General features: G+C 63.5%; 62 protein-coding genes (2 of these 62 running past the window's edge). 28 read left to right on the top strand and 34 right to left on the bottom strand.

Features of this window, described 5'->3' with window-relative positions:
* Nucleotides 1–628: the 5' portion of a chromate resistance protein ChrB domain-containing protein gene (locus AC1DVS_RS18330; RefSeq protein WP_478025353.1), read on the bottom strand. 212 nt of this gene lie to the left of the window's left edge; 628 of the gene's 840 nt are visible here — the first part of the coding sequence; it begins with the start codon at nucleotides 626–628; its stop codon lies off the left edge, out of view.
* A 376-nt stretch (nucleotides 629–1,004) separates the two neighbouring features.
* On the opposite strand from AC1DVS_RS18330, the gene AC1DVS_RS18335 reads away from it, so the two are divergent.
* Complete coding sequence (locus AC1DVS_RS18335; protein ID WP_478025354.1) at nucleotides 1,005–1,664, top strand: hypothetical protein; 660 nt, start codon at nucleotides 1,005–1,007, stop codon at nucleotides 1,662–1,664.
* Nucleotides 1,665–1,690: 26 nt separating this feature from the next.
* On the opposite strand, the gene AC1DVS_RS18340 is transcribed toward AC1DVS_RS18335, so the two are convergent.
* A complete protein-coding gene (locus AC1DVS_RS18340) occupies nucleotides 1,691–2,011 on the bottom strand; it encodes a cupin domain-containing protein (RefSeq protein ID WP_478025355.1) in 321 nt (106 codons plus the stop codon).
* 32 nt (nucleotides 2,012–2,043) lie between these two features.
* On the bottom strand, nucleotides 2,044–2,328 hold the full coding sequence (locus AC1DVS_RS18345) for a hypothetical protein (RefSeq protein WP_478025356.1): 285 nt from the start codon (nucleotides 2,326–2,328) through the stop codon (nucleotides 2,044–2,046).
* Nucleotides 2,329–2,523: 195 nt separating this feature from the next.
* Between AC1DVS_RS18345 and AC1DVS_RS18350 the strand changes: the two genes are divergently transcribed.
* Entirely contained in the window at nucleotides 2,524–2,889 is a 366-nt protein-coding gene (locus AC1DVS_RS18350) for a hypothetical protein (RefSeq protein ID WP_478025357.1), read from the top strand.
* Between the two features lie 66 nt (nucleotides 2,890–2,955).
* Here AC1DVS_RS18350 and AC1DVS_RS18355 read toward each other — a convergent pair whose 3' ends face one another.
* On the bottom strand, nucleotides 2,956–3,801 hold the full coding sequence (locus AC1DVS_RS18355; RefSeq protein ID WP_478025358.1) for a hypothetical protein: 846 nt from the start codon (nucleotides 3,799–3,801) through the stop codon (nucleotides 2,956–2,958).
* Nucleotides 3,802–3,904: 103 nt separating this feature from the next.
* Between AC1DVS_RS18355 and AC1DVS_RS18360 the strand changes: the two genes are divergently transcribed.
* Both AC1DVS_RS18360 and AC1DVS_RS18365 read left to right on the top strand, forming a co-directional pair.
* Nucleotides 3,905–4,099 (top strand): hypothetical protein, encoded by a 195-nt coding sequence (locus AC1DVS_RS18360; protein ID WP_478025359.1) that lies wholly within the window; start codon nucleotides 3,905–3,907, stop codon nucleotides 4,097–4,099.
* Between the two features lie 193 nt (nucleotides 4,100–4,292).
* Nucleotides 4,293–5,543 (top strand): SGNH/GDSL hydrolase family protein, encoded by a 1,251-nt coding sequence (locus AC1DVS_RS18365; protein WP_478025360.1) that lies wholly within the window; start codon nucleotides 4,293–4,295, stop codon nucleotides 5,541–5,543.
* 101 nt (nucleotides 5,544–5,644) lie between these two features.
* Here the strand turns inward: AC1DVS_RS18365 and AC1DVS_RS18370 are convergent, their stop codons facing one another.
* Nucleotides 5,645–6,256 carry a YcxB family protein gene (locus tag AC1DVS_RS18370; protein WP_478025361.1) on the bottom strand — a complete coding sequence of 204 codons (612 nt, stop codon included), beginning with the start codon at nucleotides 6,254–6,256 and terminating at the stop codon, nucleotides 5,645–5,647.
* A 17-nt stretch (nucleotides 6,257–6,273) separates the two neighbouring features.
* Between AC1DVS_RS18370 and AC1DVS_RS18375 the strand changes: the two genes are divergently transcribed.
* The gene (locus AC1DVS_RS18375; RefSeq protein ID WP_478025362.1) at nucleotides 6,274–6,993 is read left to right on the top strand and encodes a carbon-nitrogen hydrolase family protein; all 720 of its coding nucleotides are present in this window, start codon (nucleotides 6,274–6,276) and stop codon (nucleotides 6,991–6,993) included.
* A gap of 26 nt (nucleotides 6,994–7,019) precedes the next feature.
* Here AC1DVS_RS18375 and AC1DVS_RS18380 read toward each other — a convergent pair whose 3' ends face one another.
* Nucleotides 7,020–7,694, bottom strand: a complete 675-nt coding sequence (locus tag AC1DVS_RS18380; protein ID WP_478025363.1) for a LysR family substrate-binding domain-containing protein — start codon at nucleotides 7,692–7,694, stop codon at nucleotides 7,020–7,022.
* A 160-nt stretch (nucleotides 7,695–7,854) separates the two neighbouring features.
* On the opposite strand from AC1DVS_RS18380, the gene AC1DVS_RS18385 reads away from it, so the two are divergent.
* The 11 genes from AC1DVS_RS18385 to AC1DVS_RS18435 all read left to right on the top strand — a co-directional run bounded on the left by AC1DVS_RS18385 (nucleotide 7,855) and on the right by AC1DVS_RS18435 (nucleotide 17,296).
* A complete protein-coding gene (locus AC1DVS_RS18385; RefSeq protein ID WP_478025364.1) occupies nucleotides 7,855–10,968 on the top strand; it encodes a hybrid sensor histidine kinase/response regulator in 3,114 nt (1,037 codons plus the stop codon).
* Nucleotides 10,965–11,765 carry a response regulator gene (locus AC1DVS_RS18390; RefSeq protein WP_478025365.1) on the top strand — a complete coding sequence of 267 codons (801 nt, stop codon included), beginning with the start codon at nucleotides 10,965–10,967 and terminating at the stop codon, nucleotides 11,763–11,765. Before AC1DVS_RS18385 ends, AC1DVS_RS18390 begins: the two co-directional genes overlap by 4 nt.
* Before the next feature lie 580 nt (nucleotides 11,766–12,345).
* Nucleotides 12,346–13,068 carry an aspartate/glutamate racemase family protein gene (locus AC1DVS_RS18395; protein WP_478025366.1) on the top strand — a complete coding sequence of 241 codons (723 nt, stop codon included), beginning with the start codon at nucleotides 12,346–12,348 and terminating at the stop codon, nucleotides 13,066–13,068.
* Nucleotides 13,065–13,265: a hypothetical protein gene (locus AC1DVS_RS18400; protein ID WP_478025367.1), complete on the top strand. Its 201-nt coding sequence runs from the start codon at nucleotides 13,065–13,067 to the stop codon at nucleotides 13,263–13,265. The genes AC1DVS_RS18395 and AC1DVS_RS18400 overlap by 4 nt, the downstream gene beginning before the upstream one ends.
* Before the next feature lie 99 nt (nucleotides 13,266–13,364).
* Nucleotides 13,365–13,877 (top strand): hypothetical protein, encoded by a 513-nt coding sequence (locus AC1DVS_RS18405; RefSeq protein ID WP_478025368.1) that lies wholly within the window; start codon nucleotides 13,365–13,367, stop codon nucleotides 13,875–13,877.
* A gap of 90 nt (nucleotides 13,878–13,967) precedes the next feature.
* A complete protein-coding gene (locus AC1DVS_RS18410; protein WP_478025369.1) occupies nucleotides 13,968–14,903 on the top strand; it encodes a metallophosphoesterase family protein in 936 nt (311 codons plus the stop codon).
* A gap of 14 nt (nucleotides 14,904–14,917) precedes the next feature.
* Entirely contained in the window at nucleotides 14,918–15,244 is a 327-nt protein-coding gene (locus AC1DVS_RS18415) for a cupredoxin domain-containing protein (RefSeq protein ID WP_478025370.1), read from the top strand.
* Between the two features lie 12 nt (nucleotides 15,245–15,256).
* Entirely contained in the window at nucleotides 15,257–15,877 is a 621-nt protein-coding gene (locus AC1DVS_RS18420; protein WP_478025371.1) for a sigma-70 family RNA polymerase sigma factor, read from the top strand.
* Nucleotides 15,874–16,620: an anti-sigma factor family protein gene (locus tag AC1DVS_RS18425; protein ID WP_478025372.1), complete on the top strand. Its 747-nt coding sequence runs from the start codon at nucleotides 15,874–15,876 to the stop codon at nucleotides 16,618–16,620. The genes AC1DVS_RS18420 and AC1DVS_RS18425 overlap by 4 nt, the downstream gene beginning before the upstream one ends.
* Nucleotides 16,621–16,679: 59 nt before the next feature.
* Nucleotides 16,680–16,976 (top strand): hypothetical protein, encoded by a 297-nt coding sequence (locus AC1DVS_RS18430; protein ID WP_478025373.1) that lies wholly within the window; start codon nucleotides 16,680–16,682, stop codon nucleotides 16,974–16,976.
* Between the two features lie 26 nt (nucleotides 16,977–17,002).
* Nucleotides 17,003–17,296, top strand: coding sequence for a plasmid stabilization protein (locus AC1DVS_RS18435; RefSeq protein WP_478025374.1), 294 nt, complete (start codon nucleotides 17,003–17,005; stop codon nucleotides 17,294–17,296).
* 8 nt (nucleotides 17,297–17,304) lie between these two features.
* Here AC1DVS_RS18435 and AC1DVS_RS18440 read toward each other — a convergent pair whose 3' ends face one another.
* On the bottom strand, nucleotides 17,305–17,913 hold the full coding sequence (locus tag AC1DVS_RS18440; RefSeq protein ID WP_478025375.1) for a DUF4142 domain-containing protein: 609 nt from the start codon (nucleotides 17,911–17,913) through the stop codon (nucleotides 17,305–17,307).
* A 174-nt stretch (nucleotides 17,914–18,087) separates the two neighbouring features.
* Here AC1DVS_RS18440 and AC1DVS_RS18445 point away from each other — a divergent pair, with 174 nt between their 5' ends.
* On the top strand, nucleotides 18,088–18,717 hold the full coding sequence (locus AC1DVS_RS18445; RefSeq protein ID WP_478025376.1) for a hypothetical protein: 630 nt from the start codon (nucleotides 18,088–18,090) through the stop codon (nucleotides 18,715–18,717).
* Between the two features lie 860 nt (nucleotides 18,718–19,577).
* Here the strand turns inward: AC1DVS_RS18445 and AC1DVS_RS18450 are convergent.
* The 7 genes from AC1DVS_RS18450 to AC1DVS_RS18480 all read right to left on the bottom strand — a co-directional run bounded on the left by AC1DVS_RS18450 (nucleotide 19,578) and on the right by AC1DVS_RS18480 (nucleotide 25,168).
* Nucleotides 19,578–20,417, bottom strand: a complete 840-nt coding sequence (locus AC1DVS_RS18450) for a hypothetical protein (protein WP_478025377.1) — start codon at nucleotides 20,415–20,417, stop codon at nucleotides 19,578–19,580.
* 114 nt (nucleotides 20,418–20,531) lie between these two features.
* Nucleotides 20,532–21,143 (bottom strand): hypothetical protein, encoded by a 612-nt coding sequence (locus AC1DVS_RS18455; protein WP_478025378.1) that lies wholly within the window; start codon nucleotides 21,141–21,143, stop codon nucleotides 20,532–20,534.
* Between the two features lie 69 nt (nucleotides 21,144–21,212).
* Nucleotides 21,213–21,443, bottom strand: coding sequence for a DUF6980 family protein (locus AC1DVS_RS18460; protein ID WP_478025379.1), 231 nt, complete (start codon nucleotides 21,441–21,443; stop codon nucleotides 21,213–21,215).
* A 7-nt stretch (nucleotides 21,444–21,450) separates the two neighbouring features.
* Complete coding sequence (locus AC1DVS_RS18465; RefSeq protein WP_478025380.1) at nucleotides 21,451–21,846, bottom strand: hypothetical protein; 396 nt, start codon at nucleotides 21,844–21,846, stop codon at nucleotides 21,451–21,453.
* 59 nt (nucleotides 21,847–21,905) lie between these two features.
* Nucleotides 21,906–22,073: a hypothetical protein gene (locus tag AC1DVS_RS18470; protein WP_478025381.1), complete on the bottom strand. Its 168-nt coding sequence runs from the start codon at nucleotides 22,071–22,073 to the stop codon at nucleotides 21,906–21,908.
* A 153-nt stretch (nucleotides 22,074–22,226) separates the two neighbouring features.
* Nucleotides 22,227–24,572, bottom strand: a complete 2,346-nt coding sequence (locus AC1DVS_RS18475) for a hypothetical protein (RefSeq protein ID WP_478025382.1) — start codon at nucleotides 24,570–24,572, stop codon at nucleotides 22,227–22,229.
* Nucleotides 24,573–24,724: 152 nt separating this feature from the next.
* Nucleotides 24,725–25,168, bottom strand: a complete 444-nt coding sequence (locus AC1DVS_RS18480; RefSeq protein WP_478025383.1) for an energy transducer TonB — start codon at nucleotides 25,166–25,168, stop codon at nucleotides 24,725–24,727.
* A 161-nt stretch (nucleotides 25,169–25,329) separates the two neighbouring features.
* Here AC1DVS_RS18480 and AC1DVS_RS18485 point away from each other — a divergent pair, with 161 nt between their 5' ends.
* Nucleotides 25,330–27,240 (top strand): beta-propeller domain-containing protein, encoded by a 1,911-nt coding sequence (locus AC1DVS_RS18485; protein ID WP_478025384.1) that lies wholly within the window; start codon nucleotides 25,330–25,332, stop codon nucleotides 27,238–27,240.
* A gap of 138 nt (nucleotides 27,241–27,378) precedes the next feature.
* Nucleotides 27,379–28,122: a hypothetical protein gene (locus AC1DVS_RS18490; RefSeq protein ID WP_478025385.1), complete on the top strand. Its 744-nt coding sequence runs from the start codon at nucleotides 27,379–27,381 to the stop codon at nucleotides 28,120–28,122.
* Here AC1DVS_RS18490 and AC1DVS_RS18495 read toward each other — a convergent pair.
* The 7 genes from AC1DVS_RS18495 to AC1DVS_RS18525 are packed head-to-tail and all read right to left on the bottom strand — an operon-like array spanning nucleotide 28,110 to nucleotide 34,331.
* On the bottom strand, nucleotides 28,110–29,015 hold the full coding sequence (locus AC1DVS_RS18495; protein WP_478025386.1) for an STM4011 family radical SAM protein: 906 nt from the start codon (nucleotides 29,013–29,015) through the stop codon (nucleotides 28,110–28,112). The genes AC1DVS_RS18490 and AC1DVS_RS18495 overlap by 13 nt on opposite strands.
* Complete coding sequence (locus tag AC1DVS_RS18500; protein ID WP_478025387.1) at nucleotides 29,012–30,343, bottom strand: STM4012 family radical SAM protein; 1,332 nt, start codon at nucleotides 30,341–30,343, stop codon at nucleotides 29,012–29,014. Before AC1DVS_RS18500 ends, AC1DVS_RS18495 begins: the two co-directional genes overlap by 4 nt.
* A complete protein-coding gene (locus tag AC1DVS_RS18505) occupies nucleotides 30,343–31,179 on the bottom strand; it encodes an STM4013/SEN3800 family hydrolase (RefSeq protein ID WP_478025388.1) in 837 nt (278 codons plus the stop codon). The genes AC1DVS_RS18500 and AC1DVS_RS18505 overlap by 1 nt, the downstream gene beginning before the upstream one ends.
* On the bottom strand, nucleotides 31,176–32,324 hold the full coding sequence (locus tag AC1DVS_RS18510) for an STM4014 family protein (RefSeq protein WP_478025389.1): 1,149 nt from the start codon (nucleotides 32,322–32,324) through the stop codon (nucleotides 31,176–31,178). Before AC1DVS_RS18510 ends, AC1DVS_RS18505 begins: the two co-directional genes overlap by 4 nt.
* Entirely contained in the window at nucleotides 32,321–33,256 is a 936-nt protein-coding gene (locus AC1DVS_RS18515; protein ID WP_478025390.1) for an STM4015 family protein, read from the bottom strand. Before AC1DVS_RS18515 ends, AC1DVS_RS18510 begins: the two co-directional genes overlap by 4 nt.
* A gap of 56 nt (nucleotides 33,257–33,312) precedes the next feature.
* Nucleotides 33,313–33,711 (bottom strand): gamma-glutamylcyclotransferase family protein, encoded by a 399-nt coding sequence (locus tag AC1DVS_RS18520; protein WP_478025391.1) that lies wholly within the window; start codon nucleotides 33,709–33,711, stop codon nucleotides 33,313–33,315.
* 17 nt (nucleotides 33,712–33,728) lie between these two features.
* Entirely contained in the window at nucleotides 33,729–34,331 is a 603-nt protein-coding gene (locus tag AC1DVS_RS18525) for a LysE family translocator (RefSeq protein ID WP_478025392.1), read from the bottom strand.
* Nucleotides 34,332–34,535: 204 nt separating this feature from the next.
* Here AC1DVS_RS18525 and AC1DVS_RS18530 point away from each other — a divergent pair, with 204 nt between their 5' ends.
* Together AC1DVS_RS18530 and AC1DVS_RS18535 are read left to right on the top strand one after the other, a co-directional pair.
* Entirely contained in the window at nucleotides 34,536–34,679 is a 144-nt protein-coding gene (locus AC1DVS_RS18530) for a hypothetical protein (RefSeq protein ID WP_478025393.1), read from the top strand.
* A 109-nt stretch (nucleotides 34,680–34,788) separates the two neighbouring features.
* A complete protein-coding gene (locus AC1DVS_RS18535) occupies nucleotides 34,789–35,535 on the top strand; it encodes a hypothetical protein (protein WP_478025394.1) in 747 nt (248 codons plus the stop codon).
* Nucleotides 35,536–36,037: 502 nt separating this feature from the next.
* Here AC1DVS_RS18535 and AC1DVS_RS18540 read toward each other — a convergent pair.
* The gene (locus AC1DVS_RS18540; RefSeq protein ID WP_478025395.1) at nucleotides 36,038–36,550 is read right to left on the bottom strand and encodes a hypothetical protein; all 513 of its coding nucleotides are present in this window, start codon (nucleotides 36,548–36,550) and stop codon (nucleotides 36,038–36,040) included.
* Nucleotides 36,551–36,979: 429 nt separating this feature from the next.
* Between AC1DVS_RS18540 and AC1DVS_RS18545 the strand changes: the two genes are divergently transcribed.
* Nucleotides 36,980–37,189: a cold-shock protein gene (locus AC1DVS_RS18545; RefSeq protein WP_478025396.1), complete on the top strand. Its 210-nt coding sequence runs from the start codon at nucleotides 36,980–36,982 to the stop codon at nucleotides 37,187–37,189.
* Nucleotides 37,190–37,639: 450 nt separating this feature from the next.
* Nucleotides 37,640–38,953, top strand: a complete 1,314-nt coding sequence (locus AC1DVS_RS18550) for a lysozyme inhibitor LprI family protein (protein ID WP_478025397.1) — start codon at nucleotides 37,640–37,642, stop codon at nucleotides 38,951–38,953.
* 149 nt (nucleotides 38,954–39,102) lie between these two features.
* On the opposite strand, the gene AC1DVS_RS18555 is transcribed toward AC1DVS_RS18550, so the two are convergent.
* Entirely contained in the window at nucleotides 39,103–39,492 is a 390-nt protein-coding gene (locus AC1DVS_RS18555; protein ID WP_478025398.1) for a hypothetical protein, read from the bottom strand.
* 263 nt (nucleotides 39,493–39,755) lie between these two features.
* Between AC1DVS_RS18555 and AC1DVS_RS18560 the strand changes: the two genes are divergently transcribed.
* Nucleotides 39,756–41,336, top strand: coding sequence for a carboxylesterase/lipase family protein (locus AC1DVS_RS18560; RefSeq protein ID WP_478025399.1), 1,581 nt, complete (start codon nucleotides 39,756–39,758; stop codon nucleotides 41,334–41,336).
* Between the two features lie 72 nt (nucleotides 41,337–41,408).
* On the opposite strand, the gene AC1DVS_RS18565 is transcribed toward AC1DVS_RS18560, so the two are convergent.
* From AC1DVS_RS18565 to AC1DVS_RS18575, 3 genes are all read right to left on the bottom strand, one after another.
* Complete coding sequence (locus AC1DVS_RS18565) at nucleotides 41,409–41,795, bottom strand: RidA family protein (protein ID WP_478025400.1); 387 nt, start codon at nucleotides 41,793–41,795, stop codon at nucleotides 41,409–41,411.
* 28 nt (nucleotides 41,796–41,823) lie between these two features.
* Entirely contained in the window at nucleotides 41,824–42,318 is a 495-nt protein-coding gene (locus tag AC1DVS_RS18570) for a nuclear transport factor 2 family protein (RefSeq protein ID WP_478025401.1), read from the bottom strand.
* A 74-nt stretch (nucleotides 42,319–42,392) separates the two neighbouring features.
* Nucleotides 42,393–42,878 (bottom strand): anthrone oxygenase family protein, encoded by a 486-nt coding sequence (locus tag AC1DVS_RS18575; protein WP_478025402.1) that lies wholly within the window; start codon nucleotides 42,876–42,878, stop codon nucleotides 42,393–42,395.
* Nucleotides 42,879–42,980: 102 nt separating this feature from the next.
* Between AC1DVS_RS18575 and AC1DVS_RS18580 the strand changes: the two genes are divergently transcribed.
* Both AC1DVS_RS18580 and AC1DVS_RS18585 read left to right on the top strand, forming a co-directional pair.
* Entirely contained in the window at nucleotides 42,981–43,631 is a 651-nt protein-coding gene (locus tag AC1DVS_RS18580) for a TetR/AcrR family transcriptional regulator (RefSeq protein ID WP_478025403.1), read from the top strand.
* Nucleotides 43,632–43,761: 130 nt separating this feature from the next.
* Nucleotides 43,762–44,316, top strand: a complete 555-nt coding sequence (locus AC1DVS_RS18585) for a hypothetical protein (protein ID WP_478025404.1) — start codon at nucleotides 43,762–43,764, stop codon at nucleotides 44,314–44,316.
* Between the two features lie 28 nt (nucleotides 44,317–44,344).
* Here the strand turns inward: AC1DVS_RS18585 and AC1DVS_RS18590 are convergent, their stop codons facing one another.
* From AC1DVS_RS18590 to AC1DVS_RS18600, 3 genes are read right to left on the bottom strand one after another with little or no spacing between them, the layout of a single operon-like run.
* Nucleotides 44,345–44,893 carry a hypothetical protein gene (locus tag AC1DVS_RS18590; RefSeq protein WP_478025405.1) on the bottom strand — a complete coding sequence of 183 codons (549 nt, stop codon included), beginning with the start codon at nucleotides 44,891–44,893 and terminating at the stop codon, nucleotides 44,345–44,347.
* A gap of 1 nt (nucleotide 44,894) precedes the next feature.
* Nucleotides 44,895–45,686 (bottom strand): hypothetical protein, encoded by a 792-nt coding sequence (locus AC1DVS_RS18595; RefSeq protein WP_478025406.1) that lies wholly within the window; start codon nucleotides 45,684–45,686, stop codon nucleotides 44,895–44,897.
* Between the two features lie 20 nt (nucleotides 45,687–45,706).
* A complete protein-coding gene (locus AC1DVS_RS18600; RefSeq protein WP_478025407.1) occupies nucleotides 45,707–46,417 on the bottom strand; it encodes a TonB-dependent receptor in 711 nt (236 codons plus the stop codon).
* 117 nt (nucleotides 46,418–46,534) lie between these two features.
* Between AC1DVS_RS18600 and AC1DVS_RS18605 the strand changes: the two genes are divergently transcribed.
* The gene (locus tag AC1DVS_RS18605; RefSeq protein WP_478025408.1) at nucleotides 46,535–47,506 is read left to right on the top strand and encodes a hypothetical protein; all 972 of its coding nucleotides are present in this window, start codon (nucleotides 46,535–46,537) and stop codon (nucleotides 47,504–47,506) included.
* A 12-nt stretch (nucleotides 47,507–47,518) separates the two neighbouring features.
* Here the strand turns inward: AC1DVS_RS18605 and mddA are convergent, their stop codons facing one another.
* The 5 genes from mddA to AC1DVS_RS18630 form a co-directional block, all read right to left on the bottom strand.
* Nucleotides 47,519–48,253, bottom strand: coding sequence for a methanethiol S-methyltransferase (mddA, locus tag AC1DVS_RS18610; RefSeq protein ID WP_478025409.1), 735 nt, complete (start codon nucleotides 48,251–48,253; stop codon nucleotides 47,519–47,521).
* A 115-nt stretch (nucleotides 48,254–48,368) separates the two neighbouring features.
* On the bottom strand, nucleotides 48,369–49,286 hold the full coding sequence (locus AC1DVS_RS18615; RefSeq protein ID WP_478025410.1) for a ThuA domain-containing protein: 918 nt from the start codon (nucleotides 49,284–49,286) through the stop codon (nucleotides 48,369–48,371).
* Nucleotides 49,287–49,328: 42 nt separating this feature from the next.
* Nucleotides 49,329–50,330, bottom strand: a complete 1,002-nt coding sequence (locus tag AC1DVS_RS18620) for an RraA family protein (RefSeq protein ID WP_478025411.1) — start codon at nucleotides 50,328–50,330, stop codon at nucleotides 49,329–49,331.
* A gap of 160 nt (nucleotides 50,331–50,490) precedes the next feature.
* The gene (locus AC1DVS_RS18625) at nucleotides 50,491–51,480 is read right to left on the bottom strand and encodes an alpha/beta hydrolase (RefSeq protein WP_478025412.1); all 990 of its coding nucleotides are present in this window, start codon (nucleotides 51,478–51,480) and stop codon (nucleotides 50,491–50,493) included.
* Nucleotides 51,481–51,564: 84 nt separating this feature from the next.
* A complete protein-coding gene (locus tag AC1DVS_RS18630) occupies nucleotides 51,565–53,484 on the bottom strand; it encodes an NPCBM/NEW2 domain-containing protein (protein WP_478025413.1) in 1,920 nt (639 codons plus the stop codon).
* A 656-nt stretch (nucleotides 53,485–54,140) separates the two neighbouring features.
* Between AC1DVS_RS18630 and AC1DVS_RS18635 the strand changes: the two genes are divergently transcribed.
* On the top strand, nucleotides 54,141–54,489 hold the start of the coding sequence (locus AC1DVS_RS18635; RefSeq protein WP_478025414.1) for a glycoside hydrolase family 5 protein. 695 nt of this gene lie beyond the right edge of the window; 349 of the gene's 1,044 nt are visible here — the first part of the coding sequence; the start codon lies at nucleotides 54,141–54,143; the stop codon falls past the right edge of the window.

The following is a 54,489-nucleotide window of genomic DNA, read 5'->3' on the forward strand; positions in this document are numbered from 1 at the left end:
GCACGATGGGCGCGAGACGCGCCAGTCCGTCGAACCCGCCCAGCCCGAAATCCTCGATCATCGCGTCGAAGGTGCACAGCGCGCCGCGATGGCTCCAGCGCACGCCCGCGCCCTCGACATCGAACGGAGTCGCCCTCATCCGCGCCGCAACGCCGGCAACCTCAGGCGCGGCGACGAACAGGAAAAGCGCGTCGGGGTCGATGAAGCGCCGGATCAGCCAGGGGCAAGCGATCCGATCAACCTTCGGCCGCGCCCGCGTGACCCAGAGCGTCCGGCCCGCCGCGTCGCGTGGTGGAACGGGTTCCTCGTTGATCAGCGGCACGCCCGCCGCAGCCCAACCCCTGAAGCCGCCCTCGAGCAGCTCAGCCTCGGCACCCGCCTGACGCAGCCACGCCGCAGCACCATGGCTGGGCGCATCGCCGTTCAGGCAGGTAAGGATCACGTTGCGCCCCGAAAGACCGGGCGCCCATTCCGCCAGCGCCGCGAACGAATGCCGACGCGAACCGGGAATGGAACGAGGATCTGCGGCGAGCTCGGTATCGCTGCGCAGGTCGATGATGGCCGGGCATCCAGGCGTACCGATCAGGCGGATGAGCTTGTCGGATGAGATTGCATTGATCACGGGCATAAGGCGTCCTCAGGCTTGGGGGACGCGATACTTCAGCCTGTCGCCTCATGGGGAGATCGCAAACCCCATGGCCTTAAAAAGCCGCGTTCGGGCGCTGCTGTCAAGGCGTTGGTGACGATCGTTGCAGGCCCGACACCTGAGATCAGGATAGCGGATGCGGCGTGAACCCCCTTTGCCTTCCCCGGCGGAGACCGGGGCCCAGTTGGGGGACGATTGTGGCGCGTGCCGCGTGCCTTCACATGGACCTTTCCAACTGGGCCCCGGCCTCCGCGGGGGAAGGAGGAAAAGCTGGGAGCAGAATCCGTCCAGCTGCTATAGCCGATGGGGCGGGATCATTTGCCCGGGATGGACCTCTTGGGCGAAGGCGGGGAATATCATGGACGACCAGAGCGGCACTATCTTCCTCGCGATCTTCCCCTTCGCCTTTGTCGCGCTGTGGCTTTTCATAACGACGATGCTGGGCACGCTATCCGGCTGGTTCACGCTCCAAAGCCAATTTCCGCGCGGCGACGAAGCCCCGCTCGTCACATTCCGGCGCCTGTCGGGCTCCATGGGCCTTGGCGTAAATCTGAACGGCATCCTGACGCTCAGCGCCTGCCCGTCTGGGCTGCGGATCGGGATATGGCGTATATTCGGCCCTTTCCAGCGCCCCTTTGTCGTTCCCTGGGCCGAGATTTCGCCAGAATCGAAAACGCGCTTCTTCATGCCCATGGCCCGGCTCGGGCTCGGCGCACCCGAGATCGGCAAACTCGCGATCGACGCGGGCATCTGGCAAAAGCTCTCGGTGCATGCGCCAGCAGGCAGGCGGACCACCGCCGCCCCGCTCCCGTTCGTGACAAATCAGCAGCTGGCGCAAGGCCTTGCGCTGCAATGGGCGGTGATCAGCGCCATCCCCGTCGCCTTCTCCACCTTCTTCGCCTTCGTCTCCCAGCTGACGCCCGGTCCCCCGCCGGCGCTGGTGGCGGTCTTCGTCGCCTTTCCGGTCATCGCCATCGGGATAGCGCAACGCTTACGCTATGTACGCCAACGGAACTGACGCCGGAGAGGTGAGCGGGAGCGCCGCTATTTCTCCGCCCCGTAGAACAGCACCCACACCGAGAAGTCCTCCGAGATTCTCTCGAACCCATGCGCGACATGCGCGGCGCAGAACAGCACATCCCCCGCGCCGACCGCCGTCACCTTGTCCTCAACCCGGTAATTCCCCGTCCCCGAGGCCACGAAATAGATCTCGTCGCGCAGATGCGGCACCTGCGGCCCGTCAGTCGGCCGAGCGGCGAAGCGCAGTTCGAGATCGCCATCGACAAAGATCTCGGCCGATCGCCCCGGCGTGCGCGGCAGCGCCAGCGCGGCGGCGAGCGATACGGGTGGCGGGGTGCGGTCCATCAGCCAATCCTACCACATCTCCGCTCAGCCATTCAAAGATCGAACACCGCCAGCACCAGCACCGCAACCAGCAGGATCGTGGTGCCGGCGAGAAAGACTTTGTCGGCCAGCCGCTCGAAACGGTCGTGCGGATCGTCGCCGCGCAGCGACAGATAGGAAAAGACGCAACTCGCTGCGAAACATACCACCCCGGCCCAGGCGATCTCGTCGGCGAGCGTCTTGCCCGAGGCATTCGCGATATGCAGGCCGGCGATGATCAGCAGCGAGATGCCGAGCAGATTGGTCGCGGCGTTGAGGATATGGCTTGATGTGCGCATCGCTGCCCCTTGGCGCGGGCGAGATGAACGGCTGAGAAACGGGAGTAACCTTCTTGCTACCGGGGCTGATGAGCTCCCATTTCCTCAATCGCCGCGGGGGTGGCGAACGCCAGCCCAGCCCCGACTTCCCTCGCATGCGGAAGAGAGCAAGAAGCGCCCATAGGCGACATCCCCGGAATATGGCAGAATGATCCCGTGAACGCCTCATCAAACCCCAAATCCGATCTCAGCCTTGCCGGGCGTTGGCTGTTCCCGGTCTTCTGCCTGGCCTGGCTCTCCACTTCCGGGTTCCGGCACGGCTTCGGAACCTCCGATGTGGTCATCGGCGCGCTCAGCCTTTTCTGGCTGGGCGCAGCCCGGCTGATCCAGACCCGGACCACCCGGCCGCGACGGACATTCTACTGGCTGGCGCTGGCGTCATCCGTCGTGGCGGCACTCTTCACGAGCTTCGCTGCGACTGGAAACCAGCCCCTGTTGCCGGGGATCATCGGATGGGCGGGCCTGACCGTCCTCGGGCTGATCTGGTGCATTCATTTCGAGCGCACCGAAACCATTCAGTGAGCCTCGCCTCTCGAGCCGAAGCCCCTACCCGTAAAATCCTCCATTTCAGCACCTGCGCGCCTCTCCTCAGCAGTGGCACTCCACGACAAGCGCCGCCGATCGAGGATCGGCCCTGTCACCACCTTGCCTGGCCCAATGCTGGTCGCTCGTCACCGTCATGCGCAGCAGTTCCTCGCTGCAGCATTGCTTGTTGTGCTTCAGGTCGAAGATCAGCTGGTCCTCATAGGTGGTCACGCCATCACCTTCCTTTTGGGATTTGGTCAAGACGCCGCCGAGCTCCTTCAGGGTCAGCCCGCGCAGGATATCCAATGCGTTGCACGTCCCGGTCAGGGAGTGGGGGCGCTGGTCTTCGCAGGTAAGCGGTATGGTGACATGCCCCGATCTGACCTGCTCGAAGATGACATCGGCCACGTAGGGCCCACGCTGTTCCGGCCCGGGCTCGGGCGAGCCGAACATGTGCTTGAAGTCACGATAAGCGGCACATCCGGCCTCCCGCTCCTGCACAGTCGGCTCGGGAGCGGTCGGGCGACGCCAGATCACATATTTCGTATAGAGCTCGAGCTCGTCCTCGCCGTGCATCTCCTTGTCGCCCCGCACGATCTGGTCCGGAACCGTGAAGACGTTGACCCTGCATAGCCACAGCCCGAACGGCCTGGGCCGGTCGTAAAAGATCAGTGGCAGGCCCTCGTCACCGGCATGGCGGGAGTCAGCCACGAAATGCCGGCCGATCCGGGCCATCATCAATGCGCCGAGCTCAGCGCTCGAAAGACGCCGTTCAACAGGCTTTGATCCGGGCGCGCCATTATGCGTCTGACGACCTTTGTTCCGGTCGGCGGCAAGGCCTGCATCGCCGCCAAGCGCGCCTGCAGCCAAGGCCAGAATCGCCAGCAGGAAAATCGGTTTGATGCCCATGATTGCCCCGCCGCCAGCATGACCGGGTCATGCCTCCCGACAAACAGTCTGGACATGTTGGAGAGCATGGTCAAGAACAAAAAGGAAACACCCGGGGAATGGCATGGGCATCATCGCAACCGCAATCGACTATATGATCGCCGCCGGCATGAGCGGCGACGCGCTGGTCAGCGCGGTAGCGGACATGGAGGCAGCGCTCGACACCAGCACCCACGCGACGAACTTCCCACCACGGCACCGAGCACGGCGCACAAGCCGTAACGCAGCGTCACAAAGCGTCACAAAGCGTCACGCGTGACGTTGGTGACGCTCCCCCCAATGATATATATTCTAACCCCCCTTTACCCCTATCCTCTTACGAGGATCGGTCCCCTTTTTCGGAAAAGATGATTTCAAACGAACCCCAGGCCGATGGTGACGCACGCCGCCTGCCGGGCTATCCTCGGCGAACAGAAATCGTGAGAGGATCCCCAGTGAGACCGTCCCGAGCCGTGAAGCTGACCCGAGCCCTCACACTGGCCGCCGCCTGCGCCGCCTTTCTGCCGATCGCTGCCCAGGCAGCGCCGGGCCAGACCTGGGTTCGAAGCTGGGAAGCCTCACCGCTCGAGGTTTCCCTCCCCCGCCCAGCGCCGCCTCCGGCAACGCCTGATGCCGCAGCCGCGGCTCCGCCCGTTCCGACCGCTCCGATCACCTCGGACGTGACGTTCCGAATGGTCGCCCGGCTCTCGGCCGGCGGCACGTCGATCCGGCTTCGGCTGTCGAACGAGATCTCGGCCGATCCGCTGCGCCTCGGTGCGGTCCATGTCGCACTGGCCGGTGACGACGGCGCGATCGTTGCGGGCAGCGACCAGGCCGTGACCTTCGAGGGCAGCACGGCCCCGGTCATCCCAGCCGGCGCGCCGCTGCTCAGCGACACGATTGCGCTGAAGGTCCCGCCGCTCGCCCATCTCGTGGTCAGCATTTATGTGCCCGGCTCGACCGAGCACCTGACCGGCCATCCGCTCGGCGTCTCCACCACCCGCATTGCGCCCGGCGACCAGACGGCTGCGGCCGAGATCGCCGGCGCCACCACCAAAATGCGCTACATCCTCAGCGGCATAGACGTTTCGGGCGGCACCGCCACCTCGACGATCGTCACCTTCGGCGATTCGATCACTGACGGCGCGCTTTCGACTGACAATGCCGATCATCGCTGGCCCGACATCCTCGCCGAGCGCCTGCGCGCGGCAGGCAAGACCAGCTTTGCGGTCGCCAATGCCGGCATCTCGGGCAACCGCCTGCTCGCGACCGGCGCCGGCCCGGCAGCGCTAGCAAGGTTCGATCGTGATGTGCTGTCAGTGCCCGGTGTGCGCTACGTCGTCGTACTGGAGGGCGTAAACGATATCGGCAGCGCCACGCGGAGCAAGAGCAACATGCCCCTCCCCAAGGATATCATCGGCGCCTATCGCCAGATGATCGCCCGCGCCCATGATCGCGGCGTGAAGGTGATCGGCGCGACCGTCCTGCCCTACAAAGGCGCCGGCTATTATTCGGAGGACGGCGACGCGGTGCGCCAGGCAGTCAATGACTGGATCCGCACGCTCGGCCATTTCGACGGCGTGATCGATTTCGACCGTGCCGTCGCCGACAAGGCCGATCCCCAGATGATGGCCGCGGCGTTCGACAGCGGCGACAAGCTCCATCCTGGCGATGCGGGCTACAAGGCAATGGCCGAGGCGGTGGATCTGGCGTTGTTTCGGTGAGAGACGCGACCCTGGGTGCCTCCGCTACCTATGCGAGTGTCTCGGGGCTGATAGGCTGATTTCGACAACAGGGCAGGTCTCCCCCAGATCGCGGCTGTGGCTCAGCTGCGATGTCGCACGATGCTCGCCGTCTGTTCCTCCGACAGGAGGCGCTTCGGAATAAAGCTGAACAGGGTATCGGTCTGGCGGAGCAGGATCGCATCGCGACCTTCGACAATCTCGACAAAATCCCCCCATTTGAGCTGAGCATGTCCGCGTTCCGATGTCATCGAAATGCCCGCATCCGACCATTTGACCGCCACCTCGCCTTGCAGCGATTTCTGCTGGGCGAAGGTCCGCCGCGCCTGGCCGGGCAGACGCAGATAGGCCGCCAGGAGGACCGACGACAAAAACAGGAGCCAGGCGGCAAACCCGATCACGGCCATGACCACCATGGAAAGGTCGAGAAGCCAGGCAATTGCAAGCCCGGCCATCGTGCCGAGCAAGCTGCCCACCAGCCACGCGCGCCGCATCCGCCGCGTTTTCAACGAAGCGGTAAAATGCAGCCGGTTTGCGTTGAGGACATCCTCAAGAGTCGGCTGGAAGGAAATCGCAGGCACCGGCACATCATGCGGCGGCTTCCGGTTTCGGGCAATGCCGATCATGCCGGAAGGCCAATGAATCCTGGAGTTCGGTCCGATCATGCACCAAAGCTGATCCGCCACTTCGCTCATGGCCTCGGGGGAATGCAATGAGACTCGCGGCCTGGCAGGCCCCGCTCCTGCCGCGCGGATCGATGGCCGCGATCGGCCTCGCCCGCGAGCGCGTCGCCTGGTGCGAGGCTGAGGGCATCCGTGTCCTGCTCTGCCCGGAGGCGCTGCTCGGCGGGCTCGCCGACGATGCGGAGCATCCCGCGGAAGCCGCGATCAGCGTCGACAATGGTGAGCTCGAAACGCTCCTCGCCCCGCTCGCCAGCGACACGGTCACCACCATCATCGGCTTCACCGAGATCGCCAGCGCCGGGAAGCTCCATAACAGCGCCGCCATCCTCCATCGCGGCGCGGTGCGCGGCATCTATCGCAAGCTGCACCCGGCCATCCGGCGCTCGGTCTACAGCCCGGGCAAGGACAAGCCGGTTTTCACGATCGATGGCCTGACCTTCGGCATCATGATCTGCAACGACACCAACCATCCCGAACTCGCCCGCGCGCTGGTCGCACGCGGCGCGCAGGTGCTGTTCGTGCCGAGCAACAATGCGCTGAGCCCGGAAAAGGCCGATGTGGTGAGCGCCACCCACGCGGTCGACATCGCCTGCGCTCGGGAAAATCGCGTGCCAGTCGTTCGTGCGGATGTGGCGGGGCGCAACGCGGATCGGGTCGCGTTCGGCACCTCGATCATAGTGGGTGGCCGCGGCGACGTCCTCGCACTGGCGTCGCCGCTCGTCGAGGATATGCTGGTCGCGACGGTCTAAACGAGCACAGGCCGGGACGACTCGACCTAGCCCCGCGCCCCGGCCGCCAGCATATCGATCAGCGCCGCCAGTTGCGGTTCCGGCTTCGAATCCCGCCAATAGGCCGAGACCGGGAACTCCGCGCCGACCGCGTCGATCGGCCGCACCACGATCCGGTCGTCGAGACGGTGCTCGACATGGCTCGCGCAGATCAGCGCGATACCCTCGCCCTCGGCGACCTGGTCCATCACCCGGGGCGGGCCGAGGTCCATCAGTACGGCATTGAGCGCCGGCGCGTTCGGGCTGATCCGCTGTGACAGGAAACGGTGCATGTCGCCGCCATGCTGCTGGCGCGACACGATGAAGATTTCGTCGCGCAACTGCGCCGGAGTGACCAGCTTCTGTTTCGCAAAACGATGCTCGGGCCCGGTGGCGATCATCACCTGATCGTTCCAGAGCTGCATCGAGGGAAGGTCGAACCGCGCTCGCCCCGGCCCCATCACCAGCGCGAGCTCGCCCGCGACCAGCGCCGGCAGCAAGGCCGTCCGCGACATTTCATGCACGCCGATGCCGACGCTCGGGGCTGTCCGCGCGAAGGCCAGGAGCCGCTCGCCGAGCCGATCGCGACAGATCGAGGCGAAAACGCCAATCGCCAGATCCGATCCGCTCTCATCATTGTCGCCGGTGCCGCGAGCCGGCGCCATTATGGATGCGCTGTTCATGGCGCCGATGTGGAGGAGATCGCGCGAATCCCGCCATGGCTTGCGACGGGAGCGACGAAAGTGCGACGAAAATGACGGACGCGGCGACCAGCCTGCGACGGGGCTCTCGCGCCCGCACCCGCTTTGTTGCTAGACCGTCCCGATGGATGGGGGCATCGCCTTGGAACGCAGCGGAGAGGAAGAGCGGGGCGACCGGCGGGCGCACGGCCGTACCGAAGCCGCGTTGCGCGAGCGTGAGCGTAACCAGGCTTTCCTGCTCGACTGGAGCGACCGCATTCGCGGCGAGGCTTCGCCCGAGGCGATCGTGGCAATCACGCTCGAGGCGCTTGGGCGCCATCTCGGCGTCTCGCGCGCCATCTGGTCCGAAAGCGACGCGACCGGGGGCACCTTTGCGATCCTTGGGGAATGGTGGGACGGGGTGCCCAGCCTCGCCGGCACCGATTTCTCGCTCGGCCATGTCGGCGCGATGTCCGAACGCGGCGGGCCGGCTGAAGACGTCGTCCGCTACGACGATATCGCCAGCGACCAGCGAATAGATCCCGCAGCCGCGCAATCCTGTCGTGACGCCGCGGTCGCAGCCTTTGTCAGCGTTCCGCTCATTGAGAAGCGCCGGGTCCGCGCAGCCATCTCGGCCCAGCACACTGTGCCGCGCGCCTGGACTGACAGTGAGATCCAGCTGATCCGCGACATCGCCGAGCGCACTTGGGTGTCGCTCGAACGCGCCCGCGCCGAGGCCGCCTTACAGGAGCGCGAGCGCCACCAGTCCTTCCTGATCGCGTGGGGAGACCGTATCCGCCCCGAAAACGAGATCGACGCCATCATCGCGATCACACTCGAGATGCTCGGCCGGCATCTTGGCGTCACCCGCACCACTTATGCCGAGGCGGATATGTCCGGCCGGTCCTTCAGCATATTGGGCGAATGGCGTCACGGCGTCTCGAGCATCCGCGGAAACAGCTACTCGCTGCGCAGCGTCGGCGCCGCGGCCGATCGCGTCTGGCTGCCGGGCGAAGTCATCCGCTATGACGATGTCGCCAATGATCCCCGGCTCGAGCCGGCGGCGGCCGAACGCTATGTCAGCCGAGAGATCCTTGCCTTTGTCACCATCCCGCTGGTCCAGGACGACAAGCTGCACTCAGCGCTATCGGTCCACCACAAGCACGCGCGATACTGGACCGAGGCGGAACTCCAGGTCATGCGCGACATCACCGAGCGCACCTGGGTGGCGCTGCAGCGCGCCCGGGCTCAGGCAGTGCTGCAGGATCGCGAACGCAATCAGACCTTTCTGATCGCCTGGAACGACAGCGTCCGCGACGAAACCGATGCGCGCAAGATCCTCGGGCGCACCCTTGCCCGGCTTGGCGAGCATCTCGCCGCCTCGCGCACCAATTATGCCGAGGCGCTCCATGGCGGCGATACGCTCTGCGTCCTGCAGGAATGGAGCAATGGCGTGGCCAGCGTCGTCGGGAGCGAAATCCAGCTCTCCTGGGTCGGCTCGCGGCTGGCGGGCGCGCATCGCAGCGGCCGGCCGATCCGGATCAACGACATTGCCGACGATCCGCTCGTTTATGAGGGCAATCGCGCCATCTTCGAGTCGATCAACGCGGCAGCGATGCTGACCGTGCCGATGATGCGCGCCGGCGAGATCGTCGGCGTGCTGTCGGTTCACCAGTCGGTGCCGCGCCGCTGGAGCGACAGCGAGGTCGATCTGGTCTGTGAACTCGCCGACCGCACCCTTGCGGTGCTCGAACGCGCGCATTCCGAGGAGCGGCTGGCCGAGAGCGAGGCGCAGCTCGCCGCCTTTCTCGAAAACGCGCCGATCGCGATGCACATCAAGGATGCCGAGGGCCGTTATATCCGGCTCAATCCGGAATTCGCGCGCGCCATGGGGCTCTCGGTCGACGCGATGATCGGCCGCCGCCCGGCCGAGCTCTTCGAGCCCGACGTCGCGGCCCAGGTCGAGATTCTCGAAAACCGTGCCCGGGCCGGCGAGGTGGTGACCAGCGAAATCGATGACGGATATGAGAGCAAATACGCCTCGGTGCTGACTATGTCCTTCCCGATCGCGGGCGGAAAAGGCGTGACCGCAGGCTTCACCATCGACCTGACCGACCGCAAGCGCGCCGAGGCGGCGCTCGCCCGCTCGCGCGAGGCGCTGTACCAGACCGAGAAGCTGACCGCGCTCGGCTCATTGCTCGCCGGTGTCAGCCATGAGCTCAACAACCCGCTCTCGATCGTCGTCGCCCAGGCGGTGATGATGGAGCGCCAGTCGCGCGGCGGCGAGCTTGCCGAGCGCGCGCAGAAAATCCGCAAGGCAGCAGATCGCTGCGCCCGCATCGTCCAGACCTTCCTCGCCATGGCCCGGCAGAACCGCCCCGAGCGTGCGGCGGTGGATTTGAACGCAGTGGCGATGGCCGCGCACGAGCTCGCCGACTACGGCCTGCGCACGGATGGCATCGCCACAGTGCGCGACCTCGCGCCGTCGCTGCCGCCGGTCTCGGCGGATTCGGATCAGGTCCACCAGATCATCATCAACCTGATCGTCAATGCGCAACAGGCGATGGTGGAAGCCAATGTGCCGAACCGGGAGCTGACGCTGCGCAGCGGCCCCGGCGCCGAGCCAGGCACGGTGATGCTCGAAATCTCGGACAATGGCCCCGGCATTCCGGAGCATGTCCGCCGCCGCATCTTCGAGCCCTTCTTCACCACCAAGCCGCAGGGCCAGGGAACCGGCGTCGGCCTCTCCTTCTCCCAGGGGCTGGCCGAGGCGCATGGCGGCAAGCTCGAGCTCGTGCCCTCCCCCGTCGGCGCCTGTTTCCGGCTGACCCTGCCGGTGGATACGGATCACCCCGAGGCGGACGTCGCGGATGACTTCGCCCTCCCCATCCCGATCGTTCAGCGCCGCGCGCTGGTGATCGACGACGAGGAGGAGATCGCTGAATCGCTGGCCGATTTCCTGGTGATCGAAGGCTTCGACTGCGACATGGCGATCGGCGGGGAAGCGGCGATGGCGAAGCTCGCGTCAGGGCTCAAGGCGTCCGATTACGATCTCATCGTCAGCGATCTGCGCATGCCCGGCATTGACGGCCAGCAGCTCTACGCCTGGATCAAGGCGGAGCGTCCCGATCTCGCCGACCGCGTCGCCTTCGCGACCGGTGACACCCTGGGCATGGCCGCCGCGCGCTTCCTCGGCGAGGCGAAGCGTCCAGTCCTCGAAAAGCCCTTCACGCCAGAAGCGCTCAGCCGCTTTCTGCAGGAAATGGACCGCCCATGAGCACGCCCGAAGCGCCCTATATCGTGATGGTCGATGACGAGGAGGATCTGCGCGAGCCGGTCGCCGAGTATTTGCGCGAACAGGGCCTCGAGGTCGATGAGGCCGACGGCGGCGCCGAGCTCGACACGCTGTTGGCGAAACGCCCGCCCGCCTTGATCGTGCTCGACGTGACGATGCCGATAGAGGACGGCTTCAGCATCGCCCGTCGGCTGCGCGCCGATCACGGCAATATCGGCATCGTCATGCTCACCGCGCGCCGCGATGTGATCGACCGTGTCGTCGGGCTTGAGCTCGGCGCCGACGATTATATCATGAAGCCGTTCGAGCCACGCGAGCTGCTCGCCCGTATCCGCTCCGTCCTCCGCCGCCTGAACGCCGAACGCGCCATCGCCGCGCCGGCCGCCCCCGCCGCTCCGCCTGCCGATGACGAGGACGGCGACACGATCACGCGCCCCCGCACCGATGCCGAATATCTCCAGGAGTTCTGGATCCCGACCTCGCGCGGCCAGATCCGCGTGCCGGTCGACACCATCGAGTGGATCGAAGCCGCCAAGGACTATGCCCTGCTCCACACCGGCGAGCGCAGCCACATGATCCGCGTGACGATGGCCGCATTGGAACAGGGCCTCGACCCGGCGATGATGATGCGCGTCCACCGCTCCGCCTTCGTACGGCCCAACGCAGTCCTCCAGATCAGCGCGATCGGCCGCCACATGGCGCTTGTCCTGCGTTCGGGCGCCTCGGTACGCGTCGGGCCACGCCATTGGGATGAGGTACGGTACCGGCTGAAGGGGTGAGGACGCCCCGCGCATCTGTCTCGCAAGCAGCGTAAGGCACGCGCTTCGATCTTGCCTTCATTTCGTCGCTTCGTCGCGCTCGAATCCACCGTCGGCCGCACTTTCGTCGCTCCCGTCGCGTCGCGAATGCGCCGCCCGCTTTTCCCACCTAGCGGAATCGGGACGGCCATTGCTGGCCTGCAAATTCGGATCCTTGGGAGCCAGAGATCAGATGCGCACCAACATTCTTTTCGGCGATGTTGCCGGTGCCTCGCGACGAGGCAGCAGCGACACCCGTCACCTACCCCTGCTGGGCGTCAGAGCTCCCAACTGACGCTGCGCAGCGGCGCGCGCCGGGCCTTACCCTCACCCCTCTCCCTGGCCCGGCGCGTTTCTACCCACCCACAATCTCAGGCGCCGTTCAGGCGTTCATTCACGAAGAGGCTCCAATGTTGAGACACGTCCTTGCCTTCACGCTGGCCCTGATCCCGCTGGTCGCCGTGCTCGGCCTGGTGTCGGTGACGCCGTAACGGCCATCTGGTCCTGACCGTCACCAGCCGATCCAGTTTGCAATCGCCGCGCCGGGCCTTATTCCGGCGCCATGAAAATGATTGGGCTGATCGGCGGCATGAGCTGGGAAAGCTCGGCCGAATATTATCGCATCCTCAACCAGGGCGTGCGCGATCGCCTCGGCCCAACCGCCTCGGCGCGCTGTCTCTTATGGTCCTTCGATTTTTCCGAGATCGAACGGCTCCAGCATGACGGCGACTGGGCTGCTCTCACCAACCGCATGATCGACGCTGCCCGCCGCCTCGAAGCCGCGGGCGCCGAGCTGCTCCTCATTTGCACCAACACGATGCACCGCATGGCGGATGCGGTTCAGGCGGCGGTCTCAGTGCCGTTGTTGCATATCGCGGACCCCACCGCTGACCGCATCAAGGCGGCCGGCTTCCATCGCGTGGGCCTGCTCGGCACCGCCTTCACCATGGAGCAGGATTTCTACAAGGGCCGCCTCGCCGCCAAGCACGGGCTCGATGTGCTTGTGCCGGACGAGACCGACCGCGCCACCGTCCACCGCATCATCTATGAAGAACTGGTCGCGGGCATCGTCACCCCGGCTTCACGCGCGGCATATCGCGAGGTGATCGCCCGGCTGGTGGAGCGCGGCGCCGAAGCGGTGATCCTCGGCTGTACCGAGATCATGCTGCTCGTCGGGCCAGAGGACAGCGCGGTGCCGCTGTTCGACACGACCGCGCTTCACGCCGAGGCTGCGATCGAACAGGCGCTCGACAATGGCGATCGGCGCGCTAACAAGCCCGTATGAGCATCACCGCCACCATCATGAACATGACCACGGGCAAGCCCATCCAGAAGATGGTCTTCGGCCGCCTCCCCCAATATGGCGCCGGCTTCGTCATCCAGTCCGGCGAACGCGTCACCGCGCAACGCATCGAGATCGGCAAGCCCGCGCCGGGCAAGTTCGTGGCGCCGGTCGAGATCTGGGTGACGCCTAAGGGGTAAGCCGGCAGGCCTTAGCTGATCGGTCCGGTCTTCACCTTGCCAGGCAGCCGCGCTATTCCTTCGAAGCCCGGCTCAAACGAACCGGCCAAGGGAAAGGTCATGACAAGGGATCAGCGCGTGGTCGCCCTGGGGGCCGGCAGCGGGGTTGTCGCCATGTTTGCGTCAGTCACCGCGATCTTCCGGCTCTGGCCGGTCGATTCCGGCCTGACCGACATGAGCGCGCGCCTCGCCTATACGCTGCAGGCAAATGTCTTTGCTGTTCTGCCGCTACTGATCAGCGTGGTGGCCGTCGCCAATAACCGGTTCCTCAGCGAAGCGATCGACCCGACGTTGCGGAAGGAGGATGCCGCCACGCTGATCAACGGGCGCGTGGTGGAGAACACGCAGCAGCAATATCTGCTGTTCCTGGTCGGCACGCTTGCGCTCAGCACCCGCCTCACCGCCGACCAGATGCGCGTGATCCCGGCGGCGGTCATCGTCTTTGTCGCGGCGCGGCTCCTGTTCTGGATCGGCTACCGCATCCACCCATTATACCGCGCGTTCGGTATGGCGGCGACCATCTACCTCAATGTCGGCATCATTGGCTTCACGCTCTGGAAAATCCTGCGCTGAAGGCTGAGTCGGCAAAATAATCTCATCCGTCGGGAATAAACGCCCGTCCGCGCCGGTCTTGGTCTCCAGAACCATTACCGGAGCCGAGCCATGTCCAACCCCGACGACCATTCGACCACCCGCCGCGATGCACTCAGATGCATGGCCTGGGCCGGCACCGGCGCGCTTTGGGCGCTGAACGGAGGTGTCGCCTCGAGCACCATGCTCGGCGCCGCTACTAAAACCGCCAGCTTCACCTTCCTCCAGATCAGCGACAGCCATGTCGGGTTCGCCAAGCCGGCCAACCCCGACGCGCGCGCCACCCTGCGCGAGGCGGTTGCGAAGATCGCCCTGATGCCGGTGAAGCCCGATTTTATCGTCCATACCGGCGACATCACCCAGCTCTCGCGCGACAGCGAGTTCGACGATGCCGATCAGATTCTCCGGGAAACCGGCCTCCCCATCTTTTACGTCCCCGGCGAGCACGACATGCTCGACGAAGGGACCGGCAAGGCCTTCCTCGCCCGCTACGGCAAGAATGCACCGGGGGGCTCGCACGGTGCCGGCTGGTTCAGCTTCGATCACCAGGGCGTGCACTTTGTCGGCCTGGTCAATGTCGCCGATCTCAAGCCCGGCGGCATGGGGCGGCTCGGCGCCGAGCAGATCGCCTGGCTGGCAAAGGATCTCACCGGCCGCCCCAACTCGACCCCGATCATCGTTCTCGCGCATATCCCGCTCTGGACGGTCTATGGCGAATGGGGCTGGGGCACCGACGATGCCGCCGAGGCGCTGAGGCTGCTCGCCCGCTTCGGCTCGGTCTCGATCCTCAACGGCCATATCCATCAGATCGCGCAAAAGGTCGAAGGCCGCATGGTCTTCCACACCGCGCGCTCGACCGCCTTCCCGCAGCCGGCGCCGGGCACCGCCCCCTCGCCGGGCCCACAGACGGTGCCGGCGGGCCAGCTCCATGCGCTGCTCGGCATCACGGATGTGGCCTTCCACCGCGGCGCGGAACGCATCGCGCTCGTCGACTCAACCCTCGCCTGAACGGACCTCCCATCATGAACCGCCTGATTTTGACCGCCCTCGTCGCCGCAGCCGCGCTTCCCGCCGCGCCCGCGAAGAACACGCCCGCCGCTGCGCCTACGGTCCACATCTCCAACTTCACCTTCAGCCCGCAGCCGCTGAAGATCCGCGCCGGGCAGACGGTCACCTGGGTGAATGACGACGACATCCCGCACAATGTCGCCGCTATGGACAAGAGCTTCAAATCCAAGGTGCTCGATACCGGTGAGCGCTTCTCCTTCACCTTTCCGCGCGCCGGCACTTATGCCTATTTCTGCGGGCTCCATCCGCATATGACGGGCAGCATCGTCGTGACGGCGTAAGGCGCAGCGGATGTGAGCGAGCGAGGCGGCCTGTTCAGACCCTTTCTGGTGCGCGGCGGATCGTCGCGTACCGGCCCGCCTGTGCCCGATACCGCCGAGCGCTTCCGCACCATCATGCTCCCGCATCTCGACGCTGCCTATAACCTCGCCCGCTGGCTCACCGCCGAGCCCGCCACCGCGGAGGATATCGTCCAGGAGACCTTCCTCCGGGCGTTCCGTGCCTTTCCCGGCTATCATGGCGGCTCGCCCCGCGCCTGGCTGTTCGCAATCCTGCGCAACTGCTGGCGTGACCGTGCCGGCGGCGACCAGGAGCGTGGCCGGGTGATCGTGAATCACGCCAGCCTCACCGAGGCCCAGGCCGCCGCGATCGATGCTGTCCCCGACGAGGCGGAAACCGCCGACGCGGCGTTGATCCGCACCGAGGAGAGCCAAGCCCTGCGCGCCACCATTGCCGCCATTCCCGAGCCGTTCCGCGAGGCTCTGGTGCTGCGCGAGATGGAACAGCTGCCGTACCGGGAGATCGCCGCCATCACCGGCGTACCGATCGGCACGGTGATGTCGCGGCTCGCCCGCGCCCGCGAGATGCTGGCCAAATTGCTCCTGCCCGAAACGTCGCGAGAGGAACGCGCATGACCGCCTGTGCCGATCGCGACTATCTCCTCCACGCGCTGCTCGACGATGAGCTCGACGCAGCCAACGCCGCCGCTTGCGAGGCGCATCTGAAGACCTGCGCCGGCTGCGCGGCCGAATATGAGCGGCTCCGCGCCCTGCGTGAGATGCTGGCCGAGCCGGCGCTCCGCCACGCCGCACCCGAGGGTCTGCGCGCGAGGATCGAGGCTGCGCTTCCGAGCGAAGCCCCGGCCGCTCCTCCTGCCCCGCCTTCCCGCTTCGCCTGGGCAGCGCTTGGCGCCGGACTGACGGCGGCGGCGAGCGTCGCGCTGGTGATGACCAGCGGTCGACCGTCCGCCCCAGGTATCGAACAGCAGATCGTCGCCAGCCATGTCCGTTCACTGCTGGCGTCGCATCTTGTCGACGTCGTGACGTCCGATCAGCATGTCGTGAAGCCATGGTTCAACGGCCGTGTCGACTTCGCGCCGCCAACGCCCGATCTGAAGGCGCAGGGCTTCCCGCTGGCGGGCGGCCGGCTCGATTATATCGGCGGCCGGGTCGTCCCCGCGATCGTCTATCGGCGCCGGCTCCACACGATCAACCTGTTCGTCTGGCCTGAAAAAGCATCCGACAAGCCGACATCCGCGCAGTTCGAGGGCTATAACCTCCGCCACTGGCAGCAGGGCGGCCTCGATCTCTGGGCGGTATCGGATGTGTCGCAGGGTGATCTCGCGCAGTTCGAACGGAGCTTCGAGGCCGCGCGCTAAGCGGACCAGCGCCACGCCGTTCCGCCCACGCGTCATGCGCATGAAACTATCCTTCGCCAATGCGTTTAACCATCGGGCGCGGAGCAAGTCTCTCCCGCCATGTTGAACGGAAAAAAGGCACCATGTCTCGCGAAGACCCAGCTTATTACGAACGCCGCGCCGAAGAGCAGCTCGAGCTCGCCCAGTCCTCCCTGATCCCTTCGGCCGTGAAGGCGCATTACGATCTCGCCAACCTGTATCTGGAAAAGCTCGAAGCGGCCGAAGCGAAAGCCGAAGCCGAGCGTTGGGCTTTGCGCGACGAGCCTGAAAAAGCGCAACCAATCCGCTATTTAGCTGCTGTTCTTGAGGCCGGATAGCGGACGCCGATATGGGAGAAAATGCCATGCCCCGTGGTGACAAGAGCAGCTATACCGACAAGCAGAAACGCCAGGCCGAGCATATCGAAGAAGGCTATGAGGATCGCGGCGTCCCGAAGAAGGAGGCCGAGGCCCGCGCCTGGGCGACCGTGAACAAGGAGACCGGCGGCGGCAACAAGTCCGGCTCCGGCCGCGGCAAGAAGGACACGCATGAATCCTCCTCGCGCGGTGGGCGTGCCCATAAATCGGGCTCGCCCGAGCAGCGCACGGCCGCGGCCCGCAAGGGCTGGGACACGCGCCGCCGCAACGGCAACGCCTGAGCCGCGTCTTATAGCGTCGCGCGGATCGCCCTGATCTTGTCGAGGTGCGTCTGGACCTTGGGCGCGATCTCGCTGGCGGCTGTCTTCAGGGGCGCGACGTCGCCCTTATCGGCATAGATCTGCATCAGCGACAGCGCGTCCTTGTGGGCGTCGATCTGCTGATCGGCATAGGCCTTGTCGAAATCCTCGCCGCTCAGCTTGCCGAGATCGGCGAGCTTGCCCTGCTGATCGTCGGTGAGCGTCACATCCGGGATGATCGCGGGCATCGCCGATGAGGCCGCCTTCTTGATCGTCGCGGTCGATGCGGTGTGATCGGTGATCATCATCTCGGCGAAACTCTTGATGTCCGGAGAAGCAGCCTTGTCCTTGGCGAGCTTGGCCGAGGCGATCTCGAACGCGTCGCTCTTCGCCGCCTTGTCGGTGAAGTCCTGCGCGCCGGGCGTTGGCGTCACCGCCTCCTTCACGCTGTCCGCGGCATTGGAGATCGCCATGCCCGTCGTGTCGGCGGCATTGTCGATGCTGTTTTCGGTCGCAGCCGCGGCCTTTTCGGATTTGGGGCCGCAGCCGCCTAGCGCCAGGACAGCGGCGATCGCCATGAGAGAAGTGGTTTTGCGCACGATTCATCTCCTTGAGAATGTTGTGGAGCGCGGCCCGGTGAACGGATAGCCAGCGCAACTCGTTCCCTGTTTCAGGTGAAGCGTGCCCCCATCGGCCCGCGTTTTTAATCTGCCGTTCAGTTTGGCTTTCCTAATTTTTGCGTCCCTCTTCAAACCCGTAAGGAGGATGACTTCATGAGGAAGAACACGATTGGCCTTCTCGCCGGCATCGCCGGTCTCGCCATGGCGGGCACGGCGATGGCGACGACGCCACCCAAGCCTGCCCAGCCCGAGCATGTCCTGAACATCGCGCTGCCTGACGGCACGATCCAGCAGATCCGCTACACCGGCGACACACCGCCAGCGGTGGTGTTCACGCCAGTCCATCAGGCGATGCTGCCGGTCGCGTTCGGCGATCCGTTCGCGATGGCGCCATTCGCCGAGTTCGACCGGATCGCGGCGGCCATGGACCGGCAGATGGACGATATGCTGCGTCAGGCATCGACGATGACGGCTCAGCCCATCGGCCCCGACGGCAAGATCGACGAAGCCGCTTTTGCGAAGCTGCCGGCCGGCACGGTCCATTATTCCTTCGTGTCGAGCAGCTCCGGCAACGGCACCTGCAGCCGCAGCGTTCAGGTGACGTCGTTCGGCCCGAACCAGCAGCCCAAGGTCGTCTCGCAGAGCTCGGGCAATTGCGCGGGGATCGGGACGCCGGTGACGCCGGTTGTCGGCCACCCCGACGCCAGCGCCAAGGTGACGCAGGTCAAGCATGACGCCGCGAAGGATCAGCCGGCCAAGGCTCCGTCTGGCCCGACCATCTGACGCTCGCGCCTTTGCGTATGTTGAAAGGGCGGCCCGGGTCCGGGTCGCCCTTTCCGTATAGCGGCCAGCGATCCGATATCGCCGGAACAGTTGTTAATCCGGCGACGAAATGCTGGCTGTTCCTGGCTGTTTTCGGAAGAATTTTTTGCTGGCTGTTATGTTGGATTTTTTGGCTGAGTTTGTGGCATTGTTTCATAGGCTTGCGGGTGGGTTGGCTGTTATTGAATAACAGCCAGGTAACAGCCAGCATATCAGCCAGCACGCTGGCTGTTCCGAGGAATAACAGCCAGCGCTGATCATCCTGCATGATTCAAGCTGAGAAAGAGCGGGACGCGGCGCCCGAGAGCACTCTGTCCGATCGCACTCTGCATGATGTGCCGTCCGGTTTGAATCGAGGTTTGGCGCCCATCGCCGGATGTTGCTCAATGCTGGTGCGCGTGAAGAGATTATTGCCAGCGGCTCCGGGGGCCGCCTCGCCACATGCCTGTGATCCGCGCGAACGACTTCCCATCGCGTGGTAAGCGCGCCGGACGGACCGCGCGGGGAGCAGTGGAGCATCGTAACGCGCTGGATAGCGGCGGTGCGGCATGGGTTGAATCAGAGGCTGTGTCGGGGGCTGATGTCAGCCATATCCTGAACCGGCGCCGCGCTCGCGCAGGAATAAGCCGGGCTGGTGCGGGCGCGCAGCTTGCGCCTTGTTGGGAATGTCATGAGGGTCGCCTAGTTTTCTGACATTTCCAACACGCTGCCGATTATGGGTTCAGGCTATTGCACGGGTCGGCCTGGTCTAATTAGTATAGTGTCCCCGAAATACCCTGTTTCAACCTAGGGGGCACCCTTCAGCCGAAAGACATTTTCAATCAGTCCGCGGGGCAAGCGCGGATTGGAGGGCCATAGGGGCCAACATCCTGCCAGAAGCATCCAATGGCCGGCGAGGACGTGCGATTCCGATCGGGCGCGGCAGGTCTGTGAGGGGCAGGTTGGTAAGGGGCAGGTTCGTTGGCGGGCGCGGCAGGCGTCACGGTCGTGACGCGAACCGGGCGGGCTACCGGGGTTGGGGGTAGCTGCTTGAGTTCGGCAAGTTTGGCTTGGAACGCGATGAGCTCGTCCCTGGAGGGGGTCCATGGCTTATCAGGCGTAAACTCTCGTAACCTCTCGATCGCTTTCTTTATGTCTTTCTCATCGGCCAGTCGCTCATTCTCGACAGAGCTGTCAGGCACTTCAGCAGGGAATTTCAGCACGGGCAGTCGCATGTTTTCAGAGTCTTGTTGCTTGGGACGCGAGTCCTGGCGAGTGCTGACCCTGCCGATTGCGAGAAGCCCCGCCACCACGCACAGTCCGATTGCCAGTTCACCTACGACTGCTCGCCAGCCGGATACCTGCGAGAGCTTGCGAAGCTTCTCCGCACTTTTCATGACGTTGGTAATCTTCGGCATGATCTGCTGCTGCAGTTCGATTCCGTCGCGGCCAGCCTCGATCCACCTAGCCTTCAACCGTTCGGCGACTTCACCTTGCCACGCCTCTGCCGCGCCTTTGCCGAGGGCCTTCTGGATTACGGCCAGATCGCTCGTAATCGCCTCATATGCTTCGCTAGGCGAGTTGGGGTCGGCGAGAACCTCAGCCGCACGAGAAATGGATTGCTCAATTTTAGGCAGGTACTCCGCCGGGATCTTGGACATGTACTTCGCGAAGTGTTTCATAATGCCAGCCTCCTCCAGGGAGTTTCGGGCACACTATACTAATTAGCGACCGCCTATACTATTAAGTATAGTGCCCCTGAAATACTCCTGAAATACTCGGACGTTACCGCAATCTCACCTGACGATATGATCCAGTGGATACAGCACTGCGCCCGCCGCCACGGCGCGTTCGCGTAAATCCTCGCAGATCGTTTCCATATCGGTGGAAGCGCGGGGGCTGCGGATATGCAGTGTCTCGAGGCCCTCAGCCCCCATATACCCTAATGCTACGCCGACCGTACGTCGTCTGTCCCTGCTCGTGCGCAGAATCGGCTTGATGGTAACCACCCGCTTCCAGGGGACGCGGCAGCGCCGTTCTATCGAGAGCGTCTGGGTGTTGCACCAGATATAGGGCACTTCCGGGTAACGGCTCGTGAGGCCCATATGCATCCATATGAAGCTGAACGGCCATCCCAGAAGGACCAGCTCGATGAAGATCAAGGGCCCGGCGGCATGATGTTGCGTGTAGCTGATGATAGCCCAGACCAGAAAAAACGCAGCCGATACCGCAAGGACGCCGCCCAAATAGACGTGCATGGGCACATCATCCCGGTAGCTGATGATGTTGGCGTCGGCATTTCGCGCGGTTGCGCGATCAGGTGCGCCGGGCCGGCGTGGCTGGAATACCCCGAGAAACTCGCCGAGGAACAGCCTGAGATAATCCGATAAGAGCTGAAAGGCCTCCATAGCTGCAGGTCTGTATCCTGAAAAACCTAATCGGGCGTTCAGGATGGCCAGGGGAACCTGATTTGCCTGTCAGCGCTCGGGGGTTGCGCAGCCGTCAAGGTCGCGGATCGGTGGCAGCCTGGCACCGCACCACGGACAGAAGGCGATCCCGATTACGCTGCCTCCGCCGTCGTGCACGATGATGCCGTAGCCGCCACGGACTTGATCGATAAGGGCATCGGGGCAGTCCGAGCGATCAGCATGCTGACTGCAGGTCTGGTTCAGATCGTACGCCATGCGGCTACAGCAATGATCGGTCATGCCATAATTATGATCGACAAGCAGCTTCGCGGCAAATCGCCAGCACTTGCGCGCCGTAGGAAGCCGCGATGACGATCAGGCAGACTTCCCCGCTTTCTATCCTTGCCATCTGCCGCTTCAGGAAGGCCGTGTGCTTTTCGTGATAGTGCACAGCCGCCGACGGAGCGGGAGGAGCGAACAGGCGATCGAAATCGATGTGCGCATGAGGCGCGCGGCCGGTGACGATCTCGACGCGCGATATGATGTTTCCCTCCCGGAAATCTTCGATGTGGAGAGCTTCCAGACCTTCGAGAATGAGGTCGTATTCAGGCCCGTCCACCTCCCGAAGATTGAGCGTAGCGCCACCTTCTCGAAGGCGGAGGCCGGTCAGGTAGCCGTCGTGAAAAGGGGGAATGGTTTCCATCCGCAACGCCTAGCGCTCGGGCGGGGCGCTCGGCAATCTGGCAATTATAGAGTTCCTATTCAGTTTTGTTTTTGCTCTTTCTTCGTCGCCCATGAGACTGCAAATATCAAAATCACAAGCAAAACTGAGGCTGCCAAGATAACGAGTTCGCCAGCCCTGTGAATCGCTATGTTCGCTACCAATCCAATTGCCAGGATGGCGATAGCAATTCTCATGGAAAGTACCATTATATGCCTCATCTTCATCAAGACACCTTCCTTCTGAAATTGTTGCCGCGGCCAATTTTTGCGGCGTCGCGAGTGTGACTCAAAGCTCCACGCGCAGAAAGTAAAGGGACAATCGCACGCGACACCATAACATCCGAAATACACCAAGACTGATCAACGGGCGTGCGGTGGACTTGCGACGGAGCGCCGGAACAACAGGCGCAGCGCGTCCGGTATGTTCTGGCCAAGGCCCGCCTTGACGACCAGCGGTGCGCGATCGATGCGTGAGGCGCATTTCTGCAGTGCCGGCTCGATCCGCGCCATATGCGGCCCCACGATTGCTTCGGACCATGCGTCTCCGACAAGCGCCACGGGCGGGTATTCGAGATACACTATCCCGATGCGGACGCCGTTCGCCTTGAGTGCCTCGCATTGCGCCAGATCGTCGGGCGAGAGTTCGCGGACCCAGCGCCGCTTCCCTTTGGGTTCATCCGCCATCCCGTCAGTGACAAGCAGCATGAGTTTGCGTGCCGGATGGGCTCCATATCCATGACCGTCGGCGGAGATCCTCGCCATCATTGCGGCCAGCATGGCTTTGAAATCAGTCGCCATGTCATCGTTGCAACTCGTGGCGAGCCGACAACCGTTCCTGTCCCATGTCGGCTGCATCGCGGCGAGGACGGGAAAGGCGGCGGGACGGAGTTTGCTTGTATCCGTCATGGCACTGGTCAGGGGTGTCGGCGCGCCTTCCCCGAACCCGAAGACCTGTAAACGCAGACGAGTATCGGGCCGCCCGGAAGTGCGGCCCAGCTCGCCCATCAGCGCGCGGGCGGCATCCGTTTCAGCATCGATGCGCAGCGGGATGTTCGCGCCGCCATAGAGAGATCCATAATGGCGCGAGGCCCAGTAGGGATCAGCATAAGTTCCGTTTTCCGCCCATGCCCGATTAAGGCATGCATATCGTTCGACCTGATCAGGGGCCTGCTCGCATTTTTCCAGATCCGGGGCGGGCTTGACCTTGCCGTCCGTGCCCAGAAAGACGGTGGCACCGTTCCGATCATGGACCGCAACGCCATCCTGTTGCGGGTTCTGCTCGTGGCAGGCATAGGCGCAGCCCCTCGAGGATTTCGAGGTCGTGGCCTTTATCATCGCCGAGATGCCAGCGGCACTTGTTGGCAGCAACATGGATGGAGAGGTGTCGAGGACAAGGTAGATGTCGGTCGGCCGCCCGGGGACAGGTCGATCGAATTCGGCCGAAGCTTTCGCTGCCGCGGCCTCCAACAGGCGGACCGCTGCGGGATCTGGGGCTTCGAAAACAAAGGTGTCGTCACTTTGGGCGTCAGCCACAGGCCCGGTGACGGTGATCTTGATGTCCTTGTGGATTTCGCCGCCCTGGCCATCCGATATCGCGATCAAGTAATCCAGGACTGTGCTTTGCCCCTCTTTCAGATAGGCAAAGCGGTTGTTGAGCTTGTCCTCCAGGGAAAAACTCCAGTCAATGCTGGCACGCGAATCGCCAGAACTCGATTCGCCATTGCATGTGAACATTGCCGCAAGATCGGCGCTGGAAATTTTGTTGCCGACATCTCCCGCTTGGGCCACATTCAAGACTCTTGCAGAAATGGTGTCCAGTTCGTGCGGATTCTTTACTTCGATCGAACCGCGCAAATAGCCGCCACCGGCGAAGTCGCCGATACTGACCGGGTCGGGAGAATCGGCCTCGGTAATCTCCATGCCGCCGTCGGACGGGCTCAGCCGATATCGAAGTTCGCCGATCGTCCACTTCGTCCCATCGGAGAAGTTTATGGTCTGAATGCCATGCGTATTCGTGTCCGATCGGGTCATCGCGTCCGCCATGGTTATGACGTCGCCGTGCCCGAACGACAGCAGGATATCGCCCCCCGGTGTTTTCGTGACTGCGGTTCGCGCAGCAGACAATCCGGGACCGAGATTCAAGACGTTATCCTCATTGGGTCCTTCAGGATCGACCTCATCAATCCTCAGCTTTCCGTATCCAGCATTGTATAGAATCGTATCGCCGCCCCCTTTCGAAACGATGGTCCTGGCGAACCCCTTTGGATCGAAAGAAGATCCTTGCCCACTGCCATAGAGATGCGTGTTTCGAGCAGAGCCGGTATTGGCAAGATTCAGTATTTCATCTCTAGACCAAGTGTCACCATTGGCGAATCCTACTGTAACGTAGCCATAGTCTTTATTGAATCTTTCTAATAGAATCCTGTCTCCGGTCGAAAATACGATAGAGACATTGCCATATTTATCAGAAAATACGTAAGCATCTTTAGCCGATATGCCAGTTCCTGCTTTAATATAGGGAACTCCGGATATCCTCTTTGCATCTATGATTAAATCGCCGTCACCCTGCTGAATTGTAATTATTTCAGAGCGGCGAATTCCTAGCGGTACGATGTCGTAAATACAGTCGCGACATTGCGTTTCCTGGGCGCTCGCCAGCCATGACGTGAGGGCAAGGCCGACAGCCAGGACAAGAAACAGCTTCATCCCCAAGTCCTCATCCCAAGTTCACCGCTCAACGTATATCAGCCAATCGTTAAGCGGTGGGACTGGCATGCCAAGCTCAAGGCTGCAGCGGCGTACTGGGATTACGGCGCCATTTGCCTTGATCCTTTAATCTCGCCCCTCCAGAACAGGATCTACTCGTCGGGTGAGAACCGAACCCGTACCCAGCCCCGGGTCGAAACCGCTTTCCCGTGCGCGTTACGCTTGGGAAGGAATTTGGCATTCCGCTCCATGTCCGCGCAGACTTTTGCGCCAAACCCGTCCTTGGGGATCGGCGCGGTGACCTTGCAGTGCTTCGCCGCTCCCGACGCCGTGATGTCGAAGGCGACCGAGACGAGTTGGGGCGCATAGTGACTCTCGGAATACTCGCTCCCGTCGATCCAGCGCTCGCGGGCGATCGGGGTGGCGCCGCCATATTGCGTGTTGTCCGCCGGCCACGATTTCGTCGTCGGCGACGGTGCCGCCTTTGGATGAGCGCTGGGTGGAAGGACGGCAGGCCTGGGCGCGAGCGCGGCGGCGAGGCAGCCGACGGCGACGAAGCCGGCCGCGGCGAGACCGAGACCTGTGCTGGTCCTCACCGGCCGGAGGCCAACCGCCGGCGTTTGCAATATGCCACTCGCTAGCCCTCCTCTGCCTGGATCACGTACGTCGGCATCGAACGGGTGAAATCGCCCCTTCCGAACCGCGGCTTGATCGCCAATCGTTATGTGATATCATGTCCAAAATCAAGGAGGGGCCGATGCGAAGACTCGCTTTAGCGCTAGCAGTGTCGATCTGGATTGGCGCCTGCGCCGCGTCCGCTGCTCCGCCAGCCGCGCCTCATGCTCGGGCGATGCGGGCCTTTGAGAGCGACCGGCAGTTCATCGCCTTCATGCGGCGTGTTGCCCAGCGTGAGCGCTTCATGTCGCCGCCGCCGATGGTGCCCCCCGCCCCTCCCCCGCCACCCTCAGCCGCGGAACCGGGGAGCCCGGTGGCGGTGGCAACCACGCCGGCCCAGAACATCGTGGTCACGGGCGCAAAGCCCGTCAGCATCACCAATACGCAGGAAGCCGATGTCGACGAGGGCGGGATCGTCAAGGTCGCGGGCGATCATCTCGTGATCCTGCGGCGCGGGCGGCTCTTCACGGTTTCGCTCGCCGGAAACAGGATGCGCAATGTCGATCATATCGATGCGTTCCCGCCGGGCTCGTCGGGCGACGCCTGGTATGACGAGATGCTGGTCAGCGGCGACCGGATCGTGGTCGTTGGCTATAGTTATGAGCGTGGCGGGACCGAGATCAACCGGTTCCGGATAGCGCCTAACGGCAAGCTGGCTTTCGAAGACAGCTATCATCTGCGTTCCAACGATTATTACTCGTCCACAAATTACGCGTCGCGTCTCGTTGGATCGACGCTGATCTTCTACACGCCGCTCGACCTCGATACCGAGAGGCCGCTCGACGCGCTGCCGGGATTGCAGCGCTGGACCGGCAATCCTGATGCTCCGTTCGCGCGTACGCTTCCGATAACGAAGCTCTATGTGCCCGAGCCGCTTCGCCGCAAGCCCGACGCCGATCTTTCGACGCTCCACTCAGTGACCCTGTGCGACCTTGCCACACCGCGCCTTGCCTGCCGCGCAACGGCGGTTCTCGGATCCTATTCGCGCACTTTCTATGTGTCCGGAGCGGCCGTCTATGTCTGGACCGACGGCGATCGCACGCCGACGGCCCGGTCCGGCGCGTTCGTCTATCGCCTGCCGCTCGATGGGTCGCCGCCGAGCGCGGTGCAGGCATGGGGCGGGCCGATCGACCAATTCTCCTTTGCCGAGGATCGTGCGGCAAAGCGGCTGAGTGTCGTCGTTCGCGCCGACAGCGATGGGGATGCGATGTGGCGGCCCGAGCATAGCGAAGGGGCTGCGGCGCTGCTCACCCTCCCCCTTGCCGCCTTTGGCGACGGGTCCCGGGTGATGAACGCGGCGGCATATCGTTCCTTGCCGCTCGGCGAGAACTCCTGGCGCTTCCACAATCGCTTCGTCGGGCGGCACCTCGTCTATAGTGCGGGCGCATTCAACGAACATGCGGGCATCAGCACCGTCTATGCGGTGCCGCTCAGTGGCGGGGCGATCGCGCATATCGCTGTGCCGCACGGCGTCGATCGCATCGACATCATCGGCGCCGACGCGATCGCGATCGGCAATGATGCGAAGGAGCGGCTTGGGTTCAGCGCGATCGAGCTCGCGGACAGGAGCCGGCTTGGCGACACCTATTTCCTGCCGGCGGCGCATGAAGGCGAACGTCGCAGCCAGGCGTTCTTTTTCCGGGCGGATGAGGGCAGTGCGAACGGCGCGTCGGGGATGCTCGGCCTCCCTGTGACGCGGGATCTGGGCAACTCTCCTGTCGCGCGCTTTCTGGGGTCCGGATCGGCGGTGGCCTTTCTCCGGCGCGACGCACGGCGCTTTTCGCCGGCGGGCGAGCTGGTTGCGAATGCCGAGGGCGCGCGGGACGATGCCTGCAAGGCGTCCTGCGTCGACTGGTATGGCAATGCGCGGCCGATCTTCCTGAACGACCGGCTGTTCGCGCTGATGGGCTATGAGCTTGTGGAGGGGCGCGTGGCCGGCGGTCTGGTCGGCGAGAGAGCGCGGCTCGATTTCGCGCCCGCGGGCGGTCGGTGAGGTGAAGGGTTGCGGGGCAGTGTATCAGGAGCGGCGGCGGCTCGCGAGTTTAGTATAGTGTCCCCGAAACTCTGATGCGTCGCGCCCAGCTCGCTTTTCGATGGCGCTTGGTTTGCCCGCTGGGCTAGTCTCACCGGCATGTCGATTTTGGACCGTATCGCCGGGCTGTTCTCCAAGCCCGCTCCCGCAAGCCCGGCGCCTCTGGCCGCCCCCACATATTCAGTGCGGACGGCGACTGTTATCGAGGCGCCGACGCCCCCTCCCCCACCCAAGTTGCCGACGCCGATCAGCCGGCGGGTGATCAATCGGACGGATTCGGACATCACCGCGCTGGAAGGGCCGGTGAAGGCCGATATCAGCATCAACCTCACCGGGTGCAAAAAGCTGCGCAGCCTGCCCGAGGGGCTGGTCACCGGCACGCTGACTTTGTCGTACTGCACAGCGCTCGAGGAATTGCCGGCCGGCCTGAGCGTCGCGTTTCTGGACCTGGACGGCTGCACCTCGCTCCGCGAGCTGCCGGAGGATCTGGTGCTGCGCGGCGGGCGACTGATCCTGAAAGGCTGCGCGCAATTGACGCATCTGCCCGAGGGCATGGGCGAAGTCGCGCATCTCGACCTGAGCGGCTGCGCGAACATCGACAGCCTTCCCGCCGGACTGACGATCACCTCCTCGATCGACGTGGCGGGCAGCGGCATAAGCGGCTTGCCTGACCCCGACGATGCGCCCGATTTCTACGATCAGGTCGGTATCAGGTGGAACGGCGTGGCGGTGTCGCGGCAGGTGGCGTTCGCGCCCGAGACGCTGACCCGCGAGGAGGTGCTGGCCGAGCGCGATCCGGAGGTCCGCCAGATCATGCTGGAGCGAACGGGCTACAAGGCCTGATTTTCGAACGCGGCGATGCGGTTGAGGGCCTCCCCGCGCGACCGGACGGCCGCGCGGCGCTCGACCAGCCCGGCGCCGAACAGCGTACCGAACCCGAACTCCTTCAAATGGCTGTAGCCGATATGGCAGTTGCAGCTTGGCTTCGGGCAGGCGCGCGGGGCCAGGCGCTGCCTGAAATCAGGATCATAGATGTTCCCGATCGGCGTATCGACGAAGTGGCAGCGCCGCGCCTCGCCGTCGCCGCGGACCGAGATGACCGTCTCGCCTGTGGCGCAGGGCCGGCCTCGGCTTGGCCAGGCGCGGTTGTTGAGCTCGAACAAAGGGTCGATCGCAGTGAGGCGCTCGATTTCCGAGTCCGTATAACAGCCCTGAATCGATTCCTCGGCGTTGATCCACAGATAGGCGGTGGCGGGCAGATCGGCGCGCAGCCGTTCGATCTCGTCGAAATGCGTGCGCAGGGCGACGACACCAACGCTGTAGCGCGCGCCCATGGCGTGGAGCGCGCTGATCTTCGCGACGAAACGGGCACGGTCGGTTTCGCCGGGATGATAGGTCGCCCAGAATGCAGCTGAACTGCGATCGGCCTCGGCGATCCAGCTCACCGGGCCGGAGAGGTTGGTCTGGACCGCGACGGTCTCGATATGGGGAGCATGCGACAGGCGGATGATCGTGTCGCGGTAATAGCGCCGGATCAGCGCCTCGCCCCAGGGGGTGAACAGGATCGACAAGGGGCTGGCCTGCGCCAGGGCCCAATCGGCGAAACGCTCGAGTTCGGCCCGGTCCGCAGCCAGCGTGGCGCGACTGTCCTTGCGCTTGGCGAAGGGACAATAGGGGCAGGCATAGTTGCAGCCCGACAGCGAGCCGCGCCAGAGAATGGTGAGGGCTTCGCTCATGTCACGCCTGCCGATCGCATCCGGGCGCGGACCGGGTCCGAGTAGAAAAGCGGTGGCAGCGCATCGGCATGTTCCAGGCCCGCGTCGGTCGGGCGGAGGATATGGCCGGCCTGTTCCAGCAGGCCCATGTCGCCGAGCGTCGCCAGCGCCGGGAAAGCGTCCAGCGGCGATCGGCCGAACAGGGCGGCGAAGCGTGCGGTATCGAGCCCGTCGCGGCGCAGGATGGATTTGAGGATATAGCGGCGCATCGCCTCGTCGGGCGGAATCTCGATGCCGAAATGCGCGAAGCGGAAGGAGTCAGCGTCGCTCGCCGCGAAGTCGTCGATGATATCGAGCACGCCGCGCCGGGTGACGGCATAGCGCGTCGCGTAATGGGCCCTGGCGGTGTAGGAGCGCGCGCCGGTGCCGAGACCCAGCACGCCATCTTCCTGACAGCTGAATTCATTGCCGGGCGTCGCGCTCGCACCATCACGGCGGAAGGCGCGCATCGACATCTGGCTATAGCCTTCAGCGAGCAGCAGATCGCGTCCGGCGCGGTAGAGCATGCGGCGGTGCTCGTCCTCAACCCGGCCGCGGCCGTCGAGCCCGGTGCGCGGGCGGACATAGAGCGGATAGAGGAACAGCTCCTCCGGCCGCCATGCGAGTGCGCGGCGGATCGAGTGGCACCAGCTTTCCCGGGTCTGGTTGGCGGCGCCATAGATCAGATCGATATTGAGCCGCCCGAAGCGATGCGCGCGGATCGTGTCGAGCGCGGTCGCGAGATCAGCGGGGTCCTGCGGCCGGCCCATCGCGCGCGTCTCGGCTTCGATGAAGGACTGGGCGCCGATGCTGATGCGATCGATATGCCAGTCAGACAGCAGCGCGATGGTCTCGGACGTGGCAGTGCTGGGCGAGGTTTCGATCCCGGTCGAAACACGGCGCGGATCGGCGTGCAACCGTGTGGCGATGCGACTGAACAATGTCTCGAGCGCTGCCGGGCCAAGCAAGGTCGGGGTGCCGCCGCCGATCGCGATCTGGACCGGGCGGATGTCGGCTATCTCTTCGGCGACCGCCTCGATCTGCCGGTCCAGCGCCGCAAGATAGCTGGTGACGCGGCTCTCGTCCGGGTTGGCGGTGGTGAAGAGGTTGCAGAAGCCGCAGCGCATCTCGCAGAACGGGATGTGCAGATAGAGAAAGGCGCGGTCCTTCGCCTCCCCTGCCCATAGATCGCGCAGGCTCAGCGGCTCAGGGAAAGCCCGATAGGCGTTCTTGTGCGGATAGCCATAAGCGTAATCCTGGTAGAGCGGGCCGAGATCGGCCGGCACCGGACGGGCGAGCATGGTCGACATCAGGCGGCATCCAGCCGGGACAGGATGCGCTGGGCATAGGGCACATCCCAGACCGTCGGATGGCCGATGCGATGGCCGTGATACTGATCCTCGCCGAACGCAGTGCCGTGATCCGAGCACAGGATCGCGAGCAGCGGGGCGCGGCGGCGGAGTGCGTCGAACAGCGGCGGCAGGTGGCGATCGACATCGGCGAGCGCGGCGCGCTGGCTTTCTGGCGTGTCGGTGGTGCCCTCCCCCCGGTAGAAATGGTGCGGCGGATGGCAGGCAGCGATGTTGATGAAGACGAACAGCCGCTTGCTCTCCGGTTGCGCCTTTATCCGGCCGAGCGCGCAGGCGACCTGATTGGCGGCGGACTCGCGGCAGGTGACGCCGAGGCTCTCATCCCACCAGCTTTCATGGAAAAGGCCGGGCAGCACTGAGCCGAGCGGCGAGCGCTTGTTGAAGAAGCCGGTGCCGCCGATGCAGATGCTGTGATAGCCTTGGGCGGCGAAGCCGGTGACGATATCGGCGGTGTCGAACTCGAGCGTGCCCTTGCCGGCCGTTTCCGCGCCGGGGAAACGCGCGGCGAACAGGCGGGAATGCGCATCGGGGTTCTGCTCGCGGGGCTCGACCGGTGTTGGCAGGAAGCCGGCGAAAAATGCCTGGTGCGCGGCGAAGGTGAAGCTTGCCGGCGTGTGGCGGCGTTCCCATCGGCCGTTCGGAAGCACAGCGGCGATATTGGGCGTCTCGCCCAGTTCCAACGCTTTTGCCGCGACATCGAAGCGCAGCGTATCGAAAGTGACGAACAGGATGTCATGAGTGCCGAGACAGGCGCGCGCGTCGATCGGGCTGGTCATGCCGCTGCCTTTTGCCCTGCGAGCATGGTGAAGATCTGGCGGACCTGCGCCTCGTGCGGTGTGAGGCCATCGACTATGACCTCTTTCACGAAGTCGCCGAAGACATTGACTTCGAGCACCGCATGGCTGCGGCCATCAGCGAGGATAGCGATATCGAGCCCGAGCACATGGCTGGCGGGGAAGCAGCGTGCGGCCTTGCGGGCGGTGGCCAGGATCGCTTCCCAGCTTTCGGTGCCGATGCGGCGGATCAGTGGCTCCACGGGGCCGCGCGTGCCGCCGAGATGGAGGTTGGTCATCGGATGCCGGCTGGTCCGCAGCACTGGGAAGATCGTGCCGTCAGCGAGCATCACCAGGCGCACATCGGCGACGCGGCCATGGATGCCGATCTTGGGCAGCCAGGGCTCGGCATGCAGGCCGAGCGGCGACAGGCGGTCGATCAGTTGGGCGATCTCGGTGCGGCTATCGAGGCGGCGCAGTTTGCGGGTCGCCCGGACGCCATCGCCATAAGGTTCGGCCGTAGTGATGGCGCGCCACTGATTACCGTGCCGGGCGAGCGCGATCATCCCCGCCGCCGCCGAGCCGTAGCGCAGTTTTACGAACATGCGCGGTCTGGGAAGGCGTTCCATCACATGGGCGAGCGTTTCGAAACGGGTGAAGGGAAACAGGCTGAGCGGGACCGGAATGGCCGCCTCGCGCAGCCGGGAGAGGGTGGCGGTCTTGTCGAAGCTGCAGGCGACTTCCTCCGCATTGGTGGACATGCTCGCGCCGCGCCGCTGCGCGATACGTGATGCCATGTCCACCGCTGCGGCGAGGCCGAAAGCGAGTTGTGCGGGCGAGCCGATATCGCCGTGAGCGAGCCGCGCTTCGCTGCCTGGCGGGAGGGTTGCGATCCCCTGCTCGCGCGTGGCCGCCTCGCCTGCACGGTAAAGCGCGGCGATGCTGGCGATGTCCTGATCGGGCGTGTCGAAGCGGAGATAGGCGCCGGGGTGAAGTGCCGCCTCCAATATCGTCGGATCGGCCAGGAATGCGCTCCAGCCTATCATCTGCGCCGGGTGCCCGAGATTTGCACAGGCGGCAGCGAAGCTGGCGTGGCGTGGGCCGGATTCAGGACCGAGCGAGACGATCCCAACCGGCTCTGCCGTCATTCGGAGACCGCGATGTAATAATAGACCTCGCCGTCCCCCTCGTCTTCTGCCGTCAGAGCCTCGTCGGCGACGAGATTGGGCGTGGCGCGACGCAGCGCCGCGACCGCATCGGCGCCGGCATAATGGTGCGAAATGTCGAGCTTTTCGAGGCGGCCGACCTTGCTTGAGGCGGCCAGTGCCTGGGCACCCTTGTCGGAGATCGTGCCCATCGAGAGATCCAGCACCTTGACCCGGTCGAGGATCGGCGCTTCGGCCAGGGCTTCGGCCAGCGCATCGCTATATTGGCTGTTGCGCAGGGCGAGCGTGTGCAGATCGGGAAACAGCTTGCCGGCGAACAGGTCGGCAAAATCGGCCACGGATGTGTTCGTGCCGTAATTCTCGTCGCCCAGCCAGAGCTCGAGATGGCGGATCGGCGCGTTTGCGGACAGCGCATCGCGCACGACGCTGAGCGGCAGGCCGCCAGCCTGGATCACCAGGCTCTGCAGGCTGCGATGGTTGATCGTGCCGAGGCTAAGGCCGTTGCCGCCGCGGATGGCGCACTCTTCGAGGCGGGGGAAAGCCGCCCAGATCGCGGAATAGTCGCCCTGTCCGATCCAGGAGATTTCATTCTCCTCGGAGATGATGTCGCCGAAAAACAGGGATCTCAGATCGGGCAGCCGATCCTTCTGAGAAACCAGCATCTCGATCGTGCTGGTCGGCGTGACATCATAGGCTTCGCCGTCTTCCATCCAGGCGCCGAACACGATCGCCTGTGTCGCGCCGACGCCGGGCTCGTCGAGCATCAGCGCGAGGAAATCGCGCAGCTCGAGCGTGTCGTCATAGTCGCAGCGGAGCCGCGGCGCGGTCGTGGCAAAATCGCGGACGTCTCCCGGTTTTTTGTAATCCACCACCGGTTTTCCGGCGAACGTCGTCAGGTTCTCGTAGATTGCCACCGCGCTCGCCTCCGCATTGCTTTAGGGGCCACTCTGGAAGGCGGCGGCGGCGCGTGTCAACGTGGCGGTGGCGGGAAATCGTTGGTTTGCGGGGATTCCGGGTTCGCGCCTTGCTCATCGCGGTGGACGTAGACGAAGGCGCGCCTGCCGGACGCCAGTCGCACTTCGATCCGGACATAGTCCGAGACTTCGTAGCTGTCGGCTCTGCTGAGATCCTCATCCGTTACCGCCAGGGCGACGCCGGGCACCTCTTCGTCCGGTCGTCCGCGTCTTAGAACGGGGTGGCTGTCCGAACCGCTCAGCGCGATCACGGCTGTGTCGGTGATCTCGAGCTGGTCGATCCTGAAGCCGGGCAGCGAGTCCCTGACCGACTCAAGCTGCCGGCCGAACAGCGCTTGCTGCACATCGGGCTGGGCCAGGGTGCCGTAGGAGAAGAGCCAGCCCTGCGGTGCCATGTGCGAACTCTCCGCCATCAGAGCCAACCGACGAGACATGCGGCGATGACGGCTATGCCCATCGCGATGTTGGACATTCTTTCGGCTGAGGGAGACAGCCGTATCCGTCCAAAGATCATGCCCAGGACGAGCCATGCCAGGTCGACGACCAGCATGACGAGCACGCACAGAGCCCATTTCAACGCTTCTTCAGCGGCGCCCGAACCTGCCTGCAGAAGGGTGAACGAGCCGAACAGGGATGCGAAGGCGAGATAGGCCTTTGGATTGGCGACGCCGAGGAAGAACGCGCCTTTGTTACTGAGCGACGCAGCGCTCCGGTCGCCGATCGCCGAACCGCCGACGGGCGCCGAGGCGATCGTCCAGGCCAGCCATATCAGATAGGCGGTGGCGACGACCATCAACCCGGTGCGCACCGTTGGAGACGTGTGGACGAAAGTGACGAGACCGACGGCGCTCACCCCCGCGGCGATGGCTAGCCCCAGTTGCATGGCGCCGTAGAAGCGCAAGGCCGCGCCCCTGTCGAAACTCCGCCCGACTGCGACCAGCGCGCTGATGCCCGGCCCCGGCGAGCCGAGCAGCGCGGTTGCCGCGAGAACGAAGGCCAGGACTTCATTGTTCACTGCGCGACTCACATATAAAGATATCTTTATATCGTTATATGTTTGTTCGAAGCGCCGCACAAGCGCCGCATTCGTCGCGTGTGATAGCCAGCCAATTGGGCGTCCCATCGCCCTGGTCGGCACGCGTGCCGGCGTGTGCAGAATAGCCGTGCGGAGGCAGGTTGCTCCTATCGAGCCGTCACGTTAGCATGCGCGCTTATGTGGATGTGGGAACTCATCGGGGATTTCCTGGAAACGGATTTCATCCTTAGCGAGGGTAAACGGCCCTGGTGGATTCGGGCGCTTTGGGTCGTCTTTCTTCTGCCCTTTGCCGTGGTGTTGATCGCCTTCCTGATGGACCATCATTAGTCCTGGGCCAGTGCGGATATTGCCGGCCGAAAATTCCGGGTCCGGCGAGCGGGCGGTTTCAGGGACTGCCCAATTAACAACGGCATATTTCGGCACTTCGGGGGCAAGCATGGCAAATCGATTTTTCGTTCGGGCGCTGGCACTTTACCTGGCCGCATTCGGCCTGTCGTCCGCTGCCGACGCGGCCGCGAATTATACAAAGCCTGGTTTTGCGTTCCCGTCCGATCGCAAGGCAATTGTCCTGGTCGCTTACCCGGACGTTCAGATGAATCGCCAGGGCAAGGGCGGCGAAGAGATCCCCTCCCCCGAATGGACAAATCAGGCTCAGCGAAATCTTCAGGCATCAATGCTCAGTTCGAAACTGCCCGCAATCGTAGAACTCAAGTTCATGACTGCCGAGCAAGCGGCCGCCTCACCAGCCTATTCAGACCTCTTGGCGGCGTATCGTCAGCGCACCTCCGAGATGATTTTCAAGGTGCCGCAGGGCTCTCCCGACGTCACAAAGGCGAAAAAATGCCGCTGCACATATGACTTCGCCGAAGTTAAGGACCGCGTTGCCGCTGCGTTCGGTCCTGCCGACTTTGTGTTGTTCATCAACCAAATTGATACCTATGCCTCCTCTGGCCAGATCCTGGGTGAAATTGCCGGCGCGATGGCTGGGGAAATGGTGGCGCCCGGAGGTGCGATGCGACGAACCCGGTATCACGCAGGGAACGCGATCCTGTTCGACGCGAAATCCGGCGAGGTCGTATGGATGCACGGCGATGGCGCATTTGGCGGAGACCTTCGAAAGCCGGAAAGCGCAGCGGTTCGCGTCGAACAGGCCCTGTCGGGCTTTCCCGGCCTCAAAAAATAGCCAGGTCAGATGGGGTAATCGCACTTGTGACTCAGGCCCCTCGCCTCAGCGAAGCCCCTCCAGCCATAGCGGCGGACAGATGGTCGCACGCTAGGCCAATGGCTCGCCGAGACGGTGGGCCGACCACCCTGGGCCCGGCAAGCCACGACCGGTGAGCCGGCCAATTTCAGCTAAGCGTCGTACATGCTCCGCCGTCGCTACCTGATCAAGATCTCAAAGCTCAGCAATAAGCCCCTCCTGACGGTGATTTTTGCCAGGAACACTGATTGCGCGACCGTCGCCGCTGCCCGCCGCATGATAAGTGACCTTCTTCCCTGTCAGCGCGAGCGCTTGTGTGTCGAGACCAGTGTATCCGAATGGCGCAGCGTCCTTCCACAGCCTCCGCAGTGAAAGGCGGCCTCTCGGGCGCAGATGCGCGGGGATCGTTCAAGGAGGGCGCGGGCAAACGAAGGCTCCGCAATTGAAGAGCGGACATCTGCGGTGACCGGCGACCGCTGCCCGCTCAACTTGCGGCCTGGCCTCGCAGCCATTCCGGTGGCCATGTGACAATCGGTTCGCGCTCTCGCCACTCTTCCCAGTCAGCGCCCCAGTTTTGCTTCAGGTACAGATCGAATACCCGATCGAATTCATCCGCTTCCCCTGCGGTAGTGATACCCGCATCCTCTTTGGCCAATTGCCTGACGGCTTTTACGCTGTCCTCATCGACGACGACATAGAGGCCAAAGGCGCTCATGCAGTGTTCGCCCTCGCCGCTCCATTTTGTGTCGATTCCGGCGTCGTGCAACCTTTGCCTTGCTGCCACGATGGCTGGATGAGCGTCGAAATGCGCGGCGGTTATGGCTTCGAGCTGCTCCCAGCTGATATGAGAATAGTCGAATTCCAGTTCTATGTTGTCGCCGCCATAGCTGCCATATCCGCCAAATCCACCCAGACTGGACACAGTGCGGGTGGCGCGAAAATGGACAGCGCTGATCCATTTTGCATGCATGTTGATCAACAGACGATCGATTTGCATGCTGCTAAGGCACCAGTTCGACCTGCTCTCCAGCGCCTCAGCTATTTCCGGCGTTATCCACTCAGGCTGTATGCCCGTTTTGTGCTCTGGGGATATGGCCGCGGACAATGGCAGGGGATGCAGGAGCCGAGGATGCAGGGGCCGCAATTCGTTCTTGGGACGGAAATTCTTGAATAGCCGATACAACAAAATCACCACCTGCTTCCGTCGTGGGTTTCATCTATCGGCAACACCTTAAGAACAAGAGAAATACTGGCGCCTGCGAGCATCGCCTTGCCAACGCGCCCCCAAGCGCCCATAGCGGCCCATCGAGTTTCGGCCGAACGACCTGGCCCCGCCGCAATATGCGTGCCGCTTCCCAAATCCAGACCTCGAACCGACCGCCCTGCACCCTGTACGGCGGCACTTATCATGATCAAGGAATACCCCATGGCTACGGGAACGGTAAAATGGTTCAACGCGCAAAAGGGCTTCGGCTTCATTCAGCCTGACGACAACAGCACTGACGTGTTCGTGCACATCAGCGCCGTCGAGCGCGCCGGCATGACCGGCCTCGATGAGAACCAGAAGGTCTCCTACGAGATCGTCGCCGACAAGCGCAGCGGCAAATCCTCAGCCGAGGAACTGCGCGCCGTCTGATCGGCACCAGCGAGACGTTGAGCCCCGTGCCCGGTCCGCCGGGCGCGGGGCTTTTTATTGTCTGGGTGGTGCTGGGAAATGCGAGATTGGCCCTAAGCAATGAGGCTGTCAGGTGGGTTGGGAGTTAAGGGCTAGTCGCACATAGTACCGTAATGACCCGGACCGGCACGAGCCGCTACGTTAGCATCCACGCCCACGAGACGCCGCGCGTGTAGATAGGTAAGCCGCCTGGAGGCAGTTTGCGCGTGTCGCGTGCTCTCCGAAGTTTCCGTAACGACCCGGACACAGCCGCAATAGCCGTGCGGGCCGGTGCCGAATTTCCCCGGGATATGTGGTGGCTCGAGCATAAGAGATCCGCCATCAAAGCGGCCCAGAACCAAGCCGTCCCGGCGAAGGAGTCACACCGCAATGCCCTCGTTTTCCATCTCGGCCCCTGTCTGGCTGCTCGCGATGCTGATCCCGAGCGGCAATGTTGCGCGGGCGGAAGCACCGTCTCCGAGCTTTTCATGCAAGGTGGCGAAAACCGATGTGGAAAAGGCCATCTGCGCCGATCCGGAGCTCTCGGACGACGACCGGAAAGTCGCATCGGCCTATCAGGCAGCGCTGAAAACCGTGCCGCCGGCTGACCTCGCCGCGTTTCGTCAAAATCAGCGAGAGTGGCTCTATAGTCGCGACTTCGGTTGCACCCCGGAGGACCGGGCTTCCTGCATCAAGGCACGCTATGTGGACCGCCTCAAAACGCTTCAGTTCGAGATCCGCTCGCCGCGCGAAGGTTTGAATAACATGCTGTGGACGGACGGCGTCGCCTGCGCCGGCGGCAAGGCCCTGATCCGCTTTGAGCATGCAGGTGAATCCGACGGAACGCTCGACAACGCCCCGCCCGACATCGGCGGACCGCTGGCGCATGCGATCGCCAGCAAATCCCAATGCAGGCTCGCAGACGGAAGGATCGTGCGCTTCAAGACAGCGAGCCTCGGCGATCACCAGGCCAGCGGCGAATGTGGCGCGGAAGACTCCCAGCTCTATTCAGTCTGGATCGGCGACGACAAGATCATCAGTCGGGAACGCCGTGCCGGGAAATGTGATTCCAACCCGGTTCGCGCGATCTTTCTCGACGGCCATCGGCTTGTTCAGTGCGCGGAAGAAAAAGGCCCGTTTGACGAGAAGGCGGACACCCACAGCTGCAACGATATCTCGACGAGACTTCGCAAGCCAATCCATGACACGCTTCCGTCCGGCCAGTTCACCATCACCTACGCAGCCAGGGACATGCGTGGCTTTTGCGAAGGGATGATCCATCCGAGCAAGCCGGACGAAAGCGAACCGGACTGGCCGCAGAAAACCGTCGCACCGGCGGACACCGCGACGCTGACGGGACCGAGGTTCGATCTCAACAATAGCGGCCATCCTCAGCACGTCATCACCATCGCGGGCGAGAATCATTTCTTCGACGGCAATTTCTTCCTGATCGCGCCGCGTTCGATGTCTGCTGAAGCCGTGGCCAAGGTGGTGGAGAAGCAATCGGACGAGCCTGACCCCGCTGCCGCGCGCAAGCTCGGCTTCCAGGTCTTCGCCGGCGATCAAACGCCGTACCGGGAGCCGCGATACGTCCGACACACCGCGTTTCGCAAAGACGGTGCGACCTGGCTCTACGCGACCTGGGCCGCTAACCTGCTGGAACAGCCGACCGCGATGATCACCAGGCCGCAAAGCAACGGGACGCAGAAGCTGATCTGCTCCTATCAGGCTACTCCCGATCTTTGAGCGCTGAGCTCTAACGACGACGGATGCGGGACGTTCGGTGTTTGGCACGCCCGCCAATTGGCGATGGTGCTGGCGCCTATTTAATATAGTGTCCCCGAATTCCCTGGTGTCCGAATTCCCTGTGGGAATCCTCGGGCTTTGGAGGCGGATCATTCCACGACTATGATTGTCTCATGTCGCAACGAAATGTCTGGAATACCTTCCACCCAACCGAAGGATGCAAGCAAATCCTTTGCCATGCCCCGGAGTGTATCCCAGCCAGGATCGCTTCGCAGATGCTGGTTCAGCCAGAACGGATCATTGGGTTCAAACGCACTCAGGAAATCATCGATCAGATCTACAGCCTGCTGCTGTTCAAGCGTTCCTCCACCGGCCATTCTGAGGTATCGGACGCCATCCTCCCAGGCCTCCACTAAATCTTCAGTGATGCCCTCGGTACCTCCGAAGACGCTCACCTGCAGGTCGTAGGATAGAGCCAGAACCCGCGCTCCATATTCCAGAATATCGAGCATCTCAGCGCGGCTCATTTTGCTCGTCATGGTTTTCCGCAACCTCACCGTTTCGTGCTCGATGCTGATCCGCCGCTCGCCCAAGTCAAGCTCAAACCGGATCGGGTGCTTTCCACCACTTCAGCCGTTCCACTTATGAGTCTGCGGCCTATTTGGCGGTGGAAGTGCGGCGCGCCGTGGGAATGCTTAGCCGGCGGTCATGCAGCGCCCGCTGGGAACTAGCTGCTAGCCTCGGAGAGCGGTTGCTCCTAGGGGCGTCGGCCTTGCGCAGGGAAAACCCGGGGGATGCCATTTTGAAGTGTTTGCGGATCGCGGCGATTGCCGGTGCCTTTTTGGGGCTCTCGCTTGCGCAGGCCGGCCAGGCATCGCCGGCGACGCCTCCCGTCAAGGTGACCGGGGGCATGGTCTCGGGATCGCAAGACGGCGGCCTCGACGAATATTTCGGCGTTCCCTTTGCGGCGCCGCCGGTTGGCGACCTTCGCTGGCGCAGGCCGCAGCCGGTCGTGCCGTGGAAGGGGATCAGGGCCGCGCGGGCCTTCGCGCCGGCGTGTGCCCAGACCGCGACCTGGATCACCAATCCCAAGAGCGAGGATTGTTTGTATCTGAACGTCTGGGCGCCGCGACATGCGAAGCGGCTTCCGGTCATCGTGTGGATCCATGGCGGCGCGATGGATAGCGGCACTGCCGCGGTGCCGGTGCAGAATGGCGCCAACCTCGCGAAGCGCGGTGCCATTGTCGTCACGGTGAATTATCGGCTCGGGATATTCGGCTTTTATGCCTCACCCGAACTGAGCGCAGAGACGCCGGGGCATGTCTCCGGGAACCAGGGCATTCTCGACCAGATCGCGGCGTTGCGCTGGGTGAAGAGCAACATCGCGGCCTTTGGCGGCGACCCCGAGCGCGTGACGATCATGGGGAATTCGTCGGGCGGTGAATCGGTTGCGCTGCTGGTTGCATCGCCGCTGGCGAAGGGCCTGTTCCAGCGCGCCATCGCCGAGAGCGGCAATGATGCGATGCCGATCAGCCCGGAGGACAATGCGCGCTTCGACGCGAAGGCTGTGGCGGAAGCGAAGGGCGCGGCGTTCGCCAGGGCTGCCGGCGCCGAGCGTCTGGCGGATCTGCGCAAGCTGAGCGTTGCCGAGCTGCAGAAGCGGGAGTGGGTGCCGCGCGTCTATGTCGACGGGCATCTGCTGCAGGCTGACCTGACCAGCATCTACCGCAATCACCAGCAAAATGACGTGCCGTTGCTGGTTGGGTGGACCGCCGAGGAAGGGAAGGATCTGGTCGGCTATTATGTGGACCCGAGCAAGTCGACCGCGGCCGGGCATGTCGGCCAGCTGACGACTTTTCTGGGGCGTCCGCCCACCGACCGGTTGCTGGCCGCTTATCCCGGCGCGACCGATGCCGGGGCTGCCGCCTCGATCATTCAGCTGACCAATGACTGGTGGGGCTGGCGGATGGTGCATTGGGCGGCGCTGCAGGCGAAATATGGCCGTGCCAATTCTTACGTCTATTATTTCGCGCACCGCCCTGCCGCGCCGCCGAGCCCGTGCACCTGGGGTTGCGGGGCGGGTCACGGCGTCGATGTCCAGTATATGCTCGACAATCTCGATGTGGATGCGCGGGTCTGGGCGCCGGGGGATCGGCAGCTGGCCAAGCGGCTTGGTGATACCGTGGTTGAATTCGCCCGGTCCGGGAGTCCTGCCGGCAAGGGGTTGCCGGTTTGGCCGGTGTTCGACGGGCGTGAGGGGTCTATCCTGCTCTTGGGGAACCAGAGCGAGCTTGAGGCGCATCCGGTGCCGGATTTCTCGGTATTTTCGGGACCTCTGGATGTGGTTCGCGAGCCGAGCGGAGCCCGTGCTGGAGGCCGATGATCTTTGGCGGCGACCGATCGGACGTGAGGGGAAGAGCGGCCATTGGGGAGCAGCCGGGTGGCTGGCGTGATTCTACGCGGCTGCGATGATCTCGATCTCCACGAGCCAATCAGGTGACAGGGTTTCGACGACGATAGCGGTGGTTGGGATGCGCCGCGTCCCCAACGCCTCGATCCGGGCGCGCGCATTTGCCTCGGCGAAGTCGGCGTTGCGCAGATAGCTGGTGAGGCGGACGATATTGTCCGTTGTCATGCCTGCTTCGGCAAGGATGCGCCTGATATTCTTCCAGATCAGCGTGAGCTGCGCATCGAGCGATTCTGGTGCCGCGCCGTCTTCGTCGAGCCCCATGGTGCCGCTGACGAACAGCAACCGCCCTGCCCCACTCACCTCGATCGCGTGGATGTAATCGGGGGTGGCTGCATAAATCCCGTCGGCTGGGTTGATCGCCCTGGTTTGCAAATATGCCTCCTGAGGTGCTGGTAGTCGGCTACGCCGCGCTATGCGCGTAGCTCAGGATGCGGCTTACGCGCCATTTTCCGTCGGCGCCAAGGACCCATACCATAGCGAATTTTGCCTTGCCGGCGAGCTTCTCGGTGCCGTCCTTGCCCTTGCGCTCGTAGAACAAATGGTCGCCCGTTTCCATCGCGCCCCAGCCAGGCACCGGATCGACATGCACTGAGGTGCGGACCAGTTCCCGCCGGGACCGCCAGGTGGTCGGGTCCTCCCGGTCCTTGCAGTTCTTCGCGAAGATGGCGACGAACTCATCCGCATTGTGGACATTGAATCCACCCTTGTCGTGATAGAATTCGACATCGTCGGTCAGGTAGCCGCGGAAGCGCGGAAGATCGCACGAGCCTTCGAAGAACAGCTGGAAGAACTCGCTCTCGACCCTGACCAGCTGGTCAGTAAGGGCTGGTTGATCGGGGATGACGACGGCGATGGGAACGGGGGCCGCCGCCGCGGCGAGAGCAAGCCAGATCATAGGTTTATTCCATCAGTGTGTTGTGTAGATAATACACGAGAGATTCGGCTTGGCAAGCCGGTTCCCGCGTTACCTCAGCGCGCTGCGATCGCCACGATGTACAGCGCCGTGGCACCCGTGCAGGCAAGCGTGCGGACATGGTTCCACAGCGTCCAGTCCCTGAGATAGCGAGCCCAGATCGCCCCGCCCTCGGTGCTGGCGGGAGCGACCGCGGCGAGTGCGTCGTTGAGCGGCACGTTGAAGAGCATCGTCACCACGAACATGCCGAGCACATAGATCGCGCCGCCGGCCAGCATCGGGAGGGCGCCGGGCTCGCTCCAGCGGAAGATCGCCAGCCCAGCGAGCGCGGCGCTCACCAAGGTGGTGCCGAGGAAGAGCGGCATGAAGGACGACCTGACGATGTCGACATTGATCGCGTTCATCGCCGAGATGCCAGCGGCCTGATCGATCCGGCCGAGCGAAGTCATGATGAAGGCGGAAAAGGCGAAATAGAGGCCGGCGAGGAGGCCGCAGCCGATGGCGGAAAACCAGAGCGAAGCGGTGACGAGTGGCTTCAGCATGGGGGCGATCCTTTCTTGTAAATGCGAGATAGTCTCGTATTTGCAAAACGCGATAAACTCTCACATTAATGGCGTCAAGCACATGTCGGAAAAGGATCAGCGGTGGCAGCGGGCAAAGCGAAACGCGAGACGGCGGACACCGCGCGGCAGGGATTGGCGCGTGTTGTCCCCACCCAGCAACGCAGCCGCGAACGGTTCGAACGTATCCTGCAATGCGCGGCCGAGGTGATGGCCGAGAAGGGCAGCGAGGCGTTCCGGATGAGCGATATCGTCGAGCGGAGCGGCGTGGCGTTCGGATCGCTCTATCAATATTTCCCGGACAAGACGGCGATCATCGGCACCCTTGCCGAGCGCTACAACGCGATCGGCCGCGCCTGTGTGGCGCGCGATCTGGCTGCGGTGGGGGGCGTGGCGGATGTGTACCCGGCGCTGTGCAGGATCACGGACAGCTATTACCAGATGTTCGTCGATGAGCCGCTGATGCGCGACATCTGGACGGCGACGCAGGCGGACCGGGCGCTGCAGGCGCTCGATGCCGAGGATGGGGCGTATCTTTCGGGCCTGCTCAGCGACACGCTGCGGCCGCTTGCGCCGGGCATTCCGGCCCCTGCCCTCACCGCTTTCGCCGAGCTGACCATGACGCTGATCGCGGCGGCCGTGCGCCACGCCATCCTCCTGGAACCGCGCGAGGCACGGCGGGTGCTTGCGCTGTTCAAGAAGCTGCTGCCACGGGATTTATCGGCGGTCGATTGATCGGGTCTTGCGGCGTTGGGACAACCGCCGGCTGACGGCGTAATTAGTATAGTGTCCCCAAATTGTGAGCGGGTGGCAAGCGGCTGGCGCCTGTGCCACCATGGTCGGGCCAGTCTCACAGGAACACCGCATGTTCGATTTAGTCGGAATCTTCGCCAGAATGTTCACACCGTTCCAGGATGGCTATCTCTATTACGGCTCCCATTGGAGCGGCGGGAAGTTCGTCACGCAGGCTGAGTATGATACGCTCCTCGCCCGCTGGCGCAGGGTCGCGGGCCCGGTCGGCATGCTGAAATTCGCCGGCTGCATGTTCGCCACGATCGTCGCGAGCGTTTTCATCTCCGTTGGTTTCGGCCTGCCCGAATGGCTCAATCAGGCCCTGACGCTCATGGTCATGCTTTCCCTCATTGCCTGGATCCTGTGGCACGCTCTCGCGCCGCTATGGCTTGTCCGGGGAAGAGAAGCTGTTGCGCCGCCGCGATCCATGTCAGAATCGATGCGCGTGACCCGGGCCATGATCCCCTGGCCGATGGTGATCGGCATCGGGCTGATCAGCGGGCTTGTCTTCATCGCGATCCTCACCCACCCGGCGCACGAGACCTCCTGGTGGGCCGGGCTGATCGGCAGCGGCGCAATGTCCGGCATTTGTGGATGGGTCGGCTGGAAGAAGCTTCACGACCGGTAAGGTCGGCGATGCCGCCGCGCGGCAAAGCTCAGTCGCGGATGGGTTCGACCGGGCCGGTCACAAAGGAACGCGACCATCCTTCAGCGCTGATCAGGCGACCGCCTTCGAAGGTGAAAGCGATCGGGTAGACATCGTTGCTGCGCGTATCGATGAACTCGACATCGACCTTCTCGCCCGCGCAGGCGTTTTCGATCGGCGTGAGGATATAGTCCCATCCGAGAAACCGAAAACGGTCGGCCTTCATGAGGCGGGCGAGTGCGCGGGCGCCGGGCACGCCGGTGCCGAGGGGGCGGCCGACATCGCCGGCGCCGAGCGAGAAAGTCGCTGAGGGCGCCAGCATCTGCTGAAGGGGCGGATCGACGTCGGTCTTCGCCGCCGCGGCGCGGTTCACGATGTCGACTGCCCTGAGGCTTAGTGCAGATCGCAGGTCGGCGATCGTCTTCGCCTCGCTGAACGCGCAACTATCGGCAGGCGCGCGGGCGATAGCGGCCGGAGCGCCGACGAGGAGCGGCGCGATAGCAAGCGCGATGAAGACGCGGGCGCGCGATGGACGTAACCAGTCCCGTTGGCGCGCCACCCTATTTCCTGACCGAAAATTCATAGGGAATGTAGAGGAACACCTCGGTGTTGCTGACCTGCTTCCACGCGATGGCCTTGTCGAGGCCGGTGACGTCCAAGCCATAGTCCGGGCCATAGAAAGTCACGGCGTGCTGGGAGCCGGTGGCGATGCGGCGGTAGATTTCGTCGCGATATTGCTCTGGGTTGATGATCGTGAGGGCCAATTGGCCCTTCTGCTCGATCTGCGAGCGGCCCGTGGCGGGGACGGATTTGACGAAAGCGTTGATCTTCTGCTGGGCGCTGCCGATCGAGCCGTTCAGCTTCGTCTTCACCTTCAGATGCGCCGTCGCGGTGCCGCCGCTGTCCTCGAATGCCGGCGGTGCCTTGCCATTGTCATCGTCGTCATCGTCTTCGTCATCGCCGGTCGAATCTTCCTTGCCGGCGAGCGCGGGGAACTGGTCCTGCCAATTGGCACGGGTGACCTCGACCAGTTCGAACTGGCCGGTGACGAGGCTGAACCCGTCGCGTTTCGCGCGGTCGATCGCGTCGAGCAGCATCGCCTGGACTTCGCGTTTGCGCATTGCCTCATCGCGCGAATCCGAGACGATCTCGATGGTCCGCACTGCGGAATCCGCCGTCCGTTTCAGCCCGATGACCGGTGGCGACTGGACGATCCCGCCGGGCCTTGAAAGACTGTTGAGCTTGCTGCCGGTGACAATGATTTCATTGCTGTTGCTGTCATCGTCCTGCGCCAGCAATGGACTGGCGACGAAGGCAAGGCTGCCAAGGACCGCGAGGGCGAGCGCTTTCATGGCTGTTTTCCCGATGAGAGTCATTTGGGAAGGATCGTGTAGTGGTAGGGCACGTAGAGGAACACGTCCGTCCCGCTCACCTGAGACCAGGCGACCTGCCCGTCCACACCCGTCACCTGGACGGCATAATCCGGGCCGAACATCGCGGCATAATGGCGGGCGTTCTCAGCCACCAAGGTCACGATCGCGTCGCGATACTGATCGGGGTTGACGATGGTGAGGGTCAATGCGCCCGTTTTGTCCAGCGTCCCGCGGCCGGTGCGCGGCACGGCTTTGATGAAGGCGTCGAGGCGCTGCTCAGCCGCGGTGGTCGAGCCGGCGAGCTTGACCTTGACCATCAGGTTGACCTGGCTGGTGTCCACGCGCCCGGCGGAGAGCATGGGCAGATCCTGGTAGTTCGCCCTGGTGACCGGGACCAGTTCGAAGCTCCCCGTCACCAGCTCGACACCGGCGGCGGCGGCGTGATCGAGTGCGGCGAGCAATATAGTGTGGATCTCGCGCTTGCGGACTGCCTCGTCGCGCGAATCCGATACGATCGAGATTTGCAGGACTGCTGAATCGGCCTGCCTGCGAAGGCCGACCACGGGGCGCTCCTGTTGAGCAAAGCGCGCGCTGTTACGGTTGCCGTTGACGACCACCTCACCCAGGCCGAGAGAATTCATATCCTGCGCAAGTGCCGGAACGGCGGCGCTGCCAAACATTGCCGCCGCCAGAAGAAATCCTGATTTCATCATCTTCCCTCCCGAAACGAAAGGGTCGGTCGTTTCGGCGGGAATGGCAAGCGTAAAAGGGGTGAATTTCGGAGTGTTAGACTTGCGCGCCGCGCGATCCACTGCGAGCACGCGGCGATGATCGAAGCCTCGACGATAGCAGATGAAACCCCGTTGCCCGCAGCACCGGCGGGCTGGTTCGATTATGGCTATGCCGCGCTGATGGACAATCGGCTCGCGCTCATTCGGCTGCGGCGAGACTTCCACGCTGAATATGCGCGCTGGGTACAAGAGGGCAGCAGCGGCAACCACAAGCTTCCCAGGCCGACGTTGCGGCGCGAGGACATCAGGCTTTCAGTCTTCGACGGGACGGTTGAAACCGACGTGGTAATCGTCCCTTCACGCGCTTACCCACTCGTCGACCGAACCGTGGATGGGCGATGGGTGGTCGCATCGGCCCGGGCTGGAGACGGCGAGAAGAACGGACGCGTCTACTCGGCGAGCGGCGATGAAGAACAGGCGATGGTGCTCGGGGACGGCATCGAGACCCTGCTCTGCGCGCCCGACGGGACATTGTGGGTCGGCTATTTCGATGAAGGCGTGTTCGGCGGTTCGCATAATGGCGGGAGGCCGCCGGTATCAGCGGGCGGCATCGTCCAGTTCGACGCGAAGGGCCAAGTGCTGTGGTCGTTCAACGACCAGGTGAAGGACGAAGATTCGATCGCTGACTGTTACGCGATGACCCTCGCTGAAAACATGCTTTGGTCCTGCTTCTACACGGACTTTCCCATCGCGCGGGTGGACAGGGGCAAGGTGACTTTCTGGTCCAACCAAATTGATGGCGCGAAGGCCATCGCGGTGGCGGATAACATCGTCCTGCTTGCCGGTGGCTATGACGGGGATGGGGATCGGATCGCTGTTGTGAAGGTCGACGGCGCGACCAGCCATCAGATCGGCGAATTGCGGTTCAACCCGACAGCCGACGGAAGCGCCGGCTTTGTCCAAGGGCGCGGGGGAATCCTCCACATCGTTCAAAATGGCGTGTGGTCGAAGCTGTCGGTCTATGATGCGGCGCTCGCGGTCCGCCAGCGCCAAAACGGGCGCCTGTAAGCACGTCTTCGATCAGCGCCGCAGCTTCGGCGTGAGCTTCCCTACCCGGCCGCGATACTCGACATAGCGTTCGCCGAACAGGTTGATCAGGTCGCGCTCCTCATGGCCGATGGCGATCAGGATATAGACGAGCATCGACGCGGCGAGCAGCAGATGGCCGACGGTCATCACCGGGATCGCCCAGAAGGCGAGGATGAAGCCGCTGTAAAGGGGATGGCGGACCAGCCTGTAAAACAGGGGCGTGCGAAACTCCGGCTTGGTGGCCGCGGCCTTGCGGGCATGGCCCCAGACCTGTTTCAGCCCAAACAGCTCGAAATGGCTGATCATGAAGGTGCTGAGCAGGACGATCGCCCATCCGGCCGCGAACAGCGCGTAGAGCAATATGACCGCAGCGGGTGCCTCGACCGACCAGACGATGCGGGGGATCGGCCGCCAGAACATGAACAATATGATCAGCATCACGCTTGCCAGCAGGACATAGACGCTGCGTTCGACCGGCTCGGGCACGATCTTCGTCCAGCGCGCCTTGAACCAGGGCCGCGCCATGACGCTGTGCTGGATGCCGAACAGAGCGACCAGCGCGAGATCGATCGGGACCGCCACCAGCACGCCGCCCATATCGCCGCCGCGATCGACCGTCAGCGGCACCTGAGGCAGGTCCGCGACAAAGGCGATGAGATAAAGGAAGGTCAGGAAGAAGATGATATAGGCGACAAGGCCGAACAGCAGATATTCAACCCGGGTCATGGTCTTCCCTCCGCGCTCGTCCGACTCACGCGCGGGGCAGCCTGCCTCCTGGCTGATGCTGACGATAGGCGGAAATCGACACTAACACGCCGCGAGGACGGTTATGCGCGCGGGATCAAAGCTCCGGCGGGGGCGGCGCGTTCACGCCGCCGGCGGGGACTTCCATCTTCGCGGCCCAGATGATGCCGTTCAGCAGGAAGCGCCGATAGTCGGCGATCAGGTGCATATTGTCGTGGAAGTCCGAGCCGCCCCAGACCAGCGAGCGGCCGCCGTCCGGCCTCACATAAGCCCAGGAGACGGGGCCGGTGGCGCCGTTGCTCGGCTTGGCCGGGGTCGCCTCGAGCAATTCGGTGCGGCCGGGATTGTCGGTGAGGAAATAGCGTGAGTACATTTCCTCGCGATAGGTCCAGGGCTTGACCCCGCGCAGGACGGGATGCTTGACGCGGGCAATCGGGCGGACGCTCCAGGTGTCGACCGGATTGTGCGAGGCATAGGGGATCCAGAGGCCGCCGAGCCAATCCTGGAAATAGCGGCGGCCGACCCAGTTATCGACCCACATCGTATAGTGATAGACGATGACGCCGATATTCTTCCGCTTGATCAGCGCATCGAGTTTCTGGAGATAAGCGGTTGTTTCGGGATCATAGGTACGGCCGTCAGTGTCCTGATATTGCTGGAAGAGCATGCCGGTCTCTTTCTTCAGCCAGTCGCCATTGCCGTCGATGACGATCACCGCCGCATCCTCGAATATGCTGAGGTCGCGCGGCGGCTTGCCGACGATCACCTGGGTGGTCACGTCCTTCACATTGCCGGCATGTTCCAGCTGCCAGGCAAGCTCGCGCAGATCCTTTTCATATTCGTGCCGCCCGGGTGCGCCATGCTCCTTTGGCCCGGCGAGGAAGACGATCTTGTGCCCCTGTGGCGCTGGTTGGGCCTGAGCGACCGTGGGTGCGGCGAGCGAGAGAAGGAAGATGGCCGCCACTGCAGCGAGGCGCCGCGTTGGCCGGAAAACTCTGTTGTCGACACCGCTCATCATCCGCTCCCGTATTCTTCAATTAGCTATCATGCACCGGCATCAGGATCCCGGCGGGGCGGAAAGCCGGCGCGGGCGGGTCTCGAGGACATAATCGACGCTCTCCGGCGGCACGGGCAGCTTCACCCGATTGGCCCTGAGCCAGGCCAGGAAGTCGGCCTCGATCTCGGGCGACCAGCGTGTGTCGATCTGCCCGGCGGTATATTTCTTCTCGCGCAGGCGGAGGTGGCCGAAAATGTCGGTCATCCGGACTTCCTCGGACTCGCGCACCACGCGCTCGGCCAGCTGTGCCGGGATGAACAGCACACCACCGTCACGGCCGAGCACCACGTCGCCGGGCATGACCGTCGCCTTGCCAATGCGGGTCGGGCCGTTGATGGTCACCATCGTCGAGTTGAGCCGCGCTCCGGTGCGCATGGCGCCGAAGTGATGCGACGGATCATAGGAGCGCACGAAGGCGGTGAAGTTCGGCAGCTCCTTCAGCCCCTCGATATCACGCACCGCGCCATCATAGACGATACCGTTGCCAGTCCGCGCATAGATGGCGTTGCCGACATTGTCGCCGATCGACGGGCCGTCCTGCTTCAGGCTGAAATGATCGGCGACATAGACGTCGCGCGGCTGGAGCATGTCGACCGGCCAGGCATTCTGCTCGCCGATGCGCTTCATCCGACTGCCATCGGCCTCGATGACTTTCTGGATATCGGGCCGGCCCGGGACCCATTGCGCGGTGAGCGCACGGCCGACCAGCACCTTGTCCGGAAACAGGGCGAGCCAGCCATCCTCATATTGGTGGTTGAACCCAGCGGACCTGAGCGTCGCCCAGGCCTCTTCGAGCGTGACGTGGCGCATCCGATCGAGGATCGAATCCGGTACCTTGGGGCGACCGTCGGGAAAGCGCTCGCCGGTCCACTCCGGAGAATAATGGACGATCTCTTCGCGGCTCATGAAGCCGGGGCTCAGCGACTGGGCCTGAGCCGCCCCCGTCCCTGCCCCGACCAACAGGACAACACCAAAACTCAGCCGTGCGGCGAAACTGCGCATTTTCCCTCCCCTGCCGCCGTGAGCGGTGCCCGGCTGTGCGTCGCATCAACCACCAAGATTGTTACGGCGTTTGCTCGATTTCGGGAGATCATATAGGATATGAAATAGTTTACAAGGACGGGGACGATCAGGATGCGCGTCGGGTTACCGACAATGAGCCCTAAACGAACAATTTTTCCTGGCGCGCGAAGTTGACGAACAGGGGCAACCACAGGCCGTCCGGGCTGCCTGGCCGGGAGCCCACGCTGAACCCATGACCGCCACGAGCGAACAAGTGGGTCTCGACCGGGATCCTGGCCGCGACCATGGCATCCCGAAGCCGCACCGTATTGGCTACTGGCACCGTGTTGTCGTCCTCGGCGTGAACCATGAATGTCGGGACTGCCGCCGGAGTGACGTTGAGATCGGGCGACCACTCGCGGATCTGGACCGCCGTTGGCTGGCCGCCAAACAGCGACGGCGCCACCCCGCTATAGGCATAGGCGGGATCGACGCTTTGCACCGGATAGATTGGCGCCGTCAGCAAAGGTCTGGCGCTGAGCTGATCGGCGGCGTCGACCGGCTTGTAGAATGGCGTCGAATGTCGCGTCGCGAGTGTCGTCGTCAGGAAACCGCCGGCGCTGAAGCCCATTACGCCGACCCGCTCCGGGTCGAGATGGAAGCGCGCGGCATTGGCGCGAATGACCCGCATCGCCCGCTGGGCATCGGCTGGCCCGACAGAAGCCGGATTGACCCAGCCGTCCCTGGCCAAGCGATAGAACAGCACGAAACAGGTGATGCCCGCCCGATTCAGTATGTCGGCGATGTGGTAGCCTTCATGCTCGAAATAATTCCACTCGAAGCCGCCGCCCGGGATGATCAGCATGGCTGAGCCATTGGGCTGGGCCGCCGGCAAGGCGATCATATGCGGCGTGGCGATGCCTTTCATGCGCCGGCTGCTATAATCCGGACTCGTCGAGGTCTGCTCGATCACCTCGGTCATGCCGGGATGCGCGGCGCCCGCCGGTGGATGCGGCCATAATCCAATGACCTCACCGCCGCTGCCTGAACCGGCCTGGGCAAGCACCCTGGTCGCTGCGGCCGCGCCGATCGCCGAGACACCGGTCAATGCCAAAGACGATTTTACAAGATCGCGTCGAGAAACGTTCATGGTGACTCCTGTGCTGCGTCCAAACCAGCTCTACGTCCCAGGGATAAGGCCGACCGTCCCGACGACAACGCCGCCGGGACAGCCCTAGTCGCCAAGCAAAGCCGCATTGCCCCATGTGACGACCGTGGGCACCTTGTTCCTGGCGGATGTGCCGCGCGCCACCAGCTCGACGACCTTCACGCCTGTAATGTTGGCGCTCAGGGTCTGCGCCGTCTGACCGAACCGGGTCGGCCTGGAGGTCGCAAGGAGCTTGCCGTCGCCATAGACCAAGAAGGTCACGGCATCGTCCGTATCGAAGGTCGAATCGTCGACTCCGACGTCAGCGGCGAAGCGGCGGAACTGGCCATCGGCCCTGACTTCGAATCTCGAGTTGGCGAGAACGCCCAACCCGGTCTCAAACATCCTGCCGTCGACGCGTAACGCCTGGCGGTAGGGCGTGGCGTCGGCCTGCGCGCCGCCCCATCCGGTATAGGCGGGCGACTCGCCGGTGTCGGTCGTGCTGCCCCAGGGATTGATCATGCGGTGGATCGTGGGATCGGGTTGCGGAACCACCACACCGTCGACAGCCGGATTCACGCGCCCGGGCATTTCCGACAGATAGATGCCGTTGGCGAGGGTGCGCGTTCCGGCAGCGTCGAGGACAAGTGTCTGGTGCGGATCGAGATGCACCTTCATCTCACCGGTAAAACCGGGCAGCGTCGCGCCGGTCCAGAGGTCCTTGAGCGCAATCGGCGCCGTTGCGGAGAATTTCAGGTGGCCGGCGGCCAAGACCATGTCCACCGGCGCAAGCCCACGGTTGAAGATCGCCACCGCCTTGTGGCCGTTGCTCAGCGTCTTGACCAGGATTTGAACATCATCGGTGTCATAGGCCAGCACCGCCTGGTTGCCTGCCGGATCCTGATCAATGGCGATGAGGTCGCTATTGCCCAGGATGTCCATCAGCGGTTGCGGCGCTTTCCTCAGATCATAGCCGATAAGAAGCGGCGCCGACAGCATCGACCACAGCGCAAAATGCGACCTGGCCTCCGTCAAATGGCGTTCATCGAAGTCACCATGACCGACAAAAAGCATGTCCGGATCATTCCAGGAGCCCGGATGCGCATAAAGCGCGCGGTTGGCAGCGCTGTCGAAATTGGCCAGCATCCGCGTCCAGCTGGGCGTGATATCGTCGCTGGTCCGTGACAGATTGCCGACATTCTTGGCCCAGGCGCGGACATCGGCCGAGCCCCAGGCGCAGATTGAAAGGATATAGTCGCCATCGGGATTTGTGCGGCGCAGGGCATCCGCGACCTGTTGGTAGAGCGCGCGGACCGCCGCGATGTCCGTGCGACGAATTTCCTTCTCTTCGATCAAAGGGCTGAGCGCGCGATACTGGCCGGATTTGACGCCCCCGCTATAGGGGCCGAAGGCGCGGATGCCGCAAGCATCGACCTTGATGTAATCGAATGCCCAGTCCTTGAAGTAGAGCGCGATATCCTGATCGATATGGCCGTACAGCCCGACCTCGCGCTCGGCGACCGTGCCCTCGGGCAGGTTTGGCGCGTTTGGCGCAAAGGCCTGCGAACAGTTGTTCGCGCCGATATCCGAGTAGATGCCGGCCTTCAGGCCCATCGCATGGATACGGTCGGTAAACGGCCTGAAGCTGGTCTGTTCGGCTCCACCGGTCGCAGCGGACGGGAAGATCGAGGTGCGCACGATCATGCGGCCATCGCTAGTCCGGCGCTTCAGCCACCAACCGTCGTCGAGGTTGATGTAGCGATAGCCCTTCGCGGCCAGCCCGCTGTCAACGATCGCCTTCGCTGAGTCGAGGACCTTGGCTTCGGTGAGGTCCGTGTGGAAGGCGTTCCACGAATTCCAGCCCATGGGCGGCGTCGCGGCTTGTCCTGTTGTCACCGCGGTCCAGTGACCGGTTGGCGCCAGAGGGTCGGCCGCGGCATCGGCTCCGCCGCCACAATAGAGTGCCAATGTCAGGCAGCCGATAACCCCCTGGATGGAACGCTTCATTATCTCTCCAATATATTCGTAACTATAAGATACGTTGTAAGAATTGCCCGATTCTCCAGAAACCAGGATCTCGCCAGCCTGGCCTTGTCGCCTGCCCTCCAGCCGACGGTAGATAGGCGAGCCATCTCATTTATCATATAATAGATAAGCGGCCCGACGCTACATATATTTGGGAATGTGCCATTTGCGGCACGGGCTGGCCATTGGCGATCGATGAATCCAGTCAGCCGCGAGAGGCGCTGAAACTCATGAGCCGGTCCATTAAATCATTGAACCGGCCTATTGGACAGCGAAACGGTTTTTATTAGAAAACTGGCGTTTTACTTGTAAAATAGCTGCTAGCCTGCTATCCAGCCGTAAATGTCATGTTCGCGGCGCCATTTCGGCCATGCGAGCATCCAAAAATGACAACGTAAGACATAAGGAGGGGATCGCACATGAGAATGGGAAGGCGTCAATTCGTGGCGTCCACGGCCGTTCTGGCCGTTACTGGGTGCAGCGGCGGCGCGAGCACATCATCCTCCGCACCTGTTCCAACGCCGTCGCCTTCGCCTTCCCCCTCTCCGTCCCCATCCCCGTCCCCGACGCCCACACCGACTCCGTCCGGCCCGTACCCGAGCTATAATGTCAGCCCGATAGCGGCGGACGCGACGGGCATGACCAGCACCGCGGTTGACCTTTCGACGCATATCAAGCTCGGCTGGAACGCCGGCAACACGCTGGAAGCGATCGGCGGCGAAACCTTCTGGGGGAATCCGCTCCTCACCCAGGCCCTGATGGACAAGGTCAAGGCACTTGGCTTCGATGCGGTCCGCCTGCCCTGCTCCTGGGATCAATATTCCGACAAGACCACCGCCAAGATCTCCGACACCTGGCTGAAGCGGGTGAAGGAGGTCGTGCAATATTGCATGAACGCGAATCTCTATGTCCTGCTCAACATCCATTGGGATGAGGGCTGGCTGGAACGGCACGTCGACGCGGCGTCCAAGGATGCTGTCGTCCCGA

Source organism: Sphingomonas sp. P3_C5, assembly GCF_056402635.1.

Coding starts and splice junctions, on each gene's coding strand:
- AC1DVS_RS18500 (WP_478025387.1), bottom strand. CDS start 30,343: ATGTCGACCATGCTCGCCCGTCCGGTGCCGGCCGATCTCGGCCCGCTC.
- AC1DVS_RS18625 (WP_478025412.1), bottom strand. CDS start 51,480: ATGAACGTTTCTCGACGCGATCTTGTAAAATCGTCTTTGGCATTGACC.
- AC1DVS_RS18490 (WP_478025385.1), top strand. CDS start 27,379: ATGTCGATTTTGGACCGTATCGCCGGGCTGTTCTCCAAGCCCGCTCCC.
- AC1DVS_RS18435 (WP_478025374.1), top strand. CDS start 17,003: ATGCCCCGTGGTGACAAGAGCAGCTATACCGACAAGCAGAAACGCCAG.
- AC1DVS_RS18415 (WP_478025370.1), top strand. CDS start 14,918: ATGAACCGCCTGATTTTGACCGCCCTCGTCGCCGCAGCCGCGCTTCCC.
- AC1DVS_RS18475 (WP_478025382.1), bottom strand. CDS start 24,572: ATGAAGCTGTTTCTTGTCCTGGCTGTCGGCCTTGCCCTCACGTCATGG.
- AC1DVS_RS18375 (WP_478025362.1), top strand. CDS start 6,274: ATGAGACTCGCGGCCTGGCAGGCCCCGCTCCTGCCGCGCGGATCGATG.
- AC1DVS_RS18555 (WP_478025398.1), bottom strand. CDS start 39,492: ATGACGAGCAAAATGAGCCGCGCTGAGATGCTCGATATTCTGGAATAT.
- AC1DVS_RS18400 (WP_478025367.1), top strand. CDS start 13,065: ATGAGCATCACCGCCACCATCATGAACATGACCACGGGCAAGCCCATC.
- AC1DVS_RS18405 (WP_478025368.1), top strand. CDS start 13,365: ATGACAAGGGATCAGCGCGTGGTCGCCCTGGGGGCCGGCAGCGGGGTT.
- AC1DVS_RS18455 (WP_478025378.1), bottom strand. CDS start 21,143: ATGGAGGCCTTTCAGCTCTTATCGGATTATCTCAGGCTGTTCCTCGGC.
- AC1DVS_RS18380 (WP_478025363.1), bottom strand. CDS start 7,694: ATGAACAGCGCATCCATAATGGCGCCGGCTCGCGGCACCGGCGACAAT.
- AC1DVS_RS18395 (WP_478025366.1), top strand. CDS start 12,346: ATGAAAATGATTGGGCTGATCGGCGGCATGAGCTGGGAAAGCTCGGCC.
- AC1DVS_RS18465 (WP_478025380.1), bottom strand. CDS start 21,846: ATGGAAACCATTCCCCCTTTTCACGACGGCTACCTGACCGGCCTCCGC.
- AC1DVS_RS18390 (WP_478025365.1), top strand. CDS start 10,965: ATGAGCACGCCCGAAGCGCCCTATATCGTGATGGTCGATGACGAGGAG.
- AC1DVS_RS18410 (WP_478025369.1), top strand. CDS start 13,968: ATGTCCAACCCCGACGACCATTCGACCACCCGCCGCGATGCACTCAGA.
- AC1DVS_RS18570 (WP_478025401.1), bottom strand. CDS start 42,318: ATGATCTGGCTTGCTCTCGCCGCGGCGGCGGCCCCCGTTCCCATCGCC.
- AC1DVS_RS18520 (WP_478025391.1), bottom strand. CDS start 33,711: ATGGCACCGCAGGGCTGGCTCTTCTCCTACGGCACCCTGGCCCAGCCC.
- AC1DVS_RS18545 (WP_478025396.1), top strand. CDS start 36,980: ATGGCTACGGGAACGGTAAAATGGTTCAACGCGCAAAAGGGCTTCGGC.
- mddA (WP_478025409.1), bottom strand. CDS start 48,253: ATGACCCGGGTTGAATATCTGCTGTTCGGCCTTGTCGCCTATATCATC.
- AC1DVS_RS18575 (WP_478025402.1), bottom strand. CDS start 42,878: ATGCTGAAGCCACTCGTCACCGCTTCGCTCTGGTTTTCCGCCATCGGC.
- AC1DVS_RS18470 (WP_478025381.1), bottom strand. CDS start 22,073: ATGGTACTTTCCATGAGAATTGCTATCGCCATCCTGGCAATTGGATTG.
- AC1DVS_RS18615 (WP_478025410.1), bottom strand. CDS start 49,286: ATGAGCGGTGTCGACAACAGAGTTTTCCGGCCAACGCGGCGCCTCGCT.
- AC1DVS_RS18370 (WP_478025361.1), bottom strand. CDS start 6,256: ATGAGCGAAGTGGCGGATCAGCTTTGGTGCATGATCGGACCGAACTCC.
- AC1DVS_RS18510 (WP_478025389.1), bottom strand. CDS start 32,324: ATGACGGCAGAGCCGGTTGGGATCGTCTCGCTCGGTCCTGAATCCGGC.
- AC1DVS_RS18355 (WP_478025358.1), bottom strand. CDS start 3,801: ATGGGCATCAAACCGATTTTCCTGCTGGCGATTCTGGCCTTGGCTGCA.
- AC1DVS_RS18540 (WP_478025395.1), bottom strand. CDS start 36,550: ATGCAAATCGATCGTCTGTTGATCAACATGCATGCAAAATGGATCAGC.
- AC1DVS_RS18585 (WP_478025404.1), top strand. CDS start 43,762: ATGTTCGATTTAGTCGGAATCTTCGCCAGAATGTTCACACCGTTCCAG.
- AC1DVS_RS18620 (WP_478025411.1), bottom strand. CDS start 50,330: ATGCGCAGTTTCGCCGCACGGCTGAGTTTTGGTGTTGTCCTGTTGGTC.
- AC1DVS_RS18630 (WP_478025413.1), bottom strand. CDS start 53,484: ATGAAGCGTTCCATCCAGGGGGTTATCGGCTGCCTGACATTGGCACTC.
- AC1DVS_RS18485 (WP_478025384.1), top strand. CDS start 25,330: ATGCGAAGACTCGCTTTAGCGCTAGCAGTGTCGATCTGGATTGGCGCC.
- AC1DVS_RS18495 (WP_478025386.1), bottom strand. CDS start 29,015: ATGAGCGAAGCCCTCACCATTCTCTGGCGCGGCTCGCTGTCGGGCTGC.
- AC1DVS_RS18530 (WP_478025393.1), top strand. CDS start 34,536: ATGTGGGAACTCATCGGGGATTTCCTGGAAACGGATTTCATCCTTAGC.
- AC1DVS_RS18550 (WP_478025397.1), top strand. CDS start 37,640: ATGCTGATCCCGAGCGGCAATGTTGCGCGGGCGGAAGCACCGTCTCCG.
- AC1DVS_RS18340 (WP_478025355.1), bottom strand. CDS start 2,011: ATGGACCGCACCCCGCCACCCGTATCGCTCGCCGCCGCGCTGGCGCTG.
- AC1DVS_RS18460 (WP_478025379.1), bottom strand. CDS start 21,443: ATGACCGATCATTGCTGTAGCCGCATGGCGTACGATCTGAACCAGACC.
- AC1DVS_RS18360 (WP_478025359.1), top strand. CDS start 3,905: ATGGGCATCATCGCAACCGCAATCGACTATATGATCGCCGCCGGCATG.
- AC1DVS_RS18425 (WP_478025372.1), top strand. CDS start 15,874: ATGACCGCCTGTGCCGATCGCGACTATCTCCTCCACGCGCTGCTCGAC.
- AC1DVS_RS18345 (WP_478025356.1), bottom strand. CDS start 2,328: ATGCGCACATCAAGCCATATCCTCAACGCCGCGACCAATCTGCTCGGC.
- AC1DVS_RS18595 (WP_478025406.1), bottom strand. CDS start 45,686: ATGAAAGCGCTCGCCCTCGCGGTCCTTGGCAGCCTTGCCTTCGTCGCC.
- AC1DVS_RS18445 (WP_478025376.1), top strand. CDS start 18,088: ATGAGGAAGAACACGATTGGCCTTCTCGCCGGCATCGCCGGTCTCGCC.
- AC1DVS_RS18535 (WP_478025394.1), top strand. CDS start 34,789: ATGGCAAATCGATTTTTCGTTCGGGCGCTGGCACTTTACCTGGCCGCA.
- AC1DVS_RS18430 (WP_478025373.1), top strand. CDS start 16,680: ATGCGTTTAACCATCGGGCGCGGAGCAAGTCTCTCCCGCCATGTTGAA.
- AC1DVS_RS18450 (WP_478025377.1), bottom strand. CDS start 20,417: ATGAAACACTTCGCGAAGTACATGTCCAAGATCCCGGCGGAGTACCTG.
- AC1DVS_RS18600 (WP_478025407.1), bottom strand. CDS start 46,417: ATGAAATCAGGATTTCTTCTGGCGGCGGCAATGTTTGGCAGCGCCGCC.
- AC1DVS_RS18605 (WP_478025408.1), top strand. CDS start 46,535: ATGATCGAAGCCTCGACGATAGCAGATGAAACCCCGTTGCCCGCAGCA.
- AC1DVS_RS18505 (WP_478025388.1), bottom strand. CDS start 31,179: ATGACCAGCCCGATCGACGCGCGCGCCTGTCTCGGCACTCATGACATC.
- AC1DVS_RS18335 (WP_478025354.1), top strand. CDS start 1,005: ATGGACGACCAGAGCGGCACTATCTTCCTCGCGATCTTCCCCTTCGCC.